Source organism: Streptomyces sp. SKN60 (assembly GCF_026236535.1).
Taxonomy (GTDB): domain Bacteria; phylum Actinomycetota; class Actinomycetes; order Streptomycetales; family Streptomycetaceae; genus Streptomyces.
The window spans coordinates 113,209-169,975 of record NZ_JAHTMW010000003.1 but is presented as its reverse complement, the minus strand read 5'-3'; the positions used below and the strand labels follow the sequence as shown (position 1 = coordinate 169,975).

48 protein-coding genes (2 of these 48 running past the window's edge) are annotated in these 56,767 nt (G+C 72.9%); 24 read left to right on the top strand and 24 right to left on the bottom strand.

Translation table 11 applies throughout. The features are described from left to right. Positions 1–880 carry the 3' portion of an ABC transporter substrate-binding protein gene (locus KV205_RS06690; protein ID WP_265862959.1) on the top strand. The gene continues 125 nt to the left of window position 1, outside the view, so the window shows 880 of its 1,005 coding nt (coding positions 126–1,005); its start codon lies off the left edge, out of view; its stop codon occupies positions 878–880. A 70-nt stretch (positions 881–950) separates the two neighbouring features. Here KV205_RS06690 and KV205_RS06685 read toward each other — a convergent pair whose 3' ends face one another. Further along, complete coding sequence (locus tag KV205_RS06685; protein ID WP_265862957.1) at positions 951–2,192, bottom strand: NAD(P)/FAD-dependent oxidoreductase; 1,242 nt, start codon at positions 2,190–2,192, stop codon at positions 951–953. 150 nt (positions 2,193–2,342) lie between these two features. Between KV205_RS06685 and KV205_RS06680 the strand changes: the two genes are divergently transcribed. Continuing rightward, entirely contained in the window at positions 2,343–3,107 is a 765-nt protein-coding gene (locus KV205_RS06680) for a FadR/GntR family transcriptional regulator (RefSeq protein ID WP_265862956.1), read from the top strand. Between the two features lie 121 nt (positions 3,108–3,228). Here the strand turns inward: KV205_RS06680 and KV205_RS06675 are convergent, their stop codons facing one another. Further along, complete coding sequence (locus KV205_RS06675; protein WP_265862954.1) at positions 3,229–5,841, bottom strand: AMP-binding protein; 2,613 nt, start codon at positions 5,839–5,841, stop codon at positions 3,229–3,231. A gap of 206 nt (positions 5,842–6,047) precedes the next feature. Between KV205_RS06675 and KV205_RS06670 the strand changes: the two genes are divergently transcribed. Genes KV205_RS06670 through KV205_RS06660 form a run of 3 tightly spaced genes read left to right on the top strand, consistent with a single transcriptional unit; the run spans position 6,048 to position 9,719 of the window. Continuing rightward, entirely contained in the window at positions 6,048–7,067 is a 1,020-nt protein-coding gene (locus KV205_RS06670; protein ID WP_265862952.1) for an iron ABC transporter substrate-binding protein, read from the top strand. Between the two features lies 1 nt (position 7,068). Next, on the top strand, positions 7,069–8,670 hold the full coding sequence (locus tag KV205_RS06665; protein ID WP_265862950.1) for an iron ABC transporter permease: 1,602 nt from the start codon (positions 7,069–7,071) through the stop codon (positions 8,668–8,670). Further along, complete coding sequence (locus KV205_RS06660; protein WP_265862948.1) at positions 8,667–9,719, top strand: ABC transporter ATP-binding protein; 1,053 nt, start codon at positions 8,667–8,669, stop codon at positions 9,717–9,719. The genes KV205_RS06665 and KV205_RS06660 overlap by 4 nt, the downstream gene beginning before the upstream one ends. Before the next feature lie 10 nt (positions 9,720–9,729). Here the strand turns inward: KV205_RS06660 and KV205_RS06655 are convergent, their stop codons facing one another. Continuing rightward, a complete protein-coding gene (locus tag KV205_RS06655) occupies positions 9,730–10,578 on the bottom strand; it encodes a helix-turn-helix domain-containing protein (RefSeq protein ID WP_265862946.1) in 849 nt (282 codons plus the stop codon). A 91-nt stretch (positions 10,579–10,669) separates the two neighbouring features. Between KV205_RS06655 and KV205_RS06650 the strand changes: the two genes are divergently transcribed. The 4 genes from KV205_RS06650 to pntB (KV205_RS06635) all read left to right on the top strand — a co-directional run bounded on the left by KV205_RS06650 (position 10,670) and on the right by pntB (KV205_RS06635) (position 15,840). Then, on the top strand, positions 10,670–11,455 hold the full coding sequence (locus KV205_RS06650) for an alpha/beta fold hydrolase (protein ID WP_265862944.1): 786 nt from the start codon (positions 10,670–10,672) through the stop codon (positions 11,453–11,455). A 14-nt stretch (positions 11,456–11,469) separates the two neighbouring features. Beyond that, on the top strand, positions 11,470–12,669 hold the full coding sequence (locus KV205_RS06645) for an FAD-dependent oxidoreductase (RefSeq protein ID WP_265862943.1): 1,200 nt from the start codon (positions 11,470–11,472) through the stop codon (positions 12,667–12,669). Between the two features lie 220 nt (positions 12,670–12,889). After that, positions 12,890–14,416, top strand: a complete 1,527-nt coding sequence (locus KV205_RS06640; protein ID WP_265862941.1) for a Re/Si-specific NAD(P)(+) transhydrogenase subunit alpha — start codon at positions 12,890–12,892, stop codon at positions 14,414–14,416. 5 nt (positions 14,417–14,421) lie between these two features. Continuing rightward, complete coding sequence (gene pntB / locus KV205_RS06635) at positions 14,422–15,840, top strand: Re/Si-specific NAD(P)(+) transhydrogenase subunit beta (RefSeq protein ID WP_265862940.1); 1,419 nt, start codon at positions 14,422–14,424, stop codon at positions 15,838–15,840. A 54-nt stretch (positions 15,841–15,894) separates the two neighbouring features. Here the strand turns inward: pntB (KV205_RS06635) and KV205_RS06630 are convergent, their stop codons facing one another. After that, complete coding sequence (locus tag KV205_RS06630; protein WP_265862939.1) at positions 15,895–17,313, bottom strand: cytosine permease; 1,419 nt, start codon at positions 17,311–17,313, stop codon at positions 15,895–15,897. A gap of 284 nt (positions 17,314–17,597) precedes the next feature. Here KV205_RS06630 and KV205_RS06625 point away from each other — a divergent pair, with 284 nt between their 5' ends. From KV205_RS06625 to KV205_RS06615, 3 genes are all read left to right on the top strand, one after another. Then, positions 17,598–19,148: a Re/Si-specific NAD(P)(+) transhydrogenase subunit alpha gene (locus KV205_RS06625; protein WP_265862937.1), complete on the top strand. Its 1,551-nt coding sequence runs from the start codon at positions 17,598–17,600 to the stop codon at positions 19,146–19,148. 1 nt (position 19,149) lies between these two features. After that, on the top strand, positions 19,150–20,568 hold the full coding sequence (pntB, locus tag KV205_RS06620) for a Re/Si-specific NAD(P)(+) transhydrogenase subunit beta (protein ID WP_265862935.1): 1,419 nt from the start codon (positions 19,150–19,152) through the stop codon (positions 20,566–20,568). A 133-nt stretch (positions 20,569–20,701) separates the two neighbouring features. Continuing rightward, entirely contained in the window at positions 20,702–21,166 is a 465-nt protein-coding gene (locus KV205_RS06615; protein ID WP_265862933.1) for an iron chaperone, read from the top strand. Here KV205_RS06615 and KV205_RS06610 read toward each other — a convergent pair. Next, entirely contained in the window at positions 21,163–23,898 is a 2,736-nt protein-coding gene (locus tag KV205_RS06610; protein WP_265862931.1) for a LuxR C-terminal-related transcriptional regulator, read from the bottom strand. The two genes, KV205_RS06615 and KV205_RS06610, sit on opposite strands and share 4 nt — an antisense overlap. Positions 23,899–24,008: 110 nt before the next feature. On the opposite strand from KV205_RS06610, the gene KV205_RS06605 reads away from it, so the two are divergent. Next, positions 24,009–24,482, top strand: coding sequence for a pyridoxamine 5'-phosphate oxidase family protein (locus KV205_RS06605; protein WP_265862929.1), 474 nt, complete (start codon positions 24,009–24,011; stop codon positions 24,480–24,482). A gap of 51 nt (positions 24,483–24,533) precedes the next feature. Here KV205_RS06605 and KV205_RS06600 read toward each other — a convergent pair whose 3' ends face one another. The 4 genes from KV205_RS06600 to KV205_RS06585 form a co-directional block, all read right to left on the bottom strand. Then, positions 24,534–25,325, bottom strand: a complete 792-nt coding sequence (locus tag KV205_RS06600) for an ABC transporter permease (RefSeq protein WP_265862928.1) — start codon at positions 25,323–25,325, stop codon at positions 24,534–24,536. Continuing rightward, a complete protein-coding gene (locus KV205_RS06595) occupies positions 25,322–26,299 on the bottom strand; it encodes an ATP-binding cassette domain-containing protein (protein ID WP_265862926.1) in 978 nt (325 codons plus the stop codon). Before KV205_RS06595 ends, KV205_RS06600 begins: the two co-directional genes overlap by 4 nt. A gap of 193 nt (positions 26,300–26,492) precedes the next feature. Next, positions 26,493–27,329, bottom strand: a complete 837-nt coding sequence (locus tag KV205_RS06590) for a DUF4097 family beta strand repeat-containing protein (protein ID WP_265862924.1) — start codon at positions 27,327–27,329, stop codon at positions 26,493–26,495. 92 nt (positions 27,330–27,421) lie between these two features. After that, a complete protein-coding gene (locus KV205_RS06585; RefSeq protein WP_265862923.1) occupies positions 27,422–27,979 on the bottom strand; it encodes a hypothetical protein in 558 nt (185 codons plus the stop codon). A 264-nt stretch (positions 27,980–28,243) separates the two neighbouring features. Between KV205_RS06585 and KV205_RS06580 the strand changes: the two genes are divergently transcribed. Next, positions 28,244–29,479: a sodium:proton antiporter gene (locus KV205_RS06580; protein ID WP_265862921.1), complete on the top strand. Its 1,236-nt coding sequence runs from the start codon at positions 28,244–28,246 to the stop codon at positions 29,477–29,479. Here KV205_RS06580 and KV205_RS06575 read toward each other — a convergent pair. From KV205_RS06575 to KV205_RS06560, 4 genes are all read right to left on the bottom strand, one after another. Next, positions 29,476–31,026, bottom strand: a complete 1,551-nt coding sequence (locus KV205_RS06575) for a flotillin family protein (RefSeq protein WP_265862919.1) — start codon at positions 31,024–31,026, stop codon at positions 29,476–29,478. The genes KV205_RS06580 and KV205_RS06575 overlap by 4 nt on opposite strands. A 95-nt stretch (positions 31,027–31,121) precedes the next feature. After that, on the bottom strand, positions 31,122–31,628 hold the full coding sequence (locus tag KV205_RS06570) for a hypothetical protein (protein ID WP_265862918.1): 507 nt from the start codon (positions 31,626–31,628) through the stop codon (positions 31,122–31,124). 150 nt (positions 31,629–31,778) lie between these two features. Beyond that, positions 31,779–32,867, bottom strand: coding sequence for a CdaR family transcriptional regulator (locus KV205_RS06565; RefSeq protein ID WP_265862917.1), 1,089 nt, complete (start codon positions 32,865–32,867; stop codon positions 31,779–31,781). A gap of 471 nt (positions 32,868–33,338) precedes the next feature. Then, complete coding sequence (locus KV205_RS06560; protein ID WP_265862915.1) at positions 33,339–33,806, bottom strand: pyridoxamine 5'-phosphate oxidase family protein; 468 nt, start codon at positions 33,804–33,806, stop codon at positions 33,339–33,341. A gap of 268 nt (positions 33,807–34,074) precedes the next feature. Here KV205_RS06560 and KV205_RS06555 point away from each other — a divergent pair, with 268 nt between their 5' ends. Continuing rightward, positions 34,075–34,809: a response regulator transcription factor gene (locus tag KV205_RS06555; RefSeq protein ID WP_265862914.1), complete on the top strand. Its 735-nt coding sequence runs from the start codon at positions 34,075–34,077 to the stop codon at positions 34,807–34,809. A gap of 19 nt (positions 34,810–34,828) precedes the next feature. Here the strand turns inward: KV205_RS06555 and KV205_RS06550 are convergent, their stop codons facing one another. Beyond that, a complete protein-coding gene (locus KV205_RS06550) occupies positions 34,829–36,463 on the bottom strand; it encodes a GAF domain-containing protein (protein ID WP_265863292.1) in 1,635 nt (544 codons plus the stop codon). Between the two features lie 458 nt (positions 36,464–36,921). On the opposite strand from KV205_RS06550, the gene ctaD reads away from it, so the two are divergent. Together ctaD and KV205_RS06540 are read left to right on the top strand one after the other, a co-directional pair. Continuing rightward, positions 36,922–38,643 (top strand): cytochrome c oxidase subunit I, encoded by a 1,722-nt coding sequence (ctaD, locus tag KV205_RS06545; RefSeq protein WP_374214637.1) that lies wholly within the window; start codon positions 36,922–36,924, stop codon positions 38,641–38,643. Continuing rightward, complete coding sequence (locus KV205_RS06540; RefSeq protein ID WP_265862913.1) at positions 38,640–39,074, top strand: hypothetical protein; 435 nt, start codon at positions 38,640–38,642, stop codon at positions 39,072–39,074. The genes ctaD and KV205_RS06540 overlap by 4 nt, the downstream gene beginning before the upstream one ends. A gap of 36 nt (positions 39,075–39,110) precedes the next feature. Here KV205_RS06540 and KV205_RS06535 read toward each other — a convergent pair whose 3' ends face one another. Next, positions 39,111–39,929: a thioesterase family protein gene (locus tag KV205_RS06535; RefSeq protein WP_265862912.1), complete on the bottom strand. Its 819-nt coding sequence runs from the start codon at positions 39,927–39,929 to the stop codon at positions 39,111–39,113. A 234-nt stretch (positions 39,930–40,163) separates the two neighbouring features. On the opposite strand from KV205_RS06535, the gene KV205_RS06530 reads away from it, so the two are divergent. Beyond that, positions 40,164–40,619 carry a ribonuclease domain-containing protein gene (locus tag KV205_RS06530; RefSeq protein WP_265862911.1) on the top strand — a complete coding sequence of 152 codons (456 nt, stop codon included), beginning with the start codon at positions 40,164–40,166 and terminating at the stop codon, positions 40,617–40,619. A gap of 55 nt (positions 40,620–40,674) precedes the next feature. Here the strand turns inward: KV205_RS06530 and KV205_RS06525 are convergent, their stop codons facing one another. Then, positions 40,675–41,385 (bottom strand): DUF2470 domain-containing protein, encoded by a 711-nt coding sequence (locus tag KV205_RS06525; protein ID WP_265862910.1) that lies wholly within the window; start codon positions 41,383–41,385, stop codon positions 40,675–40,677. Between the two features lie 158 nt (positions 41,386–41,543). On the opposite strand from KV205_RS06525, the gene KV205_RS06520 reads away from it, so the two are divergent. Together KV205_RS06520 and KV205_RS06515 are read left to right on the top strand one after the other, a co-directional pair. Beyond that, positions 41,544–43,400, top strand: a complete 1,857-nt coding sequence (locus tag KV205_RS06520) for an ABC transporter ATP-binding protein (protein WP_265862909.1) — start codon at positions 41,544–41,546, stop codon at positions 43,398–43,400. 115 nt (positions 43,401–43,515) lie between these two features. Next, positions 43,516–44,688, top strand: a complete 1,173-nt coding sequence (locus KV205_RS06515) for an aminotransferase class V-fold PLP-dependent enzyme (RefSeq protein WP_265862907.1) — start codon at positions 43,516–43,518, stop codon at positions 44,686–44,688. 22 nt (positions 44,689–44,710) lie between these two features. Here KV205_RS06515 and KV205_RS06510 read toward each other — a convergent pair whose 3' ends face one another. From KV205_RS06510 to KV205_RS06490, 5 genes are all read right to left on the bottom strand, one after another. After that, entirely contained in the window at positions 44,711–45,238 is a 528-nt protein-coding gene (locus KV205_RS06510) for a hypothetical protein (protein ID WP_265862906.1), read from the bottom strand. A 131-nt stretch (positions 45,239–45,369) separates the two neighbouring features. Continuing rightward, the gene (locus KV205_RS06505; RefSeq protein ID WP_265862904.1) at positions 45,370–45,828 is read right to left on the bottom strand and encodes a MaoC family dehydratase; all 459 of its coding nucleotides are present in this window, start codon (positions 45,826–45,828) and stop codon (positions 45,370–45,372) included. Positions 45,829–45,848: 20 nt separating this feature from the next. Then, positions 45,849–47,363 carry a long-chain fatty acid--CoA ligase gene (locus tag KV205_RS06500; RefSeq protein WP_265862903.1) on the bottom strand — a complete coding sequence of 505 codons (1,515 nt, stop codon included), beginning with the start codon at positions 47,361–47,363 and terminating at the stop codon, positions 45,849–45,851. An 11-nt stretch (positions 47,364–47,374) separates the two neighbouring features. Next, positions 47,375–48,253 carry an amidohydrolase family protein gene (locus KV205_RS06495; protein ID WP_265863289.1) on the bottom strand — a complete coding sequence of 293 codons (879 nt, stop codon included), beginning with the start codon at positions 48,251–48,253 and terminating at the stop codon, positions 47,375–47,377. 26 nt (positions 48,254–48,279) lie between these two features. Then, complete coding sequence (locus KV205_RS06490) at positions 48,280–49,212, bottom strand: SDR family NAD(P)-dependent oxidoreductase (RefSeq protein WP_265862902.1); 933 nt, start codon at positions 49,210–49,212, stop codon at positions 48,280–48,282. A gap of 142 nt (positions 49,213–49,354) precedes the next feature. Here KV205_RS06490 and KV205_RS06485 point away from each other — a divergent pair, with 142 nt between their 5' ends. Then, the gene (locus KV205_RS06485) at positions 49,355–49,846 is read left to right on the top strand and encodes a MarR family winged helix-turn-helix transcriptional regulator (RefSeq protein WP_265862901.1); all 492 of its coding nucleotides are present in this window, start codon (positions 49,355–49,357) and stop codon (positions 49,844–49,846) included. Here the strand turns inward: KV205_RS06485 and KV205_RS06480 are convergent. After that, positions 49,833–49,997: a hypothetical protein gene (locus KV205_RS06480; protein WP_265862900.1), complete on the bottom strand. Its 165-nt coding sequence runs from the start codon at positions 49,995–49,997 to the stop codon at positions 49,833–49,835. The two genes, KV205_RS06485 and KV205_RS06480, sit on opposite strands and share 14 nt — an antisense overlap. Before the next feature lie 79 nt (positions 49,998–50,076). On the opposite strand from KV205_RS06480, the gene KV205_RS06475 reads away from it, so the two are divergent. Then, positions 50,077–50,703 carry a LysE family translocator gene (locus KV205_RS06475; protein ID WP_265862899.1) on the top strand — a complete coding sequence of 209 codons (627 nt, stop codon included), beginning with the start codon at positions 50,077–50,079 and terminating at the stop codon, positions 50,701–50,703. A 10-nt stretch (positions 50,704–50,713) separates the two neighbouring features. On the opposite strand, the gene KV205_RS06470 is transcribed toward KV205_RS06475, so the two are convergent. Both KV205_RS06470 and KV205_RS06465 read right to left on the bottom strand, forming a co-directional pair. Beyond that, the gene (locus KV205_RS06470; RefSeq protein ID WP_265862898.1) at positions 50,714–53,164 is read right to left on the bottom strand and encodes a discoidin domain-containing protein; all 2,451 of its coding nucleotides are present in this window, start codon (positions 53,162–53,164) and stop codon (positions 50,714–50,716) included. A gap of 142 nt (positions 53,165–53,306) precedes the next feature. Further along, positions 53,307–54,335, bottom strand: coding sequence for a LacI family DNA-binding transcriptional regulator (locus tag KV205_RS06465; protein WP_265862897.1), 1,029 nt, complete (start codon positions 54,333–54,335; stop codon positions 53,307–53,309). A gap of 246 nt (positions 54,336–54,581) precedes the next feature. Between KV205_RS06465 and KV205_RS06460 the strand changes: the two genes are divergently transcribed. Next, positions 54,582–55,889: a sugar ABC transporter substrate-binding protein gene (locus KV205_RS06460; protein ID WP_265862896.1), complete on the top strand. Its 1,308-nt coding sequence runs from the start codon at positions 54,582–54,584 to the stop codon at positions 55,887–55,889. 13 nt (positions 55,890–55,902) lie between these two features. Further along, on the top strand, positions 55,903–56,767 hold the 5' portion of the coding sequence (locus tag KV205_RS06455; protein WP_265862895.1) for a carbohydrate ABC transporter permease. It continues 8 nt past the right edge of the window; 865 of the gene's 873 nt are visible here — the first part of the coding sequence; the start codon lies at positions 55,903–55,905; its stop codon lies beyond the right edge, outside the window.

The window sequence follows — 56,767 nt, the reverse complement described above, 5'->3', positions numbered from 1 at the left end:
CTTCCGCATGATGCGGCACCGCGAGTTCGAGGTGGCGGAGATGTCGCTCTCCTCGTACGTCCTCTCGCTGGGCTCCGGCGGCCCCGACGGCTCGCCGTTCGTGGCGCTGCCCGTCTACACCTCGCGCATGTTCCGGCACGGCGCGCTGTACTGCCACGCCGACGCCGGCATCACGAAGCCGGAGGACCTGCGCGGCAAGGTGATCGGCACCCCCGAGTACCAGCTGACGGCATGCGTGTGGATGCGCGGCATCCTCGGCGACCGGCACGGCGTCCCCTTCGACTCGGTGAGCTATGTGACCGGGGGTCAGGAGACCCCGGGCCGCATCGAGAAGGCGGGGGTCGACCTGCCGGACTCGGTGCGCATCAGCCGGATCGCCGAGGACGCCACGCTCGCCCGCATGCTGGCCGAGGGGGAGATCGACGCCCTGTGCACCCCCCGGGTGCCGAGCCCGTTCCAGGCCGGTGACCCCCGGGTGCGCCGGGTCTTCCCCGATGTGGTGGCGGCCGAGCGGGAGTACTACGCGGCCACCGGCATCTTCCCGATCATGCACGTGGTGGTGATCCGCCGGGACGTGTACGAGGCGCACCCCTGGGTCGCCCAGTCCCTCTACAAGGCGCTGCTCGCGGCGAAGAACGAGGCCCTGGACGGCCTGTACGACACCTCCGCGCTGCGCTTCATGCTGCCCTGGCTCACCCCTCAACTGGAGGAGGCCCGCGCCCTGTTCGGCCGTGACTACTGGTCGTACGGGCTGGCGGGCGGCAACCGGGAGACGCTGGAGACCTTCCTGCGCTACCACCACGAGCAGGGACTGTCCCCGCGCCGGTACCGGCCGGAGGAACTGTTCGCCCCGGAGGCCCTGGAGTCGGCGGTGATCTGACCGGGCGTCACCGAGAGCGCCATGCGAAAGGAGCCGGACCCGAGTCGGGTCCGGCTCCTTCGTGGTCGGTTCAGCGCACCTGCGCCGTGCCCTCCGTCAGCAGCTGCTTGAGCGGTACGTCGGCGTCGCCGGCCCGGTCCGCGGGGAGGTGCTCGCCCCGGGTGAGGGCCCGGCGCACGGCCAGGTAGTCGGCGGGCCGGTTGACGGCGTCGACGGCGAGCAGGGCGCCCCGGCGGTAGTAGAGGACGGAGAACCGCCCGCTCGCCGGCTCGCCGCGGACGACGGTGCTGTCGTGGCCGGCGGACAGGCCCGCGATCTGCAGGCGCAGCTCGCCCTGGTTCGACCAGAACCAGGGCACGGAGGTGTCCGGCTCGTCGCGGCCGAGCAGGCTCGCCGCCGCGGCCTGGGCCTGGGCGAGCGCGCTCGGCACCGACTCCAGGCGCAGCCGGCCCTCGCCGGTGAGCGGGTGGGGCCGCACGGTGCAGTCCCCGGCCGCCACCACGCCCGGCACGTTGGTGCGGGAGCAGGCGTCCACCACGATGCCGCCGTCCACCTCGACCCCGAGCGCGCGGGCCGGGCCGGTCCGGGGCCGTACGCCCACGCCGAGCAGCACCAGGTCCGCGGGCAGCCGGGTGCCGTCGGCGAGCACCGCGGCCCGGACCCGCCCCGTGACGTCGCCCTCGAATCCGGCGACGGCCGCGGACAGCAGCACCTCGGTGCCCTGCCGGGTGTGGGCCCGCCGGTAGAACTCGGAGACCACCGGCGCCACGGCGCGGGCCATCAGCCGCTCCCCGGCCTCCACCACCGTGACGTGCACGCCGAGCGAGCGGGCCACGGCGGCCGTCTCCAGACCGATGAACCCGCCGCCGACCACGACGACCCGCTGGGCGCGGGCCAGGCGTTCGCGCAGGGCGCGCGCGTCCTCGAGCCCGCGCAGGGTGCAGACCCCGCGCAGTCCGGCGCCCGGCACCGGCAGCCGTACGGGCTCGGCGCCCAGGGTCAGGGCGAGCCGCTCGTACGGCAGGGTGCGCCCGGAGGCGGTGTGCAGCAGGCCGGGCTCGGCCCCCGTGATCCGCTCGCCGGTGAGCAGCCGGATGCCGGCCTGTTCGTAGTAGCCGGGGTCCCGGAAGGCCAGGGAGTCCTGGTCCGCCCGTCCGGCGAGGAAGTCCTTGGAGAGCGGGGGGCGTTGATAGGGGGCGTGGAGCTCCTCGCCCACGAGCACGATCGGCTCCTCGTCCCCTCCCTGGCGCAATGACACGGCCAGGTGCAGCCCCGCCTGGCCGGCTCCGACGACGACTGTCCCGCTCCCCATGGTGCGACCTTCTCCCGCCTCGGTGGCTTTGGCTTAACGTCAGACCATTCTACCAATCTAGGCGGCGAGGCGGAATGGCATTGTGGTTTGACGTCAATCCGTCGGACGGAACCGGGTCTCGGGGCGGCTCGGTCGTGGAAGAATGGGCGCATGTCCCCCCGAGCGAGTCAGACCCCGGAGAACGAGGCAACCTCCAGGCGGCCGGCCGTGCCGCAGGAGCTGTTCAAGGCCGTCTCCTCGAGCCGTGTGTCCCAGGTGATCGTCGAGCAGATCCGGCACCTGCTGAAGGAGGAGCGGCTGCAGCCCGGCGACCGGCTGCCCAGCGAGCGCGAACTGTGCGTGCAGTTCGGGTGCAGCCGGGTCACCATCCGCGAGGCGCTGCGCATCCTGGAGGCCAACGGCCTGGTCGAGATCAGAGTCGGCGCGCGCGGCGGCGCCTTCGTGACGGCCCCGACGTCGAGCCGGGTGAGCGAGGGCCTCGCCGACCTGCTCACCTTCTCCCCGCTCACCGCCTCCCAGGTCACCGAGGCCCGGCTGATCTTCGAACTGGGCGTGGTCCCGCTGGCGGTGGAGCGCGCCACCGACGAGGACATCGCCGACCTGCGCGCCATGTGCGAGGCCCATGCGAAGGCGATGCGGCAGGGCGAGTACACGATGGAACTCTCCACCGCCTTCCACATCCGCCTGGCGGCCTGCACCCACAACCCGGCGATCGAGATGCTCGTGGAGTCCTTCCGCGGCCCGATGCTCATGAGCCTGCGCGAGGCCCAGGCCAACGAGCCGGCGACGATGGGCCGGCGCGGCACCAAGGAGCACCGCGAACTCGTCGAGGCGATCGCCGCCCGCGACACCGAGGCGGCGACCAAGCTGATGCGCACCCACCTGGAGCGCACCGCCTCCCGCGTCAAGGACTGACCCCGCCGCCGGCCCCCTGCCCGTCCCGAGCGCCCCGGACCGTCACGGTCCGGGGCGCTCGGCCGTGCGCGTCCGACGGGTCATCAGCAGCACGCGCAGGCGGCATCGGCGTCGGCCGCCATCACGGCGTGTGGCGCGACGTCGTCCTCGTGGAGCACCGTTCGTCCGTCGTCGACTGACCCCGGGCGGCTCCGGGACGACGCAGCGCGGACACCCGCTGCACGAGCCGGCCGACGGCGGCCGCGTAGCCGATGCCGAAGGCCAGGGAGACCACGAGCGCCAGGTGCTTCGACAGGCCGTCGAAGACCGGGTAGATCTGCCAGTGGGTCAGGTAGATGGCGAGGGAGCTGCCGGCGAGCAGCCCGGCCGCCTGGTTGACGCGGTGGGCGCTCGGCAGGGTCGGGAACCAGACCAGCAGGCAGAAGCCCGCCACGACGAACAGTTCGCGGCGGGGCTCGCCGGGGAAGAAGCCGGGCACGGTGGCCAGTGCCGCGATCGTCACGAGGAGGCGTTGCGGCACCGTGCGGGACTGGGCGGCGGCCCAGCCGAGGGCGAAGAGCCAGAAGACGGTGACCGCGTCGGTGATCTGGGCGCGGGCCGGCAGGCCCACCAGCTCGTAGCGGGTGAGGAGGCCGAGGCCGGCCAAGCCCGCCGGGAGCCCGTACCGGAAGCGCCGCTCCAGGCGGTGGACGGCGGGCACGGCGAGCAGCGCCGTCAGGGCCAGCAGGATGTAGACGAGGGCCTCGACGAACCAGAGGTGGATCCCGGACCCCATGTCCTCGGGCCAGAGCGCGTTGTGCACCAGGAGCAGATTGGACAGGTCGTAGTCGTCGCTGACGAGCAGCGCGAACGCGGTCCAGGCCATGGTGGGGACGGCGATCCGCGCGATGCTGCGCAGCGAGCGCCGGGTCCGCTCCGCGCGCTCCGGGGAGGAGAGCAGGAAACGGGCGAAGTTGAACCCCGCGACGGCGAGCAGGAGATGGGCTCCGCCCCGGATCTCGAAGAGCCGGATGTGCGAGCCGACGACGCACACGATGGCCACCGCGCGCAGCAGCACGCTGGTCTCCACGCTCCGCCGCTGCCGCGCCCGGCCGGCCGAAGCCCGCTCCTCCAGGTCCCGTATGGAGGTGGTGTGCCAGCTGGTCGGCAGCTGCCCCAGGCGCTGTTCGAGCTGGAGGGACATCTCGACGTACGACAGCGAGTCGCCGCCGAGGGAGACGAAGGAGCTGTCCGGCGTCACGTCCTGGCGGTCCAGGACCCGGGCGTAGAGCGCGCACAGGTCGTCCGGGACCGTGGCGGCCTGGGCCCCGTCGACCGGGGCGCTCAGCGCGCGTACGGCCGCGTAGTCGGGCTTGCCCGTGGGCAGCCGGGGGAGTTCGGGCAGCAGGTGCACGTGGACGGCGCGGGCGGGCAGGCCGCACTCGTCCACGACGCGTCTTCGGATCCGCCGCTGGTCCCAGCCCGGTCTGCGGACGGCCGCGATGGTGACCGTCTCGTCGTCGCCCGCGCACAGGGCGTCCAGGCCGTGCCGTTCGAGCAGGGTCTCGATCCGCTGGGGGTCGATGCGCAGCCCGAGGATCTTGAGGAAGCGGCTGCGCCGGCCGACGATCTCGTACAGACCGTTCTCCGTGCGGCGGGCGAGGTCGCCGGTGTGCAGGGCCTCGACCGTACGGCCGAGGGCGAGGTCGTCCGGGGTGTGGGCGTAGCCGAGCATCACGTTCGGGCCCGTGTAGACGAGTTCACCGACATCACCGTCGGCCGCCTCGTCCACCGGCTCCAGGTGGAAGGCGCCGCCGGGCACCGGGACGCCGATCGCCGACGGGTGCTCGGCGGTCAGGGCGGGCGGCAGATACGCCATGCGGGCGGTCGCCTCGGTCTGGCCGTACATCACGAACAGGTCCCAGCCGCGCCGCTGTCCGAGTGCGGCGTAGCCCGCGACCCGCTCGGGCGCGAGCCGCCCGCCCGCCTGCGTGACGTACCGCAGGCACGGCAGGTCCATCTCGGCGAAGCCGACCCGGTCGAGCAGGTCGAAGGTGTACGGGACGCCGGCGAGCGCGGTGCCGCCGGCCGCCCGGAAGAGGTCCCAGAAGCAGGCGTCGGCCACCGAGAGGCCGGTCAGGACGAGCCCGGCGCCGCGCAGCAGATGACTGTGGATCACGGAGAGGCCGTAGCAGTAGTGCATCGGCAGGGTGGTCGCGGCCCGGTCGGTGTCGCGGATGCCGAGGTACGTGGCGATCGACTCGGCGTTGGCCTGGAGGTTCTCGTACGAGAGCCGGACCAGCTTCGGCGAGCCGGTGGAGCCGGAGGTGCTCAGCAGCAGCGCGAGGTCGGGGTGGAGGGCGTGGCCCGAGCCCTCGCGCCGCTCCTCGATCCGCCACTCGCCGCCCGCCGCCTCCGGGCCGGCCTCGGGGTGGACGACGACATCGGGGTCGTACGCGGCGGTGAGCGCGGCGACGGCCTCGGGATGGTCCCCGGGCACGAGCAGCACCACGTGGCCCGCCGACAGCGCGGCGAGATGCACGACGAGCGCGTCGACGGTGTTGGCGCCGGGCAGCAGCACCAGGCGCCGGTCCGGGCCGAGTCGGCGTGCCGCGTCCTCGACCCGTACGGCCAGCGCGCGGTACGAGATCTCGCCGTCGCCGGTCACGAGGGCGGTGCGGTCGCCGTGCAGCGCGAGGTCGCGGGCGAGCGGGAGGGCGTGGCCGCCGACGGGCGGGGCGGGGAGGAGCGTCACGGGCGCATAGTAGGTAAGGCTTTCCTAATCGAAAAGAGGGGGAGGCGGTTCCGGATGTCCGATCGCGACCGTCGCGTTATCGAATCCTGACTTGACGCTTAGGTTAGCTTTACCTTATCAATGCCGTATTCACAGGTTGGCTCGATATCGCGTTCGCTCGACAACTCGACAACTCGACACGACGACGGCAGGAAGGCTCCACCCGTATGCGCCGCCCCTTGGCCCGCACCCTCACCGCGCTCGCCGCGGCCGTCCTGCTCGGCCCCCTGCTCTCCGCCTGCGGCAGTGACGAGCCCGCCGACCTCGTCATCTACTCCGGGCGCAACGAGAACCTCGTGAAGCCGCTCATCGAGAAGCTGGAGAAGCACCTCGGCGCCAACGTCGAGGTGCGCTACGGCGACAGCGCCGAACTGTCCGCCCAGCTCCTGGAGGAGGGCGACAAGACCGAGGCCGGGCTCTTCCTCTCCCAGGACGCCGGCGCCCTCGGCGCACTCTCCAAGGAACAGCGCCTCGCCCCGCTGCCCCGGGCCACCCTCGACAAGGTCGACGCCGCCTACCGCGGTTCCGCCGGCGACTGGGCGGGCGTCAGCGGCCGCGTCCGCGTCCTCGCCTACGACCCCGCCCAGGTGCCCACGCCCCCGAACAGCGTGCACGAGCTGGTGAAGCCGGAGTGGAAGGGCAGGATCGGCTACGTCCCGACCAACGCCTCCTTCCAGGCCTTCGTCACCGGCATGCGCGTCCTGGAGGGCGACGACGCCACCCGCACCTGGCTCAAGGGCCTGAAGGCCAACCAGCCCAAGACGTACGACAACAACCTCAAGGTCCTCGAAGCCGTCGACAAGGGCGAGGTCTCGCTCGGCCTGATCAACCACTACTACTGGTACGAGCAGGCCGCCGAGAAGGGCGCCGACAAGCTCAAGGCCAAGCTCCACTACCTTCCCAAGGGCGACCCGGGCGGCCTGGTCAACGTCGCCGGCGTCGGCATCCTCAAGGGCGCCGACACCAAGCAGGCCGCGTTCGCCCAGAAGGCCGTCGACTACCTCCTCTCCGCCGAGGCCCAGAGCTACTTCGCCGAGAAGACCAAGGAGTATCCGCTGGCCGCCGGCGTGAAGTCCGCCGACGGCGTGCCGCCCCTGGAGACCCTGCAGCCGCCGAAGATCGACCTCGGCAGGCTGGCCTCCCTCAAGGAGACGCTGGCCATGCTGCAGGACGTCGGAATGGTCTGACGTGACCTCTGACGTGACCGCACCGGAGCGCTCCGGCCCGGCCCGTCACGAACCCCGCCCGGCGGGTGCCCCGGCACCCGCCGGGCGGGGGCGTGCCGCCGGCCGGCCGTCCTGGATCCTGATCGCCCCCGCCGTGCTCGCCGCCGCCCTCGCCGTGCTGCCGCTCGGCTACCTCGGCGTGCGCGCCCTCGAACACGGCCCCGCCTTCGCCTGGGACGTCATCGCCGACGCCCGCACCGGCGAACTCCTGCTGCGCAGCCTCGGCCTGACCGCCGTCGTCGTCACCGCCTGCCTGCTCATCGGCGTCTCCCTGGCCTGGCTGACCGTGCGCACCGCGCTGCCCGGCGCCCGCGCCTGGTCGGTGCTCGTCACCCTCCCGCTCGCGGTGCCCAGCTATGTCACCGCCTTCGCCTGGCTGTCCGCCGCGCCCTCTCTCGCCGGCTTCACCGGCTCGGCGATCGCGCTGACCCTGGCGAGCTTCCCGTACGTGTACCTGCCGGTCGCCGCCGCCCTGCGCGGCACCGATCCCGGACACGAGGAGGTGGCCCGCTCCCTCGGCCACGGCCCGCTGCGCACCTTCCTGCGCGTCACCCTGCCCCAGCTGCGCCCCGCCGCGGCCGGCGGCGGACTGCTCGTCGCGCTGTACGTGCTCTCCGACTTCGGCGCCGTCTCGCTCATGCGCTACGACACCTTCACCCGCGGCATCTACACCTCCTACCGGGCCAGCTTCGACCGCACCCCGGCCGCCGCGCTCAGCGCCGTGCTCGTCGTCATGACCGTGCTGCTCGTCGCCGCCGAGACCCGCACCCGGGGCCGCGCCGACTACGCCCGTACGGGAACGGGCACGGCCCGCAAGGCCGTTTCCGCCGCCCTCGGCCGGCTGCGGCCGCTCGCCCTCGCCTGGTGCGGGGCGGTCGTCGCCGCGGCGGTCGGCTTCCCGCTCGCCACCCTCGGCTACTGGCTGGCCGTCGGCTCCTCCGCCACCTGGGACCCGGCCACCCTCACCAGCACCGCGCTGACCACCCTCGGCGTCGCCGCCGGCGGAGCCGCGCTCACCACGCTCCTCGCGCTGCCCGTCGGCGTCATCGCGGCCCGCCACCGCGGCCGGCTCGCCCATCTCCTCGAACAGGCCGCGTACGCGGGCCACGCCGTGCCCGGCATCACCGTCGCGCTCGCGCTGGTCTTCTTCGCCGTGCGCTACGCCCGCCCGCTCTACCAGGAGACACCGCTGCTGATCTGCGCGTACGCGGTGCTGTTCCTGCCCGTCGCGGTCGGCGCCACCCGGGCCGCCGTGCTCCAGGCCCCGCCCGTCCTCGACGACGTGGCCCGCTCGCTGGGCCGCAGCCCGTTCGGCGTGCTGCGCGAGGTCACCGTGCCGCTCGCGGCCCCCGGCATCGCGGCCGGGGCGGCCCTCACCTTCGTGGTCTGCATGAAGGAACTCCCCGCCACCCTGCTCCTGCGCCCCACCGGCATGGACACCCTCGCCACCCGGCTCTGGACGGAGACCGGCTCCGGATCGTTCGCCGCCGCCGCCCCGTACGCGGCCGCGCTGATCCTGCTCGCCGCCGTCCCCTCGTACCTCCTCGGAAGGCACCGCACATGAACGAGCTCGAGGTCCGCCAGGTCGTCAAGGCGTACGGGCCGGGGGCGCCGGTCCTCGACGGACTCGACCTCACCGTCCCCGGCGGCGCGCTCGCCGCGGTGCTCGGCCCGTCCGGCTGCGGCAAGACCACCCTGCTCCGGGTCGTCGCCGGCTTCCTGAAGGCCGACGCCGGCACCGTGACCGTCGCCGGCCGGCTGCTCGGCGGGCCCGGCGTCCATCTGCCGCCCGAGCGGCGCCGGATCGGCATCGTCCCGCAGGAGGGCGCGCTCTTCCCGCACCTGAGCGTGGCCCGGAACGTCGCCTTCGGGCTCTCCGGGCGCGATCGTGCGGCCAAGCGCACGCGGGTGGGGGAGATGCTGGACCTGGTCGGTCTCCCCGGCTACGGCGAGCGCATGCCGCACGAGCTGTCGGGCGGCCAGCAGCAGCGCGTGGCGCTCGCGAGGGCCCTCGCCCCCGAGCCCCATCTCGTGCTGCTCGACGAGCCGTTCAGCGCGCTCGACAGCGGACTGCGCGGAGCCGTACGGGCGGAGGTGCGCGCCGCGCTCCGGGAGAGCGGCGCCACCGGTCTGCTCGTCACCCACGACCAGCAGGAGGCGCTCTCGACTGCCGACCTGGTCGCCGTCCTCCGCGACGGGCGGGTCGCCCAGTGCGCCACCCCGCAGGAGCTCTACCACCGGCCCGTCGACCCCTGGCTGGCCTCCTTCGTCGGCGACGCCGTCCTCGTGCCGGGCACCGCCGACAAGAACACCGCCACCACCGCCCTCGGCCGCGTCCCCCTCGCCGCCGCCCCGGCGGGCCTCCGCGAGGGCCTGGTCCTGCTGCGCCCCGAGCAGCTCGAACTCGCCGAGCCGGACACCGCCGGCGCCGCCGCCGAAGGGGTGGTGACCGAGGTGCGCTTCTTCGGCCACGACGCCATGGTCACGGTACGCGTCGACGGGCTCGACCAGCCGGTCGACATCCGCACCCCGGGCCCGCTCCGCCAGGAAGCGGGCCGCAGGGTCGGCATCCGTCTGACGGGCGAGGCGACCCTGCATCCGCACGGCGCCTGAGTACCGACCCCTAGAGCACGGCGGGCGTTCCGCGCCCCGGCCAGGCCAGGTCGTCGACCGCGAGGAACGGTTCGGCGGCCACCGCCACAGGGGTCGCACCGGTCAACTCCATGACGTCGCGGTGCAGGTGGGACTGGTCGGCGTAGCCCGTGTCGGCCGCGACATGGGCCGCGGGGACGCCCGCGACCAGGCGGTGGGCGGCGTGGTCGAAGCGGATCAGCTTGGCGGCGCGCTTCGGGGGCAGGCCCAGCTGGGAGCGGAAGCGGGACCAGAGGCGTTTGCGGCTCCAGCCGGCCTCGGCCGCGAGGGCGTCGACACGGGCCAGGCCGTGGGTGACGACGATCCGCTGCCAGGCCCACGCCACTTCCGGGTCCACCGGAGGGCCCGCCTCGTACCGGCGGGCGAGCAGCGCGTCCGTGAGCGCGAAGCGGTCCTGCCACGACGGGGCCTCGGCGAGCCGTTCGCGGATCCGGGACGCCTCCCGGCCCCACAGGGCGTCCAGCGGTACGACGGTGCCGTCGAGCTCGGCGGGGGAGACGCCGAGGACCGCGCGGGCGATCGCCGGGGACAGGCGCACCTGGACGCAGGCGACGTTCTCGCCGCGCGCCCGGACCGCGCCGCCGGATCCGAGCCCGGGGCCGGCGACGAGGCTGCCCCCCTGCTGCCGCCCCGGGGCGCTGTCGAGCACGGGGGAGCCGTCGCCGAAGTCCAGGAGCAGCGTCACGGCCGGGTGCGGGACGATCCGGAGGGCGTCCAGGTCGTGAATGCGGAACCCGGCCATGCTGAGCCCGGCCACCCGGCTGGGCCGGCGCGGGCACGCGACCTCCCACCGGGCCGCACCGTGCGCGAACGTCTCCATGGCTCCATGGTGCTACGCGAACCGGACGCGAACCGACCGGCGGGAACATTCGTCCAATCCTGCGGCGGGCGGCGGCGGGGACAGTGGGCCCATGACTGCTTCCCCTTCCGACCGTGACGACCTCCATGTGTGCCAGGACGGCCCCCGTGACGCCCCCGCACTCCTCCTGATCCACGGGACCGCGTCCTCGGCCCGCTCGTGGGACCCGATGGTGCCGCTCCTCACCGGGTCCCACCGGGTGATCCGGATCGATCTGCTCGGGCACGGCCGCTCGGCCAAGCCCGACGACCGGAGCTACGAGATCCCGGACCAGGCGGGCCGGGTCGGCGCGGCACTGGACCGGCTCGGCGTCGGACGGGCCGTGGTCGTCGGGCATTCCAGCGGCGGCGTGGTCGCCACCGCGCTCGCCGAACAGCGGCCCGAGCTGGTGACCGCGCTCGCCCTCGTCAACACCGGCCCCCATCTGGGCGCCTTCATCGCGCCGCCCGAGCCCGCCGCGGCCGGCCCGGCCGTGTGGCCGCCGACCGACGAACAGCTCCGCGCCTTCGCGAGCACCGCGTTCAGCCGCCCGGGCTTCCGGGTCCCGGAGGAACTCCTGGACGACGTACGGGGGATGACGCCGCACACGTACACCGCGTCGACGCGGGGCACCGTCTCGTACCTCCAGCGGCAGGGGCTGCCGGAACGCCTCGCCGTCCTGGGCAAGCCGCTCCTGGTGCTGTTCGGCGAGGACGACCGCCGCTGGCGCTCCTCGTCCGCCGCCGACTACCGCGTCGTCCCCGGCGCGCGGATCGAGCTGCTGCCCGGTCTGGGCCACTCGCCGCTGCTGGAGGATCCGGCGCGAACCGCCACCGCCCTGCTGGCCTTCACCGCATGAAAGGGAGGAGCGCCATGCGGATTCTCGTCTCCGGCGCCGGCATCGCCGGCCCGGTCCTGGCCTACTGGCTCACCCGGCACGGCTTCTCCGTCACCGTCGTCGAGCGCGCGCCGGCGCTGCGCAGGACCGGTGGCCACGCGGTCGACCTGTTCCGGCCCGCGGTCGACATCTCGGAGCGGATGGGCGTCCTGCCGCGCATCGAGGAACGGGCCACCGGCACCAGCCGTATGACGATCCGTCAGGAAGGTGCACGGCGTCCGGTCCGGGTGGATCTCGCCAAGATCTTCGGTGCCGCCTCCGACCGGCACGTCGAGATCATGCGCGACGACCTCGGCGAGATCTACTGCGAGGCCGGCCGCGAGCACGTCGAGTACCTCTTCGGCGACTCGATCACCGAGCTCTCGCCCGACGGCGAGGTGCGGTTCGAGCACGCCCCACCGCGCCGCTTCGACCTCGTCGTCGGCGCCGACGGACTGCACTCCCGGGTGCGCCGCCTCGTCTTCGGCGAGGAGTCCCGCTTCACCTCCTTCATCGGCGCCCACTTCGGCGTGCTGACCCTGCCGAACCTCCCGGACCTCGACGGCGAGCTCCGCATGCACGTCGGCGTCGGCCGCACCGCCGGCATGTACGGCGCCCGGCATCTCGGGGACGCGCGGGCGCTGTTCCTGTTCCGGAGCGAGCGCGCGCTCGACTGCCACCACCGGGACACGGACCGGCAGAAGGAGCTGCTGCGCGGTGCGTTCGCCGGGATGCACGAGGAGGTGGACGCCTGGCTGGACGAACTCGACCGCACCCCGGGGTTCTACTTCGACTCGATCGCCCAGCTCCGCATGGACGCCTGGTCACGGGGGAGGGTGACACTCGTCGGCGACGCGGGCTACTGCCCCGGCCCGGCCGTCGGCGGCAGCACCAGCCTGGCCGTCGTCGGCGCGTACGTCCTGGCCGGCGAGCTGGCGCGGGCGGGCGGCGATCACGAGCGCGCGTTCCCCGCGTACGAGCGGGCGATGGCGGAGCACGTACGGGGCAGCCGCGAGGTCGCGCTGAGCGCGGCGAAGACCCTGGTCCCGACGTCCCGCCTCGGCGTACGGGGGCTTGCCCAGGGCGCCCGCCTGATCTCCGCCCTGCCCGCCGGCCCGGGCCGCGCGCTCCTCCGCCTCACGACCAGGAGCGCGCGCTTTCACCACTCGATGACCGTCGAGGACTACCCGGCGTAGCCCGGCCGGGCCGACGACGTTACGCGAGGCGGGGCGTCCGGGCCCATGTTGCGTACACCTCACCTGTGGGCGCTGTTCAAGGAGAGCTCTCGGCGGTCAAGCTGAGCGGCGTGCTCCGGATCATCGCGGGGCACACTTCTGATCTCTCCTCTCTGATTCTCGTTCTGATCTTGTTGAGAACACCCCGTTGACGGCCACAGCAGCGAAACGGAGAACACTCGTGATTGTCGGAGTCCTCAAGGAAGCGCGGGCAGGTGAGAGTCGCGTCTCGGCCACACCGGCCACGATCGAACAGCTCCGCAAACTGGGGTACGAGGTCGTCGTCGACGCGGACGCGGGCATCGCGGCCGGCTTCACCGGCAGCGCCTACGAGGCCGCCGGTGCGACCGTCGGCGACGCGGCCGCCGCGGACGTGGTCCTCGGTGTGAACGCCCCGGCCCCGGCCCAGTTGGACCGGATACGGCCGGAGGCGACCGTGATCGCCCTGTTCGCGCCGGCCTTCGACCCGGCGATGGTCGAGGAGCTCGGCCGCCGCCCGTTCACCGCCCTGTCGATGGACGCCGTGCCGCGGATCAGCCGGGCCCAGTCGATGGACGTGCTCTCCTCGATGGCGAACATCGCCGGCTACCGGGCCGTCGTCGAGGCCGCGCACGAGTTCGGGCGCTTCTTCACCGGCCAGGTGACGGCGGCCGGCAAGGTGCCGCCCGCGAAGGTGCTCGTCGCGGGCGCCGGCGTCGCCGGTCTCGCGGCCATCGGCGCGTCCGGCTCGCTCGGCGCGATCGTGCGCGCCACCGACCCGCGTCCTGAAGTGGCCGACCAGGTACGGTCGCTGGGCGGCGAGTACCTGTCGATCGAGTCCCCGGAGGTGGAGGTCTCGAAGACGGGCTACGCCAAGGAGATGGGCGACGACTACAAGGCGCGCGAGGCGGAGCTGTACGCCGCGCAGTGCCGTGACGTCGACATCGTCATCACCACCGCGCTGATCCCGGGACGGCCCGCGCCCACGCTCGTCACCAAGGAGATGGTGGCGAGCATGAAGCCGGGCTCGGTGATCGTCGACATGGCGGCGGCCAACGGCGGCAACGTCGAGGGCACCGTGAAGGGCGAGAAGACCGTCACCGACAACGGTGTGACGATCATCGGCTACACCGACCTGGCGGGCCGGCTGCCGGCCCAGGCCTCCCAGCTCTACGGCACCAACCTGGTCAACCTGCTGAAGCTGATGACGCCGGAGAAGGACGGCCGCCCGGTACTGGACTGGGACGACCCGGTGCAGCGCTCGATCACCGTCGTACGGGACGGCGAGACGGCCTGGCCGCCCCCGCCGGTCCAGGTCTCGGCGGCGCCGGCCCCGGCGGCCGCGGCGCCCGTGACGGAGCCGGCGCCGAAGAAGGCGCCGATGACGGCGAAGCAGCGGTTCGGCGGGGTGGCCCTCGGCGCCCTGGCCCTGTTCCTCCTCGCCGCCTTCGCCCCGGCGGCGCTCCTTCCGCACGTCACGGTCTTCGTGCTCGCGATCGTCATCGGCTACTACGTCATCGGTCATGTGCACCACGCCCTGCACACGCCGCTGATGTCGGTGACCAACGCGATCTCCGGAATCATCGTCGTCGGTGCCCTGCTGCAGATCGGGCACGCGAGCCCGACGGTCACGGTGCTTTCGGCCGTGGCGATCCTGCTGTCCAGTATCAATGTCTTCGGCGGCTTCGCGGTGACGCGTCGCATGCTCGCCATGTTCAACCGGAGCTGACTGACATGACTGCGACCATCGCCGCCCAGGCGGCCTACCTCGTTGCCGCACTCCTCTTCATCCTCGCCCTCGCGGGACTCTCCAAGCACGAGTCGGCCCGGCTGGGCAACGCCTTCGGCATGCTCGGCATGGGCGTCGCGCTCGTCGCGACGATCGTGCTCGCGATCGACGGCGACATCAGCACCGCCGGCCTCGGCCTGATGGGCGTGGCGATGCTGATCGGCGCGCTGATCGGGCTGCAGCGGGCCCGTGGCGTCGAGATGACCGGCATGCCCGAACTCATCGCGCTGCTCCACTCCTTCGTCGGCCTCGCCGCCGTCCTGGTCAGCTGGAACGGCTTCCTCAACGTCGAGCACGACCCCGCGGGCCACGAGGCCAAGGCCCTGGACGCGCTCGGGACGCTCGGCATCCACCACGCCGAGGTCTTCATCGGCCTGTTCATCGGCGCCGTCACCTTCACCGGCTCCGTCGTGGCCTATCTGAAGCTCTCCGCGAAGATCAGCTCCAAGCCGCTGGTGCTCCCGGGCAAGAACGCCCTGAACCTCGGCTCGCTCGGCCTGTTCGTCGCCCTGACCGTGTGGTTCGTGATCACGCCGGAGCTGTGGCTGCTGATCACCGTGACGGTCCTCGCCCTCGCCCTCGGCTGGCACCTGGTCGCCTCCATCGGCGGCGGCGACATGCCGGTCGTGGTCTCGATGCTCAACAGCTACTCCGGCTGGGCCGCCGCGGCCTCCGGCTTCCTGCTCGGCAACGACCTCCTCATCGTCACCGGCGCGCTGGTCGGCTCGTCGGGTGCCTACCTCTCGTACATCATGTGCAAGGCGATGAACCGCTCGTTCTTCTCGGTGATCGCCGGCGGCTTCGGCATCGAGGCGCCCTCCGGCTCCGACGTCGACTACGGCGAGCACCAGGAGATCACCGCGGAGAGCGCCGCCGAGATGCTGTCCTCGGCCCGGTCCGTGGTCATCACCCCCGGCTACGGCATGGCCGTCGCCCAGGCCCAGTACCCGGTCGCCGAGCTCACCTCGAAGCTGCGCGCGAAGGGCGTCGAGGTCCGCTTCGGCATCCACCCGGTCGCGGGCCGGCTGCCCGGCCACATGAACGTCCTCCTGGCCGAGGCCAAGGTGCCGTACGACATCGTCCTCGAAATGGACGAGATCAACGAGGACTTCTCCGACACCGACGTCGTCCTCGTCATCGGTGCCAACGACACCGTCAACCCGGCCGGAGCCGAGGACCCGTCGAGCCCGCTCGCCGGCATGCCGGTCCTCACCGTCTGGGAGGCCGGCAAGGTCATCGTCTTCAAGCGCTCGATGGCCTCCGGTTACGCCGGCGTCCAGAACCCGCTGTTCTTCAAGGACAACACGTCGATGCTCTTCGGCGACGCGAAGGCCCGGGTCGAGGACATCGTCGGCGCGCTCTGAGCCGTACGGACGCCTCCCGGCCCGGCGTGGACGGAGACCCCCGTCCACGCCGGGTCAGGAGGTGCCGACCGCCTCGCCGAGGCCATCAGCCGCGTCGGCGGTGGCCGGGTGCACGGTCGCGGCCGGTGGATCGGCGGTACGCCGTACCCACAGGCCGTACACGGCCGCGGTGAACGCGAGCCCGACGAGCCACGAGACGTCGGCGCCGCCGAGCCGCTCGGTGATCGCGCCGGTGTACAGCTTGGTGGCCAGGAACGGGATCTGTACGGCGACCCCGAGGACGTAGCAGACGAGCGCGGTGACGTTCCAGCGCCCGTACCGGCCCTCCGGGTCGTACAGGGCGGGGATGTCGACCCGCTCGCGCGAGACCAGGTAGTAGTCGACCAGATTGATCGCGCTCCACGGGGTGAACACCATCAGGATCAGGAGCACGAAGTTCTTGAAGTTGTTCAGGAAGTCGGCGCTGGCGGCGAGCGCGATGCCGATCGACACCGCGGTGAAGCCGATGATGTACGCGGCGCGGGCGGCCGTCGAGATCCGGGAGCGGCCGTCGAAGGCGGTGACGGTGGTCAGGATCGACATGAAACCGCCGTACGCGTTGAGGCAGTTGACGGTCAGCTTGCCGACCACGATCACCAGGTAGATCAGCACGGCGAGGACCGCGGGCCCGGCCAGGTCGCCGAGGAAGCCCACCTGGTCGGTGAGGAAGGCGTCGCCCGCGACGGCGGCGGTGAGCGCCCCGAGCGTCATGGCCCACTGGGAGCCGATGACCGAACCGGCGAACGTCGACCAGAACGTCGCCCGCGTGCTGGTGTCCCGCGGCAGATAGCGCGAGTAGTCGGCGACGTACGGGCCGAAGGTCAGCTGCCAGCCCGCGCCGAGCCCCACGGCGAGCAGGAAGGTAGCCGCGTCGAAGCCCTTGACCCCGATGTGCGCGCCGACGTCGTACTGGGTGAACACCCGTACCAGCAGATAGCCGAGGCCGAGCACGCCGACGACGGTGGCGACCCGGCCGGCGGCGTGGATGAGCCGGTAGCCGGTGACGGCGACCACGGCGGTCAGCACGCCGAAGACCAGGATCCCGGCCCGTGTGTCGTCGATGTGCAGCATCGCGGACAGCGCCTGACCGGCCAGCACGCTGCCGGTCGCGGCGAATCCCAGGTACATGAGGATCACCAGGAGCAGCGGCAGCACCGCCCCGTGGACGCCGAACTGCGCCCGGCTGGAGATCATCTGCGGTACGCCGAGCCGCGGCCCCTGCGCGGAGTGCAGCGCCATCACGATGCCGCCCAGCACGTTGCCGATGAGCAGCGCGGGTATCGCCCACAGCGCGTCGGCGCCGAAGACGACGGACAGCGCGCCGTCGACGATCGCGGTGATCTGCATGTTGGCGCCGAACCACAGCGTGAACTGGCTGCGTGGCGTGCCGTGCCGCTCGGCGTCGGGAATGACCTCGATGGTGCGCCGCTCCATGCCCTCTCCCTCTCCCCACTGCGTCTTCGGTGCGCCGAATCTCGCATAGAGGTCAACAGGGTTCAAGGCTTTGAATGAACAATTTCATCGAGGGGTCGCCGCCCGGCGTGGCCGCTTCGCGGTCTTGCCACGGCCCGTGGGACGTGTGGAAGCCTCTCCGTGCGCGGCCGGCCGCGCCGTCACGCCGGTGGTGCGGCATCGGCGTGGCCCTGATCGTGGCGGGCGCACTTCTGGTCGAGTGGGAGCAGGCCGATGACGGCAAGAGAAGCGAACGGAGAGCATTCGTGATTGTCGGAGTCCTCAAGGAAGCGCGGGCGGGCGAGAAACGCGTGTCGGCCACGCCGGCCACGGTCGAGCCCCTCCGCAAACTGGGGTACGAGATCGTCGTCGACCCGGGCGCCGGCGCCGCCGCGGGCTTCGCCGACAGCGCCTATGTGGCCGCCGGCGCGCGCATCGGCGAGGCCGCGGCCGCCGACGTGGTCCTCGGCGTCAACGCCCCGAGCACGGCGCAGCTCGACCGGCTCAGGGAGGGCGCCACGGTCATCGCCCTGTTCGCGCCGGCCTTCGACCGGGCGATGGTCGAGGAGCTCGGCCGGCGCCCCGTGACGGCGCTCTCGATGGACGCCGTGCCGCGGATCAGCCGGGCCCAGTCGATGGATGTGCTCTCCTCGATGGCGAACATCGCCGGCTACCGGGCCGTCGTCGAGGCGGCCCACGAGTTCGGGCGCTTCTTCACCGGACAGATGACGGCGGCCGGCAAGGTGCCGCCCGCGAAGGTGCTCGTCGCGGGCGCCGGCGTCGCGGGACTCTCCGCGATCGGTACGGCCGGAGCGCTCGGCGCGATCGTACGGGCGACGGACCCGCGTCCCGAGGTCGCCGAGCAGGTGCGTTCACTGGGCGGCGAGTACCTGTCGATCGAGTCGCCGGAGGTCGAGGTCTCGGCCACCGGTTACGCGAAGGAGATGAGCGACGCCTACAAGGCGCGCGAGGTCGAGCTGTACACGGCACAGACCCGCGAGGCGGACATCGTCATCACCACCGCGCTGATCCCGGGGCGGCCCGCGCCGACGCTGATCACCGCGGAGATGGTGGCCGGAATGCGGCCCGGCTCGGTCATCGTGGACATGGCCGCCGCCAACGGCGGCAACGTGATCGGCACGGTGCGGGGCGAGAAGACCGTCACCGACAACGGCGTGACCATCATCGGCTACACCGATCTCGCCGGGCGGCTGCCGGCCCAGGCCTCCCAGCTCTACGGCACCAACCTGGTGAACCTGCTCAAGCTGCTCACCCCGGGCAAGGACGGCTGCCCGGTCCTGGACTGGGACGACCCGGTGCAGCGCTCGATCACCGTCGTACGGGACGGCGAGACGGCCTGGCCACCGCCACCCGTCCAGGTCTCCGCCGCACCGAAGCCCGCGGCGGCGGCCCCCGGGACCGCGGACGCGGCCGGGGCCGTCGTACCGGTCTCGCCCGTCAAGCGGCCCGCCACCCCGGCCCGGCGCTTCGGCGTGGTCGCGCTCGGCGCCCTGGCCCTGTTCCTCCTCGCCGGCTTCGCGCCCGCCGCGCTGCTGCCCCATGTCACCGTCTTCGTGCTCGCGATCGTCATCGGCTACTACGTCATCGGCCATGTGCACCACGCCCTGCACACCCCGCTGATGTCGGTGACCAACGCGATCTCCGGAATCATCGTGGTCGGCGCGCTGCTCCAGATCGGTCACGGCGACACGGCGGTCACCGTGCTGTCCTGCGTGGCGATCCTGCTCGCCGGCATCAATGTCTTCGGTGGCTTCGCGGTGACGCGACGCATGCTCGCCATGTTCCGCAGGAGCTGAGATGACCGCGACCCTCGCCGCTCAAGCGGCCTACCTCGTCGCCGCGTTGCTGTTCGTCCTCGCCCTCGCCGGGCTCTCCAAGCACGAGTCGGCCCGGCTCGGGAACGCCTTCGGCATCCTCGGCATGGGCGTCGCCCTCGTCGCCACCGTGGTCCTCGCCGCCGACGGCGACATCACCGGGGCGGGTGCCGCGCTGATGGGCCTCGCCATGCTGGTCGGCGCGCTCGTCGGCCTCTGGCGCGCCCGTGGTGTGGAGATGACCGGCATGCCCGAACTCATCGCGCTGCTCCACTCGTTCGTCGGTCTCGCCGCCGTCCTCGTGAGCTGGAACGGCTACCTCACCGTCGAGCACCGGCCAGGCGGCGCCGAGGCCTCCGACCTCGAAGCGCTCGGCACCCTGGGCATCCACCACGCCGAGGTCTTCATCGGTGTGTTCATCGGCGCGGTCACCTTCACCGGCTCGATCGTCGCCAACCTGAAGCTGTCGGCCCGGATCGCCTCCCGGCCGCTGATGCTCCCTGGCAAGAACGCCCTGAATCTGGGCGCCCTGGGGCTGTTCGTCGCGCTCGCCGTGTGGTTCGTGGCCGCGCCCGCCCTGTGGCCGCTCATCGCCGTCACGGTGCTCGCCCTCGCTCTCGGCTGGCACCTGGTCGCCTCGATCGGCGGCGGTGACATGCCGGTCGTGGTGTCGATGCTCAACAGCTACTCCGGCTGGGCGGCCGCCGCTTCCGGCTTCCTGCTCGGCAACGACCTGCTGATCGTCACGGGCGCCCTGGTCGGCTCCTCCGGTGCGTATCTGTCCTATCTGATGTGCCAGGCGATGAACCGCTCCTTCCTCTCCGTCATCGCCGGCGGCTTCGGCATCGAGGCGCCGTCGGGCTCCGACGTCGACTACGGCGAGCACCAGGAGATCACCGCCGAAGGCGTCGCCGAACTCCTGGAGGCGGCACGCTCGGTCATCATCACACCGGGATACGGGATGGCCGTCGCCCAGGCGCAGTACCCGGTCGCGGAACTCACCGAGAAGCTGCGCGCGAAGGGGATCGAGGTCCGCTTCGGCATCCACCCGGTGGCGGGGCGGCTGCCCGGCCACATGAACGTGCTGCTCGCCGAGGCGAAGGTGCCGTACGACATCGTCTTCGCCATGGACGAGATCAACGAGGACTTCGCCGACACCGACGTCGTCCTCGTCATCGGCGCCAACGACACCGTGAACCCGGCCGGGACGGAGGACCCGAGCAGCCCGCTCGCCGGCATGCCGGTCCTCACCGTCTGGGAGGCGGACAAGGTCATCGTCTTCAAGCGCTCGATGGCGTCCGGCTATGCCGGGGTCCAGAACCCGCTGTTCTTCCGCGAGAACACGGCGATGCTCTTCGGCGACGCGAAGCAGCGGGTGGAGGACATCGTCACCGAGCTCTGACGCGGAGCCCGTGGTGCTTTCGGTGGTGCTCTCCGTGGGCGTCTCCGTGGTGAGCACGGATGTGGTCCGTGGCCCCGCTCGGAAGACTGGGGTCACGGCGATCACGCCACCACCACCGACAGGGGGAGACACCATGACCAGCACCACGACCACCGCGTACGAGGGCTTCACCGCCGAGGAGCGGGCGGCGATGAAGGACCACGCCCGCGAGACCAAGGCGGCGGCCGCGCGGCGCGGCTCCAAGGCGGAGAAGGCCGCGCTGGCAGTGGCCGACGTGCTCGCGAAGATCGCCGAGATGGGCGATGCGGACCGGGCCATGGCCGAGCGGATCCACACCGTCGTCACCGCCACGGCCCCCGGCCTCGCCCCGAAGCTCTGGTACGGCATGCCCGCCTACGCCGACGAGGCCGGCAAGGTCGTCTGCTTCTTCCAGAGCGCGGAGAAGTTCACCTCCCGCTACGCCACCCTCGGCTTCAGCGACCGGGCCCGCCTGGACGACGGCCCGATGTGGGCCGCCGGCTACGCCCTCACCGAGGTCACGCCGGAGGTCGAGGACCGGATCGCCGCCCTGGTGACCCGCGCCGTCGGCACGGCCTAGCCGCGGGCTGCCGCGGGCACGATGCCGAGTGCCGCGAGGGCCGCCGTGCCCTCCGGCGTACGGTCCCCGCCCGCGAGCAGCAGGCTGCGCGCCGCCTGGTACGGACAGTGCGCCGCCTCGAACGCGCCGGCTGTGGCGAGGAGTCGGTCACGGTCGCCGGTCAACAGGGCCTCTGCGCGGTCCACTTGGGCGGTGGCCACCGGATTGCCCGCGACCAGGCGGCGGGCCGCCGCGATGCGGGCGGGCGCCTCCGGGCGGCCGGCGAGGGCCGAGGCCTCGGCGCGCAGCGCCACGTACCCGTGCAGCCACACCCAGCAGACCCACTTCCAGACCTCCTCCGGCTCCGGTGCGAGCCGCTCCAGGGCGGCCTCCGGGTCGCCGTCGTGCAGCAGGACCGTGGCGTCGAAGACCGCGCCGAAGCCGTGGCGGTGGTCGAGGACGGGGCCCGCCTGGTCCGCGATGCCGAGCCAGACCGCCCGGGCCGCGTCGTCGCCCCGCAGACCGTGGACCATGGCGACGGTCGCCGCGGCCGGGCCGAGCACGAACGAGCGCTGCCGGCCGCTGCGTTCCCATGCGGTACGGAACCGGTCGGCGCCCCGCAGCACGGCGTCGGCGCGGCCGGCCAGGCCCTCCGTGACGAGGAGCCAGGACGTGGCGTGGTGGCCGGCCTCCGAAAGCAGGGGATGGGCGGCGAGCTGCGTGCTCCATCGCCGGGCCCGTACGAGGTCGCCGACACCCAGTGCGTTGCCGGCGGCCATCGCCAGGGCGTCGAGCCGCTCGTGAGTGGGAGCGGGGGAGGGCGGCAGGGGCGCGAGGAGTTCGATCCGGCGGCGGGCGGCGGCCGCCGCGCCGAACGGGTCACCGGCCCAACTCCGCGCCCCGGACAGGGCGTCGAGCGCCGCCGACTCCGCCACCGGATCGCCCGCCGCCCGGGCAAGCGCCACCGCCCGCTCCGCGTACGCGACCGTCTCCACCGCCGAGTTCTCCGCGTCGCCCTGCACCGCGCCGTACGCGTCCGCCGTCACCGCCGCCTCCGCGAGCGCGACGGCCGCGTCCCCGGCCGGATCGCCCGCCCCGGCCAGCGTGCGCGCCTCCACGAGCAGACCCGTCACCTCGGCCGCCTCGGGGAGCCGGGCGAAGGTGCTGGAGTAGCGGTACGCGACGGTGGCCGCGGCCGCCAGCGCGCGCCCGGCGCCGACCTCGTCGCCCGCACGCAGCGCGGCCCGCGCGGCGGCCCGGTACAGCCGGAACATGTCCTCGCCGCTCCGCCGGCACCCGGCCACCTCGGCGGCCTCGCGCAGGGCCAGGACCGCCTCCGCGTCCCCGCCGAGCCCGGCCGCCTGCTCGTACCGCTCCTGCGACTCGCTGAGCAGCTGCCGGCCGAACGTCGACTCACCGAGTACAAGCGCGAGTCGATGGGCCTCCGCGCGCAGCTCCGGTCGCCCGGCGGCCCAGTCGAGCGCGACCCGGGCCTCCTCCACCGCCTGCTGCGCCGGCGCCCAGCGCACGTGCCGCGCACGTACGACCTCCTCCTCGCCCGCCGAGGCGAGGTGCTCCGCCCCGTACTGACGGATGGTCTCCAGAGCCTGGTAGCGCGTGCCGGACGCCGAGTGGGTCACGGTGAGCAGGCTCTGCTCCGCGAGCCGGGCGAGACCGTCGGCCACGTCGGCCACGGCGGACGCGGCGACCTCGGCCGCCGCCTCCGCCGTGAACGGCAGGACGAACACCGAGACCCTCCGCAGCAGCGTCCGGTCCGCGGGGCCAAGGAGCTCGTGGCTCCAGTCGAGGACCGCCCGCACCGAGCGGTGCCGCTCGCCGACGCGCGGGCCGCCCGCCAGGATGCGCAGCGGTGCGGCGAGGCCGGCCGACAGGCCGTCCATACCGAGGGTGGGCAGCCGGGCCGCGGCCAGTTCGATCGCCAGGGCCATGCCGTCGAGCCGCTCGCACAGCGCGGTGACCTCCTGCCGGAGCGCCGGATCGGGACCGTAGCCGGCGGCCGTCGCCCGCGCCATGAACAGGGCCACCGCGTCCGAACCGGCGCCGCCCTCCCGGGAGAGCGGCGGGACCGGGGTCACCGACTCGAAGGGGACCATCAGCCGGGCCCGGCTCGTGGCCAGCACCCGGATGCCCGGGCAGGCGCCCAACAGGCGCTCCAGGAAAGGCGCGACGCCGTCGCGGACGTGCTCGCAGTTGTCGAGGACCAGCAGCGCCGTGCGGTCGGCGAGGGCGGCGAGCAGGGTGTCCTCGATGCCGCGGCCGGGCTGCTCGCCGAGCCCCAGGGCCGCCGCGACCGCCGCCGGGATCCGCGTCGGATCCGTCACCGGCACCAGATCCACGAACCACACCCCGTCGGCGAACCCGTCGCCCGCCGCCTCGGCCTCCGCCACGGCGAGCGCCAGCCGGGTCTTGCCCACGCCGCCCGGACCGACCGCCGTGACCTGGCGGTGGGCCCGTACCGCCGCCGTCAACTCCGCCCGCTCCCGGACCCGTCCGACGAACGAGGTCAGCGGAGCCGGCAGCGCGGGCGCCCGCCCGGGGCCCGTCGTCCGCGTCGCGCGGCGGGACAGCGCCCGCCGGTCCGGCAGTTCCCACTTCCGCAGCAGCGACGAGACATGGGACTCGACCGTCCGTACCGAGATGAAGAGCCGCTCGGCGATCTCCGCGTTGCTGAGGTGCTCGCCGAGGAGGGCGAGCACTTCGGCTTCTCGCGCCGATATCAGGGGAGTTGACACCAGGTCATTATCCGTGGCGCTCTCCGTGGCGAGCACGGAGGCGGTACCTGCCGGGTCCGGGAGAGGCTGTGCCCACGGCACACACCCCGTCCCGAGCGACAGGAGCGACCATGACGACCGAGGCCCCTGGCTCCACCTCCACACCCCGCACCCGCGCCGAGCGGCGGCGCGACACCGAGCACCGGCTCGCGCACGACGTCGACCTCTGGGTGGCCAGCGCCTCGCCGGACGGCGCGCCCTTCCTCGTACCGCTGTCCTTCGACTGGGACGGCCGGACCCTGCTCCTCGCCACCCTCGCCGACGGTCCGACCGGCCGGAACCTGGCGGCCGGCGGGACCGCCCGGCTCGCGCTCGGCCACACCCGCGACGTCGTCACGATCGACGGCGACGTCGAGACCCTCGCCATCGACGCGCTGCCGCCGGAGCGCCGCGAGCGCTTCGAGGCGCGCACCGGCTTCGACCCGTACGCGCTCGGCTCCCGCTACCGCTGGTACCGCGTCACCCCGCGCCGGGTGCAGGCCTGGCGCGAGGCGGACGAGTTGCGGGGGCGGGAGCTGATGCGCGACGGGAGCTGGCTCGACTGAGCGGTGCGCCGCTCCAGGTCCCGGCCCGGCCGCGGCCCTGACCGGCCCGGGTCAGCGCTTGGCGGTACGGCCGAAGGCCGAGCGCGCCCACAGATAGCCGACCAGGCTCAGGCCGGCGCACCAGGCGAGGGCGATCCAGCCGCTGTCGCCGATCGGGGTGCCCATCAGCAGACCGCGCAGGGTCTCGATCGCCGGAGTGAAGGGCTGGTACTCGGCGAACCAGCGCAGTCCGGTCGGCATGGAGTCGGTCGGCACGATGGCGCTGCCGAGGAAGGGCAGGAAGGTCAGCGGCAGCGGCGTGTTGCTCGCCGACTCCGGGGTCCTGGACACCAGGCCGATGCCCGCCGACAGCCAGGTCAGCGCGAGGGTGAGCAGGGTGAGGAGGCCGGCCGCGGCGAGCCATTCGACGAGCGTCGCCTGCGGCCGGAAGCCGATGGCGAGCGCGACGCCGACGACCAGCGCGATGGCGACCAGGGTCTGCAGCACGCTGCCGACCACATGCCCGGTCAGGAACGCGGCCCGTGAGATCGACATCGTACGGAACCGGTTGACGATGCCCTCCGTCATGTCGACGCACACGCCGACCGCCGTGGCGACCGCGCCGGCCGTCGCCGTCATCAGGATGATGCCGGGGGCGACGTAGTCGATGTACTTCCCGCCGCCGGTCGGCGCGCCCTCGATGCCCGCGCCGATGGCGCCGCCGAACGCGTAGTTGAAGAGCAGCAGCATCATCACCGGCATGAGGACCACGGAGACGGTCATCGCCGGATAGCGCAGGGCGTGCTTGATATTGCGCTGCAGCATGGTCAGCGAGTCGCTGACGGCAAAGCCGAAGGTGCTCATCGGGCCATCTCCACGGTGGTGTTCGGGGTGCCGGTGCCGGTCAGGGTCAGGAAGACGTCGTCCAGGTCGGGGGTGTGCAGGGTCAGCGACTCGGGCTGGAGCTCCGCCGCGTCGAGGATGTCGAGCACGGCCCGCAGCGTCGGGATGCCGCCGTCGCTGGGGATGCGCAGGGTGAGTTCCTCGGTGTCCCGCGCGGCGGCGCCGAAGTGGCGGGCGGCCAGGTCGAGATCGGCCGGTTCGGCGAACCGCAGCCGGATGTGTCCGCCCGGGACGATCCGCTTCAGCTCGTCGGCGGTGCCCTCGGCGACGATCCGGCCGCGGTCGAGGACCGCGATCCGGTCGGCGAGGTGGTCCGCCTCCTCCAGGTACTGCGTGGTGAGGAAGATCGTCACGCCCTCGCCGTCGACGAGGCCGCGGATGATCTCCCACAGGGTGCGGCGGCTGCGCGGATCGAGACCGGTGGTCGGCTCGTCGAGGAAGATGATGCGCGGCTTCCCGACCAGCGTCATCGCCAGGTCGAGCTTGCGCCGCATACCGCCGGAGAGGGTGGACACCGGCTTGCGGGCGGCCTCCGTCAGCTCCAGACGGTCCAGCAGCTCGGCGGTCCGGCGCCGGCCCTCCGGCCGGGGCAGATGCCGCAGCGCGGCCATCAGGAGCAGGTTCTCCTCGGCCGTCAGGAGCCCGTCGACGGCGGCGAACTGCCCGGTCACGCCGATCGCGCCGCGCACCCCGTCGGGCCGCTCGACCAGGTCGTGCCCGGCGATCCGGGCCCGGCCGCCGTCCGGCGCGATCAGGGTGGACAGGATCTCGACGGTCGTGGTCTTGCCGGCGCCGTTGGGGCCGAGGAGGGCGAAGACCGAGCCCTCGGGGATGGTCAGGTCGACGCCGTCGAGCACGACCTTGTCGCCGTAGGACTTGCGCAGCCCCTGGGCGGCGATCGCGGGCGCGACGGCGGTGTCGTATGCGGTGGTCATGAGGGCTCCTGGGAGGCCTGGGGTGTGTGATGTGACATGGCACTGGTGGTTGCGAAGGCATGCCGAAGATGCGCCTGGCGGTGCGCGAGGCGGGTGGTGCGTTACGGGTGGTGCGTTACGGGTGGAGGGCCGGGCCCCGTGAGGTGCGGGCCCAGGGCTCGGTGGCGCTCGGGCCCGGTCCGAAGGCGCTCGGTCAGGCGCGGCGGATCACGATGTCGCCGGCATTGGTGCCGGCGTGCACCTCGACGGTCTCGGTGGCGTCGCCGGGCCCCTCGGCGGCGTCGAGGAAATTGCGGACGACGCCGACCTTCGCGGTGACGTCCAGCCAGGCGGCGGTGGACTCGCGGATGCCGATCTCCACAGCGCCGAGCGAGGTGCGGAGCTCGGCCCGGCCCCGGGCCACCTCGTTGACCTGGATGGATCCCTGCGAGGTGCGGATGTCGACCGAGGACTCGGCGACGCCGACCGTCACCCGGCCCATGGACACCTTCGCCCGCAGCTCGCCGGTCACCGTGCCGATCGTGGTGTCGCCGATGCCGTTCTTGAGCGTCACCTCGCCCGTCACCTCGCCGAGGTCGATCCGGCCCTGGCCGTTGATGTCGGCGTCGCCGACGACCCGGTCCACGCGGACGTCGCCGTGGTCGGTGCGCAGCACGGCCGGGCCGGTCTCGTCGAGCCGGATGTCGCCGAGGCCGGACCTGACCCGGCTCTCGCCGAGCGGCCCCTGGCCGCTGACGTCGCCCATGGAGGTGTGGGCCTGGAGCTGCGAACCCGCCGGCAGCTCGATGGTGACGTCGACCGAGCCGACCTTGCCGAACACCGAACGCTTCCGGGGTCCCTTGAGGGTCAGCGTGCCGTTGGCGTACGTGACCTTCGTCTGCTGCGCCGCACGGTTGTCGTTGTCGTCGGACGGGTTGCTCGGCACGACCTCGACGACCGTGTCGGTGCGCTTGCTCGCGGCCAGCCGGACGTGGCTGATGTCGAACTCGAGGATCGCGGTGATGGGCTCGGGAGTCTCGTATGTGGGCATGGCTGTGCCGTCCTCGTGACTGTGAAGGATGAATGCGCAGATGGGAGGGGGAGGGGGAGGGGCGAGCGCGGGGGCAGTGGGCCGGGCAGGTCCTAGCGGGCCCAGCCCTGGTAGGTCTGGCCCTGGCGCGGGGCGCGCGGCGCGGCCGACGGCGGGGCCGCCGGCCGGGGTGCGGCGCCCGGATCCAGGGCGGTGGCCACCGCCCGTACGAGCCAGGCGTTGACGGACAGGCCCTCCTGGCCGGCCGCGTCCTCGACGCGGGCCTTGAGGTGGGCGGGGAGCCGGAAGTTGATCCGGGCCGTGCCCCCGTCGTCCGCGTCCGCCGGGGTCGGGGCAGGGGGCGAGGCCAGGGTCGAGGCCGGCGCGGACGCCGGGGTCGAAACCGATGGCGCCACGGGTGGTGCCATCGGTGGCGCCGACACCACGAACTCCGGGTCGAGCCCCCGCAGCCGGACGTCCACCGAACCGGGCGCCAGTTCGCGGGTGATCTCCTCCGAGGCCGTGGACAGCGCGTTCAGGAGGGTGAGCCGCGCGGCGGACTCCAGCGGGGCGGTCAGCCGCTCCGCCAGGGCGCGTGCGTCGTCCCCGCCTGCCTCGGCGGCGACCGCGAGCTCGTGCCGGAGGTGTTCGACGTAGGGGGTCAGGTCCATGAGAACCAGCATGGCGCCAAAGTGGCGCCATGGCAAGTGTCTATGGCGCCTTGTGGTGCCACATGGTGCCAAGTGTGGCGTCAGGTGGCCTCAGGTGGCGTCGGAAGGCGCCAGAGGGGGCGCCGGATGGCGCTCACCCGGGTGTCCCCGTCCGTGCGCTGCGATCCGCCTGCGAGGATGTCGCACCTGTCAGCATCTGCCCGTGCCTACCCCCATCTGTCTGCACATGTCGCATCCGCTCCCCGCTCCTGCCTGCGAGTCGCCGTGATTGCTCTGCTCGTCCTGTTGTCCCTGCTGTTCCTGTGGGTCCTGGTGTCGGACCGGTTGGCGCGCTGGAGCATCACCGCGCCGATCGCCTTCGCCGCCGCCGGCATCCTGCTCAGCGGCGGCGACGATCCGGTCGTCGCGATCGACATGGACACCCACACCTTCCAACGGGGCCTCGAACTCGTCCTCGCGGTCATGCTGTTCACGGACGCCACCGAGGCCCGCGACTACGCGCCGCGGCTGCGCGGCTCGGTCGGCATGGGGCGGCTGCTCGGGATCGCGCTGCCCGCCTCCCTGGTCCTCGCCGCTCTCGCCGGGGCCCTGGTCTTCCCCGGCACGAGTTGGTGGCTGCTCGCCGTCGCCGCGCTGGTCGTCATGCCGATGGACCTCGCACCGGTCCTGATGTTCCTGCGCGACGAGCGCATTCCGCTGCGGGTGCGGGCCGCGCTCAACATCGAGGGCGGCTTCAACGACGGCCTGATCTCGCCGCTCTTCGTCTTCTGCGTCGCCAACATCGTCTCCGCCGAGGGCGACACCTTCACCGACCTGGTCCTCAACGCCCTCAAGGGAGTGGTGTTCGCGACGGGCGTCGGCAGCGTCATCGGCTATCTGGCCGCGGTGGCCGTCCGCTGGTCCTTCGAGCGCCACTGGGCCAAGCCCGCCAACTTCCGCTTCGCCGCCCTCGCCCTGCCGTTCCTCGCCTACTCGGCCTCCGTCCTGATCGACGGCAACGGCTTCGTCGCCGCCTTCGTCGCGGGCCTGTGGTACGCGAACACCGTGCTGGTCGTCGGCGGCGAATCGCTCGTCCTGGTGGAGGACGTCAGCCTTCTGCTCGCCCTGTCCGCCTGGTACGCGTTCGGCGCGCTCACCACCGCGGCCTTCACCGGCGGGCACGTACCCCAACTCCTTGCGTACGCCGTCATCGTGCTCATCGTGGCCCGTTTCGTGCCGGTGGTCGCCTCGCTCACCGGCTCCGACTTCACCCGGCCCGAGCGCGCCGCGATCGGCTGGCTCGGCCCGCGCGGCGTCACGTCGATCGTCTTCGCCGTCCTCGCCTACGTACAACTCCCCGGAGAGGAGGCCGACTTCATCCTCAACGTGACCGCCGCGACCGTGCTGCTCAGCGTGCTCGTGCACGGGGTGACGGCGGAACCCCTGGCCCGCTGGTTCGCCAGACACCCGCAGCCGGAGGGGCCGGCCCCGGAGGAACCGGCCCCGAAAGGCGTTGCCTAGTCGGTGATCTCGATGGTTCCGTTCACGGACTGCCCGTTGGGCGCCGCAGGCTTGCGGTCGGCACCGGCCCCGGCCTGGCCCGCCCCGCCCGTCACGCCCCGGAGCAGCGAGGCCAGGTCGACGCCCGTGGTGGAGCTGAGGAGTTCCATGCCCTGGGCGACGTTGTCGGCGACCGCGCGCGGCAGCCGGCCCGCGCCGTCGGTGGAGATGACGGTCATCTTGTCGACGGCGGCCAGCGGTTCGGCGGCCTTGGCGACCACCTGCGGCAGCACCTCCACCAGCATCTGCAGCACGGCCGCGTCGCCGTACGCCTCGAAGGCGTCGGCCTTCTTCCGCATGGCCTCCGCCTCGGCGGCACCCGTCGAGGCGATCGCGGCGGCCTCCGCGTCACCCTCCAGGCGGACCGCCTCGGCGATCGCGGCCCGGCGGGCCCGCTCGGCCTCACCGCGCTTGGCGCCCTCGATGGCCTCCGCCTCCGCGAGCGCCTGCCGGCGCTGCTTCTCGCCCTCACCGGTCAGCCGGGCCCGCTCGGCCTCCGCCTGGGCGGCCGCGATGGCGGCGAGCCGCTCGGCCTCGGCCTGCTTCACCCGGCCGATCCGCTTCGCCTCGGCCTCCTGCTCCGCCTGGTAGCGGGCGGCGTCGGCCGGCTTGCGGACCTCGGTGTCGAGCTGACGGTCGGTCAGCGCGGCCTGCCGGGCGGCGACCTTCTCCTGCTCGGTCAGGATGTCCTGCTGCCGCGCCGCCTCGACGAGCGGTCCGGCCGCGTTGGCCTGGGCGGCCGCCTCGTCCGTCTGCGCCTTGATCTCGGCCTGCTTCAGGTAGAGGGTCCGCTGCGCGACGGCGATCTCCTCCTCCGCCTTCAGCCGGGCCTGCTCGGCGGCCCGCCGGGCCTCCGCCTCCGCGATGTCCGCCTCCTGCTTGGCCCGGGCGGCCTCCGGCCGGCCCAGGTCCTCCAGGTAGGAACCCTCGGTGGTGATGTCCTGGATCTGGAAGGCGTCGAGGACCAGGCCCTGCCCGGACAGGCTCGCCTCCGCCTCCTCGGCGACCTGTCCGGCGAACGCCGCCCGGTCGCGGATGATGTCCTCCACCGACATCCGGCCGACGATCGACCGCAGCGCGCCCGAGAGGACCTCCTGGGTGAAGCCGACGATGCCCTCCTGCTGCATCAGGAAGCGCTGGGCGGCGGCCCGGATGGAGTCCTCGGTGCCGCCGACCTTGACGATCGCGACCCCGTCGAGGTTCGCCTTCACGCCCCGCAGGGTGACGGCGCCGCGCACGGCGACCGGGATGTGCCGGCTGGACAGGTCGAGGCTGAACTTCTGCTGCACGAACGGCACGACGAACACACCGCCGCCGACCACGACCTTCTGCCCGCTGTTGTCGGTGAACACCCGGCCGGTCGCCGGGTCCGTGGTCTTCTTCCCCCGCCGGCCGGTGATGATGAACGCCTCGCTGGGGCCCGCCACCTTGTAGCGGGTGACGACCGCGAGGGCCAGCAGGACGACGAGGACGACGATGCCCACGACGGACATCAGGACAGGGCTCATCGGAACCCCTTTCGATCAGAAGCGAAACGTGAAGAAGGAAGACACGAGGAACGGCGGAAGAGGGGAGCGCGGTGGAAGGAGGCAGCGGCGTACGGTCAGTGCTCGACCGGGCGGACGGCGACCGACGTCGCTGAGAGCACCGACTCGACCCACACCTCGGAGCCGAGCGGCAGCGGACGGTCCGCCCTCGCCGCGTACTTCACCGGCTGGCCGCCCAGAGTGAGCAGCACCTCGCCGTAACCGGCTCCCGGAATCGCGGTGACGACCCGCCCCGAACTGCCCGTCAGGTCCTCGCCCCGCGGTGCGGGCGCGTCGCCGTCGCGCATGAGCGCCCGGCCGAACCGCCAGGTCACCCACCCCACGCCGGCCCCCGCGACCACGCCCGCACCGGTGGCGGCCCCCGCCCCCGCTCCGGTGACGCCCGTCGTGAGCGCGCCCGTGAAACCGAGCGCGGACACGAAACCGGCGATCACCGGCAACGACAGAAACCCGTCAAGCCCCCCGCCGAGTCCGTCGAGGACCCCCTCCAACACCCCGTCGAAGACCAGGCTCAGGACGAGCAGCGCGAGTCCGACGATGCCGAGACCGAGAAACCACGTCATGTCCCCGCCCCTTCGGCCATCATGCGCTGTCTGCCGTCACCGGCATCCTGGCATCGACCGGCGGTTCGGTTCACTGCCGGAGTCCGGCAGTCTTTACGCTTTGTTGATGCCGTGTTCCGTCGCGGGCGCGGGCGCGGACGCGGGGCGCGGTCAGAGGTCCCGGTCCGGCCAGCCGAACAGCCGCGCCCCGATCACCGCGGTCTGCAGGGTGTAGCGCTGGGTCGGCTCGGCCGGATCCGCCCCCGTCAGGCGGTGGATCCGGTCGAGCCGGTACGTCACCGCCCGCACGCTCAGCGAGAGCCGCCGCGCCGCCTCAGTGGTCACGCACCCCGCGTCGAAGTACACGGTCAGCGTCTCCAGGAGCGGCCCGGCCCCGCCGCGGGCCTGGCGCAGCGGCCCGAGCACGGTGCGCACGAGGTCGACCATGGCCTGCTGGTCGCGCGCGAGCACCGGATAGACCAGCAGGTCCGCCGCGTACAGGACCGGGCCGTCCAGTCCCATCCGGTCGGCGATGTCGAGGGCGTTCAGGGCCTCCTCGTACGAGTGGACGACGCCGCCCGCGCCGGAGTGCGGGCGGCCGATCGCCACCCGGCCGCCGTCGGTCGCCGCGTACGCCTGCTTGGCGAAGAAGGTGAGGACGTCCGGCTGGTCGCCGGGCGCGACGCAGATCAGCCGCCCGTCCTTGGTGGTCAGCAGGATCCGGCGGGAGCCGAACCGGGCGAGCAGCGAGGACTCGACGGCCCGGGACACCGCGTAGCCGTCGGCGTACGGCTCCGGGCCCTGCGCCACGGCCACCGTGTGCGCGTGCGACAGGAGCAGCCCGAACCGCTCGGCCCGCTGGGCGAGCCGGCCCAGATCGCTCCGCCCGTACAGCAGGTCGTCGATGAACTCCCGTCGGGCCGCCTCCTCCTGACGCATCGCCAGTCGCTGGGCCCGCTCGTGGCCCTCCGCGAACGCGTCCACCGCCTGCTCGACCGCCGCGAGCAGCCGGTCGTGCTCGGCCCTCGGCAGCCCGGCCAACACCGTGCGCGCCGCGCCGAGATGCGCCCGCACCAGCGAACGCAGCCCGAGCCCCGCCTCCGCGGCCCGCTCCCCACGAGCGCGCAGCGCGGCCAGCTCCTCCCGGCTGGCCCGCCGCCCGGTGGCGCAGATCCCGGCCAGGACCTCCGCGTACCCCTCCAGATAGGCGTCGTAGCACGCGTACGCCTCGACTTCCCCACCCGCCGCCCGCTCCGTCATCCACCCCTCCCGGGCCCGCCCCTGACGCGTCCTTGACGCGCGGTGACCAGGGTGCCACGCCCGTCGACGCAGGTCGGAGCCGGGTGAGGAAGCCGGTCCGGCTCTTCCGGATCCTGCCCGGGCCCGCGACTCGCCCTGAGCTTCGCCCGGGGTCCCCCGGCGGAGCCAGGGGGCGTGGGGGCCTGGGCGGCCCCTCACGCCGAACAGGGGGCACGCCCCATGACGCCGCCGGCGGAGCCTTGGCGCGTGGTCCCGGCGCGGCGCGCCCCCTGGCCCTGTGGGGCTCGGGTGGATGTCCACGCTGGACGGGGCGGCACGCTCCTAGGGGCCTGCCGGGCCCGGTGGGGCAGTTCCGGCGAGGCCGGAGGACCCGTCCCCCACGCCGCTTCCCCTCGGCCCTGGCGGGCCTGGGGGCCCGGGTACCGGCCCGGATGCGAAGGCGACGGTCCAGCGGCAGCGGGGCCGCGCGGGTCAGCCGTCGGCCGGCACCAGGCGGATGCCGGTGACCAGGTCGGGGCGGATGCGCAGGACCTCGTCGTTGCGGCGGTCGGTCCAGGGGCGGAGGAGCGTCTTGTAGCGGGCGGTTTCGGCCGGGTCGGTGACCGGGCGGCAGTAGCCGGTGACGACCACGCTCCAGCCGAGCCGCGTCGCGAGGTCGATGTCGTCCGCCTCGTAGGCCACGACGACGCCCTCCGTGCCCGCCTCGCGCGCGTACGCGGTGAGGGCCGCGCCCTCGTGGGTGCGCAGCACCACGTCGCCGGCGTCCACCAGGTGGTTGACCGGCCGGATGGCGGGCAGCGCGCGGCGGGTGAAGACGATCCGCCCGAGCGGCACCGTCGCGAGCAGCCGCAGCGCCTCGTCGCCGTCCAGGTCGACCGCGCGCCGCCGCCCGGGGACACCCAGCACGTGGGTGAGGTCGCGGACTGCTTCGTCGTGCACGGTGCCTGCCTCGGGCTCGCGGAGTCTGGTGCGTCCCGGGGGTGCCGGCCCCGGCCCCGAGGGACGGTCGGGTCACGGCGGAGCGGGCACCCCTGGTCGCGAACGAGAGTCGACCATGTGTCCGGAAGGTCCGGACAGGGCCGTTCGGCCCTGGGGGACCGGGGCCGAACGGCCTGGTGGGCCGGTTGCCATACTGGCGCCCGTCCCGCGAGCGGCCCGGCCGAACGGCCCGGCCGGCCCTGCCTGCCCACCCTGTTCAGGAGTCCTCGTGAACCCCCGTCCCCCTGTTCCGGCCGGCCGCCCCGGCGATCCCGGCGCGCCCGTACGGGTCTTCCTGCTCGACGACCACGAGGTGGTCCGCCGGGGCGTGCGCGACCTCCTGGAGGCCGAGCCCGACATCGTCGTGGTCGGCGAGGCGGCCAACGCCCGCGAGGCCCTCGCCCGGGTCCCCGCCGTACGCCCCGACGTGGCCGTCCTCGACGTGCGCCTCGGCAACGCGACCGGCGGCGACCACGAGGGCGTGGAGGTGTGCCGCGAGCTGCGCGCCGAGCTGCCGGACCTGGCGTGCCTGATGCTGACCTCGTTCGACGACGACGAGGCCCTCTTCGACGCCATCATGGCGGGCGCCGCCGGCTACGTCCTCAAGCAGATCGGCGGCTCCGACCTCATCACCGCCGTCCGCACGGTCGCCACCGGCCGTTCCCTGCTCGACCCGCGCATGACCAGTCGCGTCATGGCCCGCATCCGCGAACCCGAACCCGACCCGGCGCCCGCCGCGCCCGGCGACCTCGACCGCCTGTCGCCGCGCGAGCTGGAGATCCTCGACCTCATCGGCCTCGGCCTGACCAACCGCCAGATCGCGGACCGTCTCTTCCTGGCGGAGAAGACCGTGAAGAACCGCGTCTCCGCGATCCTCGGCAAGCTCGGCGTCGGCCGCCGCGTCCAGGCCGCGGTGATCGCCGGCCGCCTGCGGGAGACCCAGGGGCGCACCGGCGGGGCGTGACAGCCCCCCGGCCCCGGCCTCAGACGGTGTCGTCCGCCACCACCAGCGGCACGCTCCACACGATCCGCGTGCCGTGCGTCGACGGCGCGTCCAGGGTCAGGGCGCCCCGGCACTGTTCCGCGCGTGAGCCCATGTTGAGGAGACCGCCGGTGGGGCGGGCCGGGCCGAGGCCGCGGCCGTCGTCGGTGACCGTGAGGACCAGGCGGTCGGCGGTGTCGGGGACGGTGAGTTCGACGTCGGCGCGGGTCGCGCGCGCGTGCCGGGCGACATTGCTCAGGGCCTCCGCGGTGACCGCGAGGACGTGCTCGGCCAGCGGCGCCGAGACGGTGCTGTCGACCGGGCCCGAGATCCGCAGCGAGGGGCGGAAACCCAGGTGCTGGCCCGCCAGTTGGACCGTCTCGGCGAGCCGGCGCCGCAGTGCCGGGCCGCGCCGGTCGTCGTCGGCCGTCCGCAGCTGCAGGATGGTCGAGCGGATGATCTGGATGGTGGCGTCGAGGTCGTCGACTGCCCGCCCCACCCGCTCCGCCGCCTGCTCGTCCGCGATCTTCCGCGTCGCGCCCTGCAGCGTCATGCCGGTCGCGAACAGCCGCTGGATGGCCACGTCATGGAGGTCGCGGGCGATCCGGTCCCGGTCGTGGAGCACCGCGAGCTCCTCGGACTCGGCACGGCGGTGGGCGAGTTCGAGCGCGATGGCCGCCTGGTCGGCGAAGCCGTTGATGAGCCGGGCCTCGTCGCCGTCGAAGCCCGGCCGCCCGGCCCGCCGGCTCAGCCGCAGCGCCCCGCACACCGCCGCGTCCACCGGCAGCGGCACGGCCACCACAGGGCCGTGCTCCCCCTGGTCGTCGCCCAGGGGCAGGGCCCGTGGGTCGGTGCGTACATCGGTGGTGACGGCGGGCCGGCGGGCGTGCGCCGCGAGACCGGACAGCGAGCCCGCGGCCGGGAGCACCGCCCCGAGCACCGCCCGCGCGCGATCGCCGTGCGCGACCCGTACGGCCAGATCGCCGTCCGTACCGGTCGGCAGCAGCACGGCCGCCTGGTCGGCGTCGGCCACCTCCATGGCCCGCCGGGCGATGAGCCGCAGCACGTCGTCCGCGCCGGTGCCCGCGAGCAGCGCCCGGGTGATCTCGCCGAGGGCTTCGAGCCGGTGCTCGCGGCGCTGACTGTCGTGGTAGAGCCGCGCGTTGTCGATGGCGATGCCGGCCGCCATCGCCAGGGCGGTGAGCACCGCCTCGTCGTCGGCGTCGAACGAGCCGCCGCCGCGCTTCTCGGTGAGGTAGATGTTGCCGAACACCTCGCCCCGCACCCGGATCGGCGCGCCCAGGAAGGTCCGCATCGGCGGGTGGTGCTCGGGGAAGCCGAAGCTGCTCGGGTGGCGGCTGAGGTCGTCGAGCCGCAGCGGGGCGGGGTTGCGGATGAGCTCGCCGAGGATGCCGTGCCCGCACGGCGCCGGGCCGATCCGCGCCACGAGGTCGTCGGCCAGGCCCACCGGCAGGAAGCTGGACAGCCGGTCGCCGAGGTCACCGTGGCCGATCACCCCGAGGGCGCCGTACTCGGCGTCGGTGAGGCTCACCGCCTCCTCGACGATGCTCCGCAGCACCTGGGGGAGTTCGAGGTCGCGGCCGAGGTCCATGACGGCGGCGAGCAGCTCGTGCATGCGCTCGGGGACGTCGAGCCGGGGCCACGGCGGGCGCTCGGCGGCCGGGACGGCCGAGGGTGCGGGGGAGGGTTCGGGCGCGTGCGCGGGCGCGGTGTCGGTCATGGGTGCTGCTGGCTCTCGTCCTCGTACCGGGCGGTGGGCTTCGGGCGTCGGGCGGCCGGGCAGTGGGCTGCGGGCGGCCGTGCCGCCTCGGCACCCGGCTTCCAGCCCGCCCGCCCCGCCCCGCCCGGTGCGTCGTCGTTCGTTCCGATTCCGCAGCGTACGTGAGCGGACCGGGCCTGCCGGCAGGGGCCGTTCGGCCCTCCTTGCGCCGGCGGGCCGGGGACTGTTCGGCCCTGCACCGGCCGCGACGCGCGGACGAGCATGTGGGGCGGCCGGAGGAGGGCCGCGCCCATCCCCCGTGTGGGGCCGTCCTCCGGCCGTCCCACGCACCGCGGAAGGAAGGTCGCCGTCCAGTGGACGAGGCACGCAGCATTCAGGTGAGGACCGTGGAGCCGCCGCTCCCGGGCCACCACCCGGCCACCGGCGAGGAGGCGCCCCGGCGCCCCTCGTGGGTCTCCTGGCTCACCACCACCGATCACAAGCAGATCGGGACGCTCTATCTCTGCTCGGCGCTCTTCTTCTTCGTCATCGGGGGTGTCATGGCCCTGGTGATGCGGGCCGAACTGGCCCGCCCGGGCACTCAGATCATGTCGAACGAGCAGTTCAACCAGGCGTTCACGATGCACGGCTCGATCATGCTGCTGCTCTTCGCCATGCCGCTGTTCACCGGCTTCGCCAACTGGATCATGCCGCTCCAGATCGGCGCGCCCGACGTCGCCTTCCCGCGGCTCAACATGCTGGCGTACTGGCTCTATCTCTTCGGCTCGCTGATCGCCGCCGGCGGCTTCCTGACCCCGGGCGGGGCCGCGGACTTCGGCTGGTTCCTCTACGCGCCGCTCTCCGACGCCGTCCACTCGCCGGGCCTCGGCGCCGACCTGTGGATCATGGGCGTCGCCCTGTCGGGCTTCGGGTCGATCGCCGGTGCGGTCAACTTCATCACCACCATCATCTGCATGCGCGCGCCCGGCATGACGATGTTCCGGATGCCGATCTTCACCTGGAACGTGCTGCTCACCTCGCTGCTCGTGCTCCTGGTCTTCCCGGTGCTCGCGGCCGCGCTGTTCGCCCTGGAATGCGACCGCAAGTTCGGCTCGCACGTCTTCGACGCGGCCAACGGCGGGGCGCTGCTGTGGCAGCACCTGTTCTGGTTCTTCGGGCATCCGGAGGTGTACATCCTGGCGCTGCCGTTCTTCGGCATCATCTCCGAGGTCATCCCGGTCTTCAGCCGCAAGCCGATGTTCGGCTACATAGGGCTGGTGGCGGCGACCATCGCGATCGCCGGTCTGTCGGTGACCGTGTGGGCGCACCACATGTATGTCACCGGCGGTGTGTTGCTGCCCTTCTTCTCGTTCATGACCTTCCTCATCGCCGTACCCACCGGAGTGAAGTTCTTCAACTGGATCGGCACCATGTGGAAGGGCTCGCTCTCCTTCGAGACACCGATGCTCTGGGCCACCGGTTTCCTGATGACCTTCACCTTCGGCGGTCTGACCGGCGTCATCCTGGCCTCGCCGCCGATGGACTTCCACGTCTCCGACTCGTACTTCGTCGTGGCCCACTTCCACTACACGCTGTTCGGCACGGTGGTGTACGCGATGTTCGCCGGCTTCCACTTCTGGTGGCCGAAGTTCACCGGCAAGATGCTCGACGAACGCCTCGGCAAGATCACCTTCTGGACCCTGACGGTGGGCTTCCACTCCACCTTCCTCGTCCAGCACTGGCTGGGCGCGGAAGGCATGCCGCGGCGCTACGCCGACTATCTGGACGCCGACGGCTTCACGGCCCTCAACACCATCTCCACCATCGGGTCCTTCCTCCTCGGCCTCTCCTTCCTGCCGTTCTTCTACAACGTCTGGAAGACCGGCCGCGAGGGCGTCAAGGTCGACACCGACGACCCCTGGGGCTATGGGCGTTCGCTGGAATGGGCCACCTCCTGCCCGCCGCCCCGGCACAACTTCCTCGTCCTGCCCCGGATCCGCTCCGAGTCCCCGGCCTTCGACCTGCACCACCCGGAGATCGCCGAACTCGACCGGCTGCGGAACCGTCCGCACGAGACCGCGGGCAGCGGCGCATGAGCGGCGCCGTCCTCGCCCTCGCCATCGGGGCCGTGACCGCCTCCGGCTGCGTCTGGTACGTGCCCGCCCTCGCCGACCTGCGGGCGGGCGCCGACCGGCCGGTCTCCCGGCGCCTCGCCGCGGCCGCCTGCGTCACCGCCTGGGCCACCGCGGCGGCCGCCGCCCTCCTCCTGCTCGGCGGCCTCCCCGCCCACCCCCTGGCCGCCTTCACGGCGGCCGGCGCGGCCACGGCCCTCACCCTCCGCCTCCGGGCAGCCCACCACCACCGCGCCGAACAACGCGAGGCCGCCACCTACTGGCCCACCCTCTCGGCACCCCCACCCCCCACCCACTTCCCGCGCCTCCGCACGGTCTTCGCCACCACCCTGGCGACCAGCCTCGCCACAGGCGCCGCCCTGACGGCGGCCCTGGCATCCATCCGCACGGGCTGACCCCGCTCCGAAATCGCCTGGCCGGGGCCCCGGGGCTCAGGCCCCGGCCTGTGGGCGGACCGTGAGGATCTGGGTGGCGTGGCCGACCGGGCCGGTGAGGTCGTGGAGGACGGTGCTGGTGAGGCCCTGGCCGGTGGGGCCGAAGGTGGCCGTGGTGTCGAGGCCGGTCCAGGGGCCGTGTGGTTGGCGGTGGAGATGGATCGTCAGGTCGAGGTTGGGGAACATCCATTCGGCCGGGTCCTGCTGGACGGCGATGCCGTTGGCCGTGTCCACGAGGGCGATGTACGCGGCGTGGGCGCTGCTCGGTTCGCCCGCGACCAGGTCGACGCGGGAGGAGATCCAGGCCGAGGAGCGGCCCTTGCGCGCGGCGGGGGTGCGGCGGACGTCGATCGACGCGATGTAGCCGCCGTGCCAGGCATCCGCCATCCGCCACGGGTCCAGCTCGTCGGGGCCGGGCAGCGGCTCGTGCGGACTGTCGGCGACGGCCGAGGTGTCCTGCGAGGCGAGCAGCCACGCGCGGGCGCGCACCACCGGGCGCCCGCCGATCACCACGGTCGCCTCCAGGAGTTCGATCGTGCGCCCGGGCCGCACGGTCTCCACCGTGACCTCGCACTCGTCGAGCGCGATCCGACCCAGGATGTCGTAACTGATCCGCGCGAGGGCCGCGTCGCCGCCCGGCCGCCTCGCGAGGTGCTCGTCGAGCGCGTGGACCACGAGCCCGGCCAGCGGGCTGAAGTGCATCTCGTCGGCGCTCCACGCGCCGCCGGCGTGCGCCGTCGGCTTGTAGCGGTGCTCGCCGGTCCGCTCGAAGTAGCTCTCGCGGTCGCTCTCGCGCGCGACATGGGCGGTGCTCACGGATCCGTCTCCTCGGGTGCGGCGGGGCACGGGACACGCGATACGTGTACCCCTCAGGCATCGTAGGCGCGGACACCGGCCCGCCCCGAGTGATCCACCGCACATCCGCGTCCGGTGACGTCCGGGTGGCATGCGCGGACGTTCCGTGGCCGGCGTGGACCTGTGGTGAACGTCCGGGGAATTGAAGCCAGTTGGGCTTCCCAGCCCGGGTCTACGCGCGTCAGCATCGCCGTCATGCGAATCCCCCCACGAATCGGCCTCGCCGCCGGAATCACCGCAGCTCTGGTCTCCTCCCTCCTCCTCGGCGCCCCCGCCTCCGCCGCCCCCGCCTCCGCCGCCCCCGCCCCCGTCGCGACCTCCACCGCGTCGGTCGCCTCGGTCGCCTCGGTCGCGTCCGCCGCGAGCGTCGGCGACATCTGCTACTCGGCCCTCCCGTCCCAGGCCTACACGACCCTGCGCCTGATCGACGCGGGCGGCCCCTTCCCGTACGCGCAGGACGGTGTCGTCTTCCAGAACCGCGAGGGCGTCCTGCCGGCCCACACCGCCGGCTACTACCACGAGTACACGGTCAAGACGCCGGGCGTCCCCACCCGTGGTGCCCGCCGCATCGTGACCGGCCAGGCCTCGCAGGAGGACTACTACACCGCCGACCACTACGCCACGTTCGACCTGATCGACTACGCCTGCTGAGCGGGACCGCCGACGCGGGACCGCCGACGCGACATCGGAACCGGCTGCCGGCCGCTCAGGCCGGCAGCCGGTGGTGCGAGCAGCGCCGGGCCGCGGTCAGCAGGGCGTGGATCTGCAGCCCGGCCTGGTCGACCTCGGTCATCGGGGTCGGGAAGGGCAGCCGTACGTCCTCGTGCCCAATCCGCCGTTCGAGCCGCAGGGTGAGCCCGTAGCGGTCCATGGCGAGCGGCAGCGCCCGCACCAGACCCCGCTTGGCCCCCGGCGCGACGAGCCGCAGCAGCAGCGGGACGAGCTCCGGGTGGTCCGCCACCAGGTGGTGCAGCATCGCGGCCTCGCACGTCGCCAGCGGGTCGACCGCCGCCTCCTGGAGCTGCGCCGGTGTCACATACGTGCGCCCGCACGCGTCCTGGAGCACCGCCTGCCCCAGTTCCATGCACATGCTCTCGCCGGCGTCCGCGCGGTACGGGGCGGCCACCAGGCCCGAGAGCGTGACCCGGGCGCGCACCCGCTCCCGTACCGGCGCGGGGGAGACGTCCGTGAGCTCCAGGCGGATCGGGATCCGCGGGGCATGCCCGTCTCCCGGGGCGGCGTGGACGTCGGGCTCGGCCGGATCGTGCAGGTGGATGCGGCCCAACGGGTCGTCGCCGTCGAGGCCGTGGACCTCCTCGGGGCGGCCGTCGGTCACCACGGTCATGGAGTGCGCGGCCGCGATGATCGACCGCAGCCGCTCGGCGGGGGTGGGCTCGGAGGCGGTGTGGGGCTGCATGCGTGATCTCCAAACTTAGGTTTGCCTAACCTAACCTACCCTTCGAGGTGGTGTCGACGGAACCCGGGGCGCCGAAGGTCCCGAAAAACGCTTGGACGACGCCGAGTCGAGCGCGGGACACTGCCAACTCCATGGGGGTCCGACAAAGCAGGGTTGGTATGGATTCGCCTGAATCACACAAAGGTTCGCCGGGCCGAGGCCCGGTGCTCCTCGCACTCCGCTACTACGGAAGGGAGCTGGCCCGGCTCCGCCGGGTGACCGTCCCCGCGATGCTGCTCCCGGCGCTGGGAAACATCGGCATCGCCTACCTCGCACCGCTCATCGTCGCCAAGCTCGTCGGCCGGATCGCCGGAAACGGAGACGGACACGGCGAGGGCGACGACATCACCCACCTCGACAGCATGCTGCCGTACGTCATCGGCTTCGGCGCCGTCCTCCTCCTCTCCGAGGGGCTCTGGCGGCTCGGACTGCACTGCCTCAACCGGCTCGACGCCCTCGGCATCGAGCGCCTCTACGTCATCGGCATGGACGAACTCTTCGCCAAGGACGCGGCGTTCTTCCACGACAACTTCGCCGGATCCCTCACCAAGCGGGTGCTGAGCTTCGCCTCCCGCTTCGAGGAGTTCGTCGACACCCTCACCTTCAACGTCATGGGCAGCTTCGTACCGCTGCTGTTCGCGTCCGTCGTGCTGTGGCAGTACGAGCCGCTGCTCGTCGCCGGACTGCTCCTGATGATCGCGATCACCGCCTGCTGCGTGGTGCCGCTCGTCCGGCGCCGGCAGAAACTCGTCGCCCAGCGCGAGGAGGCCATCGCCCGGGTCTCCGGCCATGTCGCCGACAGCCTGACGAACATGGACACCGTACGGGCCTTCGCCGCCGAGGACCGCGAGGCGGCCGAACACCGCACCCGCGTCGCCGAGTCGCGCCGCCTCACGCTCCGCTCCTGGGACTACGGCAACCTCCGCATCGACACCGTCGTCGCACCCATGTCGGTGCTCACCAACGTCCTCGGGCTCGTCGTGGCGCTCCTCCTCGGCGCCGGGCAGCACGGCGTCGAGGCGGTCATCGTCGCCTTCACGTACTACTCCAACGCGACCCGCATCATGTTCGAGTTCAACCAGATCTACCGGCGGCTCGAAAGCTCCATGACCGAGGCGGCGCAGTTCACCGAACTGCTGCTCGCCCCGCCGACCGTCGTCGACCCGGAGCGCCCCGAACCACTGCGCTCCCGGACCGGCGACGTACGGTTCGAGCGGGTCACCTTCACCCACGGCGGCGGCCGCGGCGACGCCAAGCCGCTCTTCGAGGACCTCGACCTCGACGTGCCCGCGGGCACGAAGATCGGTCTGGTCGGGCGCTCCGGCGGCGGCAAGACCACCCTCACCAGGCTGCTGCTCCGCATGACGGACGTCGACGCGGGCCGGATCCTCGTCGCCGGACAGGACATCAGCCGGATGAGCCAGTCCGACCTGCGCGGCCTCATCGCGTACGTGCCGCAGGAACCCGCCATGTTCCACCGCACGTTGCGCGAGAACATCGCCTTCGCCCGCCCGGAGGCCACCGAGGCCGAGATCCGGCGGGCGGCGGAGGCGGCGCACGTCACCGAGTTCGCCGACGCGCTGCCCGACGGCTTCGACACCATGGTCGGCGAGCGCGGCGTGAAGCTCTCCGGCGGCCAGCGCCAGCGGGTCGCCCTCGCCCGGGCCATTCTCCGCGACGCGCCGATCCTGCTCCTCGACGAGGCGACCAGCGCCCTCGACTCGGAGAGCGAGATCCTCGTCCAGGACGCCCTGTGGCGTCTCATGGAGGGCCGCACCGCCCTGGTCGTGGCGCACCGGCTCAGTACGGTCGCCGGCATGGACCGGCTGGTCGTGCTCGACCGGGGCCGGGTCGTCGAACAGGGCACGCATCAGCAACTCCTCGACGCGGAAGGCCCGTACGCCAAGCTCTGGCAGCACCAGTCGGGCGGCTTCCTCGACGACGCGCCGGTCGCCGGGGCCGACGTGTCCGGCTGAGCCGCGCCGCGGCCGACGCCGCCGGCCGGGACCACATCCGGGGTCCCGGCCACGGCGCGGTCGGGCATACTCCGAGACCGAGACCGGCGCAGACAGGAACAGGGGGAGCGGGGCCATGACGACACACCAGACGGCCGACGGCAGGGGTACGGACGGGCCCGCCGCGTTCCCCGGCGGCGCCGGGCTGTTCCGGCTCGGGCCCGACGTGGCGCACCTCAACCACGGATCCTTCGGCGCCGTCCCGCTCCCCGTCTCCGCGGCGCGCCGGAGCCTGATCGAGGAAGCGGACGCCGACCCCGACGCCTTCTTCCTCTCCGCACCCGAACGGCTCGCCGCCGCCCGGCGCCGCATCGCCGCGCACCTGGACGCCGACCCCGAGGGCATCGCCCTCGTCCACAACGCCACCGAGGCCGCCAATCTCGCCCTCGACGCGCTCGGCCTCCGTCCCGAGGACGAGGTCCTGGTCACCGACCACGGCTACGGCACCGTCACCGACGCCGCCGCCCGCCGGGCCCGCGTCACCACCGTCGCCCTCGACCCGGAACTCCCGGACGAGGAAGCGGTCGCCGAGGCCGTGCTCGGTGCCCTCACGCCCCGTACCACGGTGGCCGTCCTCGACCAGATCAGCTCGCCCACCGCCCGGATCGTCGCCGGACCGGGACTCGTCGCCGCACTCCGCGAGCGCGGGGTGCGCACGGTCGTCGACGGCGCGCACGCGCCCGGCATGCTCGCCCGACCGCTCGCCGGAGAGCCCGACCTCTGGTTCGGCAACCTGCACAAATGGGCCTACGCGCCGGCCGGCAGCGCCGTCCTCGCGGTCGCCGCGCCCTACCGCGCCCGGGTCCCCGCGCCCGTACCGTCCTGGGAACACGCCCACGGCTTCCCGCGCGCCGTCGAGTACCGCGCCACCGCCGACTACACCGGCCTGCTCGCCGCACCCGAGGGCCTCGACCTGCTCGCCTCGCTCGGCGCGCCGGCGGTCCGCCGCCACAACACCGAACTCGTCGCGTACGGCACGGAGCTCCTGTCCGCCCTCCCGGGCATCACGCCCCTCCCGTACGGCCCCGAGCTGGCCATGCGCTCGCTCCGGCTGCCCCGCGGGCTGGCCCGCACCCATGCCGAGGCCGCCGCCCTCCGCGAGGAGATCGCGGCCCGCCTCGGCTGCCGGGTGCTCGTCTGGGCCTGGCCCACGGGCGGCGGCATCCGGCTCAGCGCCCAGATCTACAACCGGCCGGAGGAGTACGAGCGCCTCGCGGCGGGCCTGAAGCCGCTGCTCGACGGCGGCTGAGCCCCGCCGCGCGACCGCCCGTTCAGCCGAGCCACTCCTGCAGCAGGGCCTCGCGCTCCGCGCGGCGCGGGGTGCCGCCCTCCCGGCTGCGGCCCCATTCGGCCATCGCGGCCAGGGTCGTCTCCATGGTGGCCGCGCCCTCGGTCAGGTGGGACAGGAGCGAGAGCGAGAGGTCGACCTCGCTCTGCGGGTAGCCGGCGGCCGCGGCGACGTACGCCGAGAGCGAGCGGGTGCCCTGCGGCGTCGCCACCTCCACCGTGAGCCGGGGCGGCGCGTCGCCCGCCCGTGGGCCGAAGACCGGCAGGACCAGCTCGCCCACGACGTTCAGGGCCGCGTCCCCGACCACCCCGACCTGGCGCATCAGGGTCTTCTCGGGGATGTCCACGACGGTGAGACCGCTGACGTCCTCCCACGGACAGAGCTGGGACTGCCCGTCACCGAGACCCACCACGCCCTCGGGCGTCAGCCGCACCCCGGGCCCGTGCCCGGTCGGCTTGGCCCCCACGTACACGTCACCCTCGGTGATCCAGAACAGGCCCACCATGGCCATGGTCGCTCACATCTCCCCGACGACGGCGGAGCCGTCGTGTCACACATCGATCGGTCAGGTCGCCCGCGCAACGTGCGACCCCGGGGGAAAGTTCCCAGGTCCGGCGGTCGATGGCGGCCGTAGGCGCTCGGTCAGGCGTAGAAACGGGAGAGGCTGCGCAGCACGCAGGCCGGCTTCGGCGCGTTCTCGATCTCGATCGTGCCGTCGACCGCGATCTGCACGCCGCCGCCCGGCACGTCCGTGACCTCGGCGAGGCGGGCGGAGAGCCGGAGCCGGGAGCCCGCCGGGACCGGGGCCGGGAAACGGACCTTGTCCAGGCCGTAGTTGACCTTCGTCGTCACCCCGCGGACGTCGAGGAGCTCGGTGAACAGCGGGATGAAGAGGGCAAGGGTCAGATAGCCGTGCGCGATGGGCGCGCCGAACGGGCCCTCCTTCGCCCGCTCCACGTCCACATGGATCCACTGGTGGTCGCCGGTCGCGTCCGCGAAGCCGTTGATCCGGGTCTGGGTGACGTCGATCCAGTCGCTGGTGCCCAGTTCGGAGCCGGCCAGGCCCTTCAGCTCGGCGATGCCGTCGACGGTGATGCTCATGGGGGTGCCCTTCGTGTCGTTCACGTCAGTTCAGCCGTCCCGTAGCGGGAGCGGAGTTCGTGCTTGAGCAGCTTTCCGGTGGCCGTGCGCGGCAGCGCCTCGGCCAGGACCAGGGATTTCGGGATCTTGTAGCGGGCGAGCCGCCCGTCCAGGGACGCCAGGATCGCGGCAGGATCGGGCGCGCTTCCCGTCCGCGCGACGACGATCGCGCGGGCCGTCTCGCCCCACTTCGCGTCCGGCACGCCGATCACCGCGCACTCGGCGACATCGGGGTGCGCGAGCAGCGCGTCCTCGACCTCGGCCGGGTAGACGTTCTCGCCGCCCGAGATGATCATGTCCTTGAAGCGGTCGACGATGGTGACATAGCCGTCCGCGTCGACCCGGGCCGCGTCGCCGGTGCGGAACCAGCCGTCCACGAAGGCCGCTTCGCTCTCCGCCGGCAGCCCCCAGTAGCCGTTCATCACATGCGGGCCGCGGACCAGGACCTCGCCGGTCTCGCCGACCTCCGCCGGCGCCAGGTCGGGCCGCACCACCCGTACGTCGGTGAAGAAGTGCGGCACCCCGGCCGAGCCGGCCTTCGCGACCGCGTGCTCCGCGTCGAGGAACAGCGCCCCGGGCGACGCCTCCGTCATCCCGTATCCCTGGAGGAAGGTCAGACCGCGTTCCTGGTAGGTGGCGATCAGCGGGGTCGGTACGGGCGCGCCGCCGCAGCTGAGCAGGCGCAGGCTCGACAGGTCGGCCGTGGCCCAGCGCGGGTGCCGGGCCACCTGGTCGAACATGGTCGGCACCCCGAACATGAAGGTGACGCCGTGCCGTTCGATCAGGTCGAGCGTACCGCCGGGGTCGAAGGACTCGACGAGCACGCACGCGCCGCCCTTGAGCAGCACCGGCAGGGTCAGCATGTTCAGCCCGCCGGTGTGGAACAGCGGGGCGGACACCAGCGCGGTCTCGTCCGCGACCAGGTCGTGGTCGACGAGCACGTTGACGGCGTTCCAGACGATGTTGCCGTGGGTGAGCATGGCGCCCTTGGGACGGCCCGTCGTCCCCGAGGTGTACATGATGATGCAGAGGTCGTCGGGCGAGACCGGCTCGTCGATCGGCGCCGTGGCGGCGCCGGCGAGCAGCTCCTCGTACGCCGCTCCGCCCACCTCGACGACGCTCCGCGCCCCGCCCGACTCCGCTGCCACGGCGGCGACGGCGGCGAGTTCGGGGGAGTGGAGCAGCGCGCGGCTGCCGGAGTCCGTCAGCTGGTACGCGATCTCGGGCGCCGTGAGCCGGGTGTTGAGCGGCACGAACACCCCGCCGAGCAGTCCGGCGGCGAACAGCGTCTCCAGGAACGCCGGATGGTTCCGGCCGAGGTACGCGACACGGTCGCCGCGCCGGACGCCGGCGGCGCGCAGCGCGTGGGCCAGGCGCGTGGTGCGCTCATGCAGTTGGGCGTAGGTGAAGGCGTCCGCCTGGTGGATCAGGGCGGTGCGGTGCGGGGTCTTGCGGGCCCGACGGGCGGGCCATGACCCCAGTCCCTCGTTGCGCATCGACGGCCCTTTCAGGCGGGGGATTCGGTGAGGCCGAGCAGCCGGGTGGCGTTGTGCTTGAGGATCGCGGGGCGGACCTCGTCCTTGATCGGCAGCTCGGCGAAGTCGGCCAGCCAGCGGTCCGGGCTCAGCACCGGGTAGTCGGAGCCGAAGAGGACCTTGTCCTTGAGCAGGGTGTTGGCGTATCGCACCAGCTGCGGCGGGAAGTACTTCGGGGACCAGCCCGACAGGTCGATGTGCACGCCCGGCTTGTGGGTGGCCACGGCCAGCGCCTCGTCCTGCCAGGGGAAGGACGGATGCGCGAGGACGATCTTCATGTGCGGGAAGTCGGCGGCGACGTCGTCCACCCGCATCGGGTCGGAGTACTTCAGGCGGATGCCGCCCCCGCCGGGCACGCCGGCGCCGATCCCGGTCTGCCCGCTGTGGAAGAGCGCGACGGCGCCGGTCTCCTCGATGACCTCGTACAGGCCGTAGGCGATGCGGTCGTCGGGGAAGAAGCCCTGGATGCTGGGGTGGAACTTGAAGCCCCTGACCCCGTACTCCTCGACGAGGCGGCGGGCCGCCCGTACCCCGGCCCGGCCCCGGAAGGGGTCGATCGAGGCGAAGGGGATGAGCACGTCGGGGTGGGCGGCGGCGGTCTCGGCGATCTCCTCGTTGGGGATCGGCTCGGTACCGGTGGCGTGTTCGGCGTCCACCGTGAAGACCACGGCGGCCATCCGCCGCTCCCGGTAGTACGCGGCCATCTCCTCAAGCGTCGGCTTCCGGTCGCCCGCGACCTTGAAGTACGCGCCGGAGGCGGAGTGCAGCTCGTCGGAGAGCGAGGAACGGCCGCTCGCGGAGACCTCGCAGTGGGTGTGGACGTCGATGGCGACCAGCTCGTCCAGGGCCATCGCGGGTATTGCGCTCGTCCCGCTCATCACGCCTCCGGGAGGCGCGGCGCGGGGATGCCGACGGTCTGCGGGACACGGCCGACCGAGGTGTGCCAGGCGGCGGCGAGGGTCTCCGGAGTCCAGCCGCCGTCCGCGTAGGCGGTGGCGATCTCCTCGGGATGCGACCACAGGGCGAGCCGGTCGCCGCCGATGCCCACGCACTGGCCGGTGACATCGGCGGCGGCGTCGGAGGCGAGGAAGGGCACGAGCGCCGCGCAGTCCTCGACCGTGCCGAAGCCCTCGCCCTTGCGCAGGAAGTCCGGGAGCGGCGCGCCGTCCCGCATCGCCGCCACGTACGGGGCGAAGGCCGGGATGGTCTCGGTCATGGCGGTCGCGGCCACCGGCACCACCGCGTTGACGGTGATCCCGGCCTTGGCCAGCTCCATCGACCAGGTTCGGACCATGGCGGCGACACCGGCCTTGGCGGCGGCGTAGTTGGTCTGGCCGAAGTTGCCGCGCTGCCCGGCGGGGGAGCCGACCAGGATCAGCCGGCCGCCCTCGCCCTGCTCGCGCATCCGTACGGCGGCGGCGCGGGCGCAGGTGAAGGTGCCCCGGAGGTGGGTGCCGACGACGGCGTCGAAATCCTCGTCGGTCATCTTCCACAGCACGCGGTCGCGCAGGATGCCCGCGTTGGTGACCAGGACGTCGAGCCGTCCGAAGGCGCTCACGGCCCGCTCGACCAGCCGGTCCGCCGCCTCGGAGGTGCCGACGGCGACGGCTTCGGCGACGGCCCGGCCGCCGGCCGCGACGATGCCGGCCGCGGCCTTCTCGGCGAGCTCGGCGTCCAGGTCGTTGACGACCACGGAGGCTCCGGCGGCGGCCAGCGCGGTGGCGTAGGCGAGCCCGAGGCCCCGGCCGGAGCCGGTGACGATCGCGACCTTGCCGGTGAGATCGACGGCGGGCGTTGCTGTGGGTGACATGAGGGTCCCTTCAGACACGGGGGAGGGGCGGACGGGAGAGCGTGTGCTCGATCGGCTTCGATCCGCTGGAAAGGAAGTTAGGACCAATAGTTGTTGACGTCAATGGTTGTGATCGACATCGGTCCTGCGGCATGCTGGTGCCATGAACGCCAGAGACACCAGAGACACCAGAGGCGCCGGAGACGCCGGGGACCGCGCGGACGACCCCTGGATGCTCGGCCTGCACTCCGACACCGGATATCTGCTCTACCGGCTCGGCCAGCGCTCCGGTCAGCTCTTCAACGCCGCCCTCCAGGAGTCCGGCCTGCGGCTGCGCCACTACGCGGTGCTGCGCTACCTCGCCACCGTCGAGGGCGCCCTCCAGCGCGAGTTGAGCACCCGCCTCGGCTACGACCCCAGCGCCATCGTCGGCCTCGTCGACGACCTCGAACGCCTCGCCCTGGTGGAGCGCCGCCCGGCCCCCGGCGACCGGCGCAGCCGGATCGTCGTTCTCACCGACGCCGGCCGCGGCTACCTCAAGGACACCGACCGCAGCAGCCGCCGCGTCACCGACGGCCTCCTCGCCCCGCTGTCCGAGGAGGAACGCGCCGTGCTGCACGCCCTGTTGCGCCGGGTCGCCGCTACGGGTGAGTGAACACGCACGCCATCCGGGTGTCCGGGTTGCTGCTCATGCCGACGAGCGCCGCGCCGTCCGCCCGGTTCGCCCGGGCGCGCGCCACCGCGTCCCGCAGCTCCTCGTTGCCCTGTCGGGAGGTGTCGGCGTACGTGCGGCTCAGCAGCGTCATGCGGCCCAGTCGAACCCGCCCGGCGCCGAGGAACAGAGGCCCGTACCGGCCACGTCGGCGGGGATGGCACACTCGCCCCATGGTGTACGAATTCCTCGCCGCGGCGGGTGTGCTCGCGCTCCTCACGATGGTGCCCGGACCCGACATGGCGGTCGTGACCCGGCGGGCGGTCGCCGCCGGCCGGCGCGACGGACTGCTGACCGTCGCCGGGATCACCACCGGTCTCCTCGTGTGGGGCGTGCTGTCGGTCGCCGGGCTCGCCGCCGTCCTGGCCGCGTCCGCCACCGCGTACACCGTCGTGAAGCTGGCCGGCGCCGCCTATCTGGTCGTCCTCGGTGTCCAGGCCCTGCGCGCCGCCCGCCGCGGCGGGCCCACCACGGACGCGGCCCCCGTGTCCCTGCCGGCGCCGTCCGGGAACCCGTGGCGCACCGGCCTGGTGAGCAATGTGCTCAATCCGAAGATCGCCGTCTTCTACACGGGTCTGCTGCCCACCCTCGCGCCGCACGGACTGTCCGCGCACACCGGAATGGCGCTCCTGGTGCTCGTCCACGCGACCCTTACCGTGGTCTGGCTGTGCGGCTATGTGCTGCTGCTCGCGAAGGCCCGGGCGTTCTTCGCCCGGGCCTCCGTGCGCCGCCGCATGGAGCGGATCACCGGCGTCGTCCTGATCGGCTTCGGAGTCAAGGTCGCCACGGCGCAGGCGTGAACGTCAGGAGTTACGAGCCCCAGGCCTCGAACTCGTAGATCCGGGCCGCCGGATCCGTCGTCTGCGTCGGCCTCGTGACCACCAGACGCACATAGCGGGCGGTCGCGGTCACCGGATGGGTCGTGGTCGCCGCCGTGTTGCCGGTGACGGTCACCGCCGTGGTCCAGGCGGCGGAGGCGCTGTCGCGGACCTCGATCCGGAAGTCCCGGGTGTTCCAGGTCGCGCTCTCGCCGCCCGCCGCCGCGTGCTTCACCACGAAGCGGTTCAGCGCGCGCGGTGAACCGAGGTCCACCTCGAGCCACTTGTCGGTCGTCAGGGTGCACCACTTGTCGGTGGTGCCGCCGGACACGCTGCCGTTGACGGCCTTCGCCGGGGTCTCCGAGGAGTTGCACTGGCCGGAGCCGGTCGCCGGACGGTTCAGCGCGACATTGGCCTCGGTCGCCGCCGACCAGCCGACCGTGGTGCTCGCGGCGGGGGAGCGGCCCCACTCGGTGGACACCGCCTCGACGTCGAGCGTCGTCGACGCCTCCGTACCGGCCCGGTCGAGCCTCGGCACGAAGTAGCTGTCGTTCGGCGTGGCCCCGAGGAAGGTGCGGCCGCCGCCCGCGTCACGCCGGTACACCTCGTAGTGGTGCACCTGCCCGCCGGCCGGCGCGGTCCACGCGAGCCGCAGCGACTTGCTGCCCGTGCCGGTGTCGGAGCTGCCGAGCACGGTCGGCGCGCCCGGCGCCGCCGTCGCGTCCACCTGCCCGTCGTACACGCCGAGTTGACCGACCTTGATGTCGTACGAGGTGGCCGTCCCGGTCGTCTGGAGGCCGAGCTGGGCGATGGTGCGTCCGGCGTACGGGGAGAGGTCGAGCGTCCTGCGCTCCCAGCCGGCCGTCGTGGTGGAGCCGAGGTCGAGGGTGGTGAAGGTGGTGGGGGAGTCGGTGAAGGAGACGGCGGCCTTCAGCCGGGTCGGTCCGGCCGCCGGGGTCTTGAGGACCACCGACAGCCTGGTGTCGGCGGCGACCGGGAGGCGGGTCTGGTAGAGCCGTACGGTGTTCACGGCGTCCAGCGGGCCGGTCAGGCGGAGCGCGGAGCCGCCCTCGTAGGCGTCGGTGAAGTCGTAGGAGGCCTTCAGCTTCGTCCCCGTGGACTGCACCAGCCAGCGGTAGGTGGGCGGCACGTCCTGGAGGGAGAGGTTGTTCCAGCCGGCGGTCGAGACCCGGGCGCCGCCGGAGTGGTAGAAGTCGCCCTGGCCGGCGTCGAAGGAGGTCACGAAGGGCTTGGCGGTGACCGGCGACGACTCGGCGATGTAGTGGGCCAGGCCCTTCCAGCTCGACGTCGTGGCCGTGTTGGACGGGTCGGCGTTGGCGCCGTCCCAGTAGCGGGCCTCGCGCGCGTACGAATCGGCCCGGTCCGTCGAGGAGTTGTGGGTCCACTCGGGGCGGTAGAGACCGAGCGAGGCGGTGTGCGGCTTGCCGTCCGGGAAGACGGCGCTCCACGGCGCGCTCGAGTTGTAGCCGTTGGCCTCGGTGTCGACGCCCGCGAACAGCTCGTACTCACTGCGCCCGAGGGAGCGGGCGAGGGTGCGGGAGGAGTCGAGCGCGGCGGCGCCCCAGCCGAAGTCGAGGAACATCGAGTCGCTGGTGCGCTGCGAACCCTCCTGCAGGAAGGCGTCGTTGGCGCTGGTGAGCGCGTCCTGCCAGCTGACCGCGCCGGACTCGGTCATCGCGTCGTACCACATGAACTCGACCGGGCCGAGCGAGCGCGCGTAGCGCAGGGTGTTGCGCATCTCGGTGGCGAGGGTGCTGTCGCCGCCGGCCGTCTCCTGGTTGATGAACCAGCCGTCGAAGCCGTAGTACCGGGCGGCCTCGGCGAGTTTGTCGGCGACCGGGTAGCGGGCGCCGGACTTCTGCACGAAGTCCCGCACCCACTGGATCTGGCCGCCGTAGGCGGTGGGCGGGAAGAAGACCGTGCCGTAGACCTTCACGCCGTTGCGGTGGGCGGCGTCGATCACGGTGGGGTTCGGCGCGAGGATCAGCCCCTCGCCCGCCGAACCGCCCCAGAAGACCAGCTTGTCGACGTACTGCCAGTGCCCGAAGGCGTAATAGCGCGGATCGAGCGAGCCCTGGGAGGGATTGTTCGAGGTCGGGGCGAAGGACACCAGGGACACGACCTTGCCCTCACCGGCCCGGGCGTTGGCGTTCGCCTTCAGGGCGGGGTCGGAGACCCGTGGGGTGAGCGGCACGCGCGAGCGGTTGAAGCGGGCGTCGGGGTCGGTGGCCGGGTCCCAGTTCAGGATCGAATTCGGGTACCAGTAGGAGGCGTACGGCTGGCCGCCGGCGGCGCCGACAACGTTGTCGGGCGCCGGTACCGCCGGTGCCGCGGACCCCGACGCCGAGGCGGCGGGTGTGACGGCGAGGCCGAGAAGGGCCGCCGACAGGGCGGCGGCCAGCAGACGGGGAAGTCGTCTCATCGATGCTCCGGTCCAGCAGGAGGGGGGAAGGAAGGCTGGTGGTGCCGGTGGCGCGATGGTGCGGAAGGCGAACGGGGCGACACTCCGCCGCCCGGTCCGGGAGGCTAAACCCCTTTAGCAGAGGGGTCAAGAGGGCCGGCCGTCATTCGGCGGCCGGCGCCGCCGTGCTCTCGCGCACCGTGAGCCGCGGTGTCGGGTTCCTGATGTCGCGGCCCGCGGCCGGGTCGTCGACCACGGCGAGCAGGGCGGTCGCCACCTGCTCGCCGAGCGCGAAGGTGTCGCGGGACAGCGCGGTCAGCGAGGGGTGCACGATCCGGGCGAGCGCGGAGTCGTCGAAGGACACCAGGGACAGCTCGCCCGGCACCCGTACGCCCATCTCGGCGGCGACCCCGAGCCCGGCGACCGCCATCACGTCGCTGTCGTACACGATGGCCGTCGGCCGCTGCCCGGCCGGCCGGGCGAGCAGGGCGCGGGTGGCGGCGGCGCCCTCGGCGTCGCTGAAGTCGGTCGGTACGGAGACGGCGTCGGCGAGTCCGAGGCGGCGCGCCGCGTCCCGTACCGCCCGGATCCGGCGCCGGGTGTGCTGGAAGGCGGGCAGCCCGGCGAGATGCGCGATCCGGCGGTGGCCGAGCGCCGCCAGGTACTCGACGATCGAGGTCATCGCCTCGCGGTCGTCGGCCCAGACGGCGGGCAGCCCGCCGTGCCGGCCGGGCCCGCCCAGCACCACGGTCGGCACCCCGAGCTCCTCCAGGACCGGGATCCGAGGGTCGCGCACCTGGAGGTCGACGAGCACGAAGCCGTCCACCCGGTGCTCCGAGGTCCACCGCCGGTAGACCTCGACCTCGGCGGCGGTGTCCTCGACGACGAGCAGCTGGAGCGCGGTGCCGCAGGTGGAGAGCGCGGCCTGGAGACCGGAGAGCAGCTGGCCGAAGAACGGCTCGAGCCCGATGGTGCGGGCGGGCCGGGCGAGCACCAGGCCGACCGCCCCGGCGCGCGCCCCGCCGAGCGCGCGGGCGGCGCTGTGCGGGCGCCAGTTCATCCGCTCGGCGACCCGCAGGATCCGCTCCCGGGTGGCCTCGCTGACGCCCGGGCGCCCGTTGAGCGCGAAGGAGACGGCTCCCTTGGAGACACCGGCCTCCCTGGCGATGTCGGCGATGGTCGGTCTGGCCAACGGACGCCCCCTTCCCGGCCGTTGGAAGACGGCCGATTCCGCTCGGTCCCTGCACGGTCCCTTGACACCGGAGTCTAGCCGCGAGCATAGTCCCGCATCGCTAGACCGGTTTAGTAGATCCGGTCAGCGGTTGAACTCCGAGCAAGCCCAGCACCGAGCAAGCCCAGCACCGAGCAAGCCGAGCGTCAGAAGCACCGAGCAAGGTCCGCGCACACCCCCGCGACGTCCGAGCAAGGAGACACCCTCGTGCGACACATCCGGAGAAGCCCCCTGGCCCGCTGGACCGCCACGGCCGCCGCCACCGCCCTCGCCGCCATGACCCTCGCCGGCTGCGGCCTCGGCGGCACCGAGGACTCCGGGGCCCCCGGCCCGGCCGACACCGGCGGCGAGGTCAAGGGCAAGGTCTCGCTGCAGACCTGGGCCCTCAAGCCGAAGTTCACCGCCTACATGGAGAAGGTGATCGACGGCTTCGAGAAGAAGTACCCGGGCACCACGGTCGAGTGGCTCGACCAGCCCGGCGAGGGCTACTCGGAGAAGGTGCTCAGCCAGTCCGCCGGCGGCACCCTGCCCGACGTCGTCAACCTCCCCCCGGACTTCGCCCTCCCCCTCGTCAGGCAGAACCTGCTGCTCGACATCGGCAAGGCCGACGCGGCCTCCGCGAAGGACTACGTCAAGGGCGGCCTCGACGCCTACCGCTTCCCCGGCCACGACGGCACCTACGGCTACCCCTGGTACCTCAACACCGACGTCAACTACTGGAACGGCGAGCTGTTCACGAAGTACGGCCTCGACCCGAAGAAGCCGCCGGCCTCCCTCGACGAGCTCGTCAAGGCCGCCCGTACGGTCAAGGCGAAGTCCGGCGGACAGACCTATCTGATGAGCCGCAAGCCCAACCTCATCGACCTCGCCAACGCCGGCGTGCCGATCATGAACGCGGAGGGCACCCGCTTCACCTTCAACACCCCCGAGGCCGCCGCCGTCCTCGACACCTACCGGGCCGCCTACCAGGAGGGCCTGCTGCCGAAGGACGTGCTCACCGAGACCTACGCGGGCAACACCAAGCTCTTCGCCTCCGGCACCGCCGCCTGGACCACCGCCGGCGCCAACTACATCACCAGCCTCGCCACCGACAACCCGACCCTCGCCCCCAAGGTGGTCTCCTCGCCGGCCATGGGCACCCCGCCGCTCTACGTGCAGGGCCTGTCCATCCCGAGGAACACCAAGAACCCGGCCGCCGCCCTGGCCCTCGCCCGCTGGGTGACCAACGCCGAGAACCAGGCCGCCTTCGCCCACGAGACCAGCATCTTCCCCTCCACCACCGCCTCTGCCGCCGACCCGTACTTCGCCGAGAGCGACGGCAGCAACGCCGGCGACGCCAAGGTCACCGCCTTCCGTTCCCTCGCCGCCGCCAAGGTCCTCGAACCCGTCCAGGCCAACGACGCCGTCAAGACCCTGATCAACCAGCAGATCGCACTCGCCATCAGCGGCCAGGCCGGATCGAAGGAAGCCCTCGACACGGCGGCCGCCCGCGCCGACCAGCTCATCAAGGACTGAGGCGGCGCCCGACATGACCCACCGACGCTGGTTCACCCCCTGGCTGCTCGCCGGCCCTGCGCTGCTCTGGCTCGCCGTCTTCAACCTGTGGCCCGCCGTCAACACCGTGATCCTGTCCTTCACCAACGCCAAACCGCTCGGCGGAGGACACTTCACCGGCCTGGCGAACTACCGGCGCGCCCTGGACGACGCCCAGCTGACCGACGCCCTGGTGAACAGCGTCGTCTACCTCTTGGTGTGTCTGCCCCTGCTCACCCTGCTTCCGCTGCTGCTCGCCCTCCTCGTGGAGAAGAAGCTGCCCGGCATCACCTTCTTCCGCACCGCGTTCTACAGCCCCGTGGTCGCCTCCGCCGTCGTCGTCGGCATCATCTGGGGCTGGGTGCTCGACGACCGGGGCCTGCTCAACGGCATGCTCCACCAGCTGGGCCTCGCCGACCGGCCCGTCTCCTTCCTCACCGACCGCTGGCTGCTGCTGTTCAGCGCCATCGCGCTCACCGTGTGGAAGGGCCTCGGCTACTACATGGTCATCTATCTGTCCGCGCTCGGGAACGTCGGGCGCGAGCTCCACGAGGCCGCCGCCGTGGACGGCGCCTCCGCCGTCCGCCGCTTCTGGCACGTCACCCTGCCCGGCGTCCGCCCCGCCATGCTCCTCGTCTCCGTGCTCATCTCGGTCTCCGCCCTGCGGATCTTCTCCGAGCTGTACGTGCTCTCCCACGGCACCGGCGGACCCGGCGGGCGCGACATGTCCGTGGTCATGCTCATCCAGATGTACAGCCGGGGCTTCACCGGCCACATCGGCTACGCCTCCGCCCTCAGCATCCTGCTCTTCGTCCTCACCGTCGGGCCGATGCTCGTGCTCGCCCGGCTCGACCGGAAGG

What these genes read in the sequence shown, in the direction of transcription:
- KV205_RS06525 (WP_265862910.1), bottom strand. Translation starts at nt 41,385, where the DNA reads ATGCAGCCCCACACCGCCTCCGAGCCCACCCCCGCCGAGCGGCTGCGG.
- pntB (WP_265862935.1), top strand. Translation starts at nt 19,150, where the DNA reads ATGACCGCGACCCTCGCCGCTCAAGCGGCCTACCTCGTCGCCGCGTTG.
- KV205_RS06490 (WP_265862902.1), bottom strand. Translation starts at nt 49,212, where the DNA reads ATGTCACCCACAGCAACGCCCGCCGTCGATCTCACCGGCAAGGTCGCG.
- KV205_RS06605 (WP_265862929.1), top strand. Translation starts at nt 24,009, where the DNA reads ATGACGACCGAGGCCCCTGGCTCCACCTCCACACCCCGCACCCGCGCC.
- KV205_RS06615 (WP_265862933.1), top strand. Translation starts at nt 20,702, where the DNA reads ATGACCAGCACCACGACCACCGCGTACGAGGGCTTCACCGCCGAGGAG.
- KV205_RS06505 (WP_265862904.1), bottom strand. Translation starts at nt 45,828, where the DNA reads ATGAGCATCACCGTCGACGGCATCGCCGAGCTGAAGGGCCTGGCCGGC.
- KV205_RS06655 (WP_265862946.1), bottom strand. Translation starts at nt 10,578, where the DNA reads ATGGAGACGTTCGCGCACGGTGCGGCCCGGTGGGAGGTCGCGTGCCCG.
- KV205_RS06570 (WP_265862918.1), bottom strand. Translation starts at nt 31,628, where the DNA reads ATGACGTGGTTTCTCGGTCTCGGCATCGTCGGACTCGCGCTGCTCGTC.
- KV205_RS06515 (WP_265862907.1), top strand. Translation starts at nt 43,516, where the DNA reads ATGACGACACACCAGACGGCCGACGGCAGGGGTACGGACGGGCCCGCC.
- KV205_RS06520 (WP_265862909.1), top strand. Translation starts at nt 41,544, where the DNA reads ATGGATTCGCCTGAATCACACAAAGGTTCGCCGGGCCGAGGCCCGGTG.
- KV205_RS06650 (WP_265862944.1), top strand. Translation starts at nt 10,670, where the DNA reads ATGACTGCTTCCCCTTCCGACCGTGACGACCTCCATGTGTGCCAGGAC.
- KV205_RS06670 (WP_265862952.1), top strand. Translation starts at nt 6,048, where the DNA reads ATGCGCCGCCCCTTGGCCCGCACCCTCACCGCGCTCGCCGCGGCCGTC.
- KV205_RS06600 (WP_265862928.1), bottom strand. Translation starts at nt 25,325, where the DNA reads ATGAGCACCTTCGGCTTTGCCGTCAGCGACTCGCTGACCATGCTGCAG.
- KV205_RS06585 (WP_265862923.1), bottom strand. Translation starts at nt 27,979, where the DNA reads ATGGACCTGACCCCCTACGTCGAACACCTCCGGCACGAGCTCGCGGTC.
- KV205_RS06680 (WP_265862956.1), top strand. Translation starts at nt 2,343, where the DNA reads ATGTCCCCCCGAGCGAGTCAGACCCCGGAGAACGAGGCAACCTCCAGG.
- KV205_RS06550 (WP_265863292.1), bottom strand. Translation starts at nt 36,463, where the DNA reads ATGCACGAGCTGCTCGCCGCCGTCATGGACCTCGGCCGCGACCTCGAA.
- KV205_RS06685 (WP_265862957.1), bottom strand. Translation starts at nt 2,192, where the DNA reads ATGGGGAGCGGGACAGTCGTCGTCGGAGCCGGCCAGGCGGGGCTGCAC.
- KV205_RS06500 (WP_265862903.1), bottom strand. Translation starts at nt 47,363, where the DNA reads ATGCGCAACGAGGGACTGGGGTCATGGCCCGCCCGTCGGGCCCGCAAG.
- KV205_RS06480 (WP_265862900.1), bottom strand. Translation starts at nt 49,997, where the DNA reads ATGACGCTGCTGAGCCGCACGTACGCCGACACCTCCCGACAGGGCAAC.
- pntB (WP_265862940.1), top strand. Translation starts at nt 14,422, where the DNA reads ATGACTGCGACCATCGCCGCCCAGGCGGCCTACCTCGTTGCCGCACTC.
- KV205_RS06485 (WP_265862901.1), top strand. Translation starts at nt 49,355, where the DNA reads ATGAACGCCAGAGACACCAGAGACACCAGAGGCGCCGGAGACGCCGGG.
- KV205_RS06470 (WP_265862898.1), bottom strand. Translation starts at nt 53,164, where the DNA reads ATGAGACGACTTCCCCGTCTGCTGGCCGCCGCCCTGTCGGCGGCCCTT.
- KV205_RS06630 (WP_265862939.1), bottom strand. Translation starts at nt 17,313, where the DNA reads ATGGAGCGGCGCACCATCGAGGTCATTCCCGACGCCGAGCGGCACGGC.
- KV205_RS06530 (WP_265862911.1), top strand. Translation starts at nt 40,164, where the DNA reads ATGCGAATCCCCCCACGAATCGGCCTCGCCGCCGGAATCACCGCAGCT.
- KV205_RS06565 (WP_265862917.1), bottom strand. Translation starts at nt 32,867, where the DNA reads ATGACGGAGCGGGCGGCGGGTGGGGAAGTCGAGGCGTACGCGTGCTAC.
- KV205_RS06660 (WP_265862948.1), top strand. Translation starts at nt 8,667, where the DNA reads ATGAACGAGCTCGAGGTCCGCCAGGTCGTCAAGGCGTACGGGCCGGGG.
- KV205_RS06510 (WP_265862906.1), bottom strand. Translation starts at nt 45,238, where the DNA reads ATGGCCATGGTGGGCCTGTTCTGGATCACCGAGGGTGACGTGTACGTG.
- KV205_RS06595 (WP_265862926.1), bottom strand. Translation starts at nt 26,299, where the DNA reads ATGACCACCGCATACGACACCGCCGTCGCGCCCGCGATCGCCGCCCAG.
- KV205_RS06575 (WP_265862919.1), bottom strand. Translation starts at nt 31,026, where the DNA reads ATGAGCCCTGTCCTGATGTCCGTCGTGGGCATCGTCGTCCTCGTCGTC.
- KV205_RS06540 (WP_265862913.1), top strand. Translation starts at nt 38,640, where the DNA reads ATGAGCGGCGCCGTCCTCGCCCTCGCCATCGGGGCCGTGACCGCCTCC.
- KV205_RS06475 (WP_265862899.1), top strand. Translation starts at nt 50,077, where the DNA reads ATGGTGTACGAATTCCTCGCCGCGGCGGGTGTGCTCGCGCTCCTCACG.
- KV205_RS06590 (WP_265862924.1), bottom strand. Translation starts at nt 27,329, where the DNA reads ATGCCCACATACGAGACTCCCGAGCCCATCACCGCGATCCTCGAGTTC.
- KV205_RS06495 (WP_265863289.1), bottom strand. Translation starts at nt 48,253, where the DNA reads ATGGCCCTGGACGAGCTGGTCGCCATCGACGTCCACACCCACTGCGAG.
- KV205_RS06645 (WP_265862943.1), top strand. Translation starts at nt 11,470, where the DNA reads ATGCGGATTCTCGTCTCCGGCGCCGGCATCGCCGGCCCGGTCCTGGCC.